Origin of the sequence: Streptomyces sp. NPDC058470 (assembly GCF_042721055.1) — a bacterium.
In the GTDB taxonomy this organism is placed as follows: domain Bacteria; phylum Actinomycetota; class Actinomycetes; order Streptomycetales; family Streptomycetaceae; genus Streptomyces.
This window is the reverse complement of the sequence record NZ_JBHXMF010000044.1, coordinates 1-51914: the sequence shown is the minus strand read 5'-3', so window position 1 is coordinate 51914 and position 51914 is coordinate 1. Positions and strand designations below refer to the sequence as shown.

Below are 51914 nucleotides of genomic sequence, written 5' to 3'. Positions count from 1 at the left end.
GCGAGGGCGATGGGCTCCCGCCCGTCCACGATCGTCGGCAGATGGAGGCCCCGCAGGCCGACCCGCGTGGGGAGCGCTGCCTGCTCGACGGCCCACTCCGTGACCTCGACGGCCCCCTCCATGCCGAGGCCTTCCCAGGGGACTTCAGCCGGGTGGCGTACCGCTTCGCCAGGGAATGGTCGAATCCGGGGAGCGCGTTCGCCTGGGAACGGTCGAATCCCGGAGGCACGTTCGTCAGGGAGTGGTCGAGCCCGAGAGGCACGTTCGCCAGGGAACGGTCGTATCCGTGAAGCCCCTTCGCCGGCGAGCCGTCGAGTCCGAGAAGCGCATTCGCCAGGGAACGGTCGAATCCAAGAGGCACGTTCCCCAGGGAACGGGCGAATCCGTGAAGCCCCTTCGCCGGCGAGCCGTCGAGTCCGAGAAGCGCAGCGGCCGCCTCGGCCCTCCTCCTGGCTGCCGCCTCGTGGTCCCGTTCGCCGGCGGTCACGGCGCGAGCGGCGTCCCGGAGCCTGGCGTCCCGCCATAGCGCGGGGACGACCCGCCGAAGTGCGGAGACGACCCACCGAAGTGCGGAGACGACCCGCCGTAGTGCGGGGACGAGAGTGTCGCCGCACGCGCCGCTGACGACGGTGCCCGGGCAGGGCGGCCGGTCGTCGGTGGCGAAGGCCGGCATCCGGCACCCCGCCGCCTCGACGGCAGGTTCGTTGCCGGCGTCGGGTGTGGTGGCAACTCTCCTGTCGGCCGGCGAGGCCCGAAGGCACTTGGGGGCCGAGCCGAGCGCGATCAGTGTGTACTCCTCGCGCCGACGCCAACGGGGTCGACCAGGGCCTGGAGGGCGCGGGCGAGGCCGGAGGCAGGCACTTCGACACCCAGGGGGTTGTCAGGGGCGAATCTGTACGCGCTCACATGGTCCGACCCGGTCCGGGCCGGGCGACCGGGACACCCGTCGAGGAGAGCAGGGCGGACGGTGTGGGCTCTCCCGTCGACCGGGATGGCGGTCATGGCTCTCTCCCAGGTCTCTCGGACGCGACTGGAAGCCGAGTCTACCGGAGAGTTGCAGTCGATTGCAGTGATGGATCAGGACTTGGTGCGACCTCAGGCGCCCCCTTGATCCACTCCTTGCACCCCAGTTGTGCATTGCACGGTGCTTGACGCCGCCGTTGGGTGTGGGCAAAGCTTGCAGTCGTTTGCAGGAACTTCTTCACGCGTCCCGCGACGCCCATAAGTGCAATCGATTGCAGGAGTGGCCCATGAACGAGACAACGACACGGCTGCCGGACCTGCGGCTCGGATGGATCGGAGCCGGGCGCATGGGAGCGGCCATGGCCGCCCGCCTGGGTGACGCCGGGGCCGCGGTGACCGTGTGGAACCGCACCCGGGCGAAGGCCGAGCCACTGACCGCGAACGGCTGCGCGATCGCCGACACGGTGGCCGAACTCCGCGGACTCGACGTCGTGTTCACCATGGTCTCGACGCCCGCCGATCTGGAGCAGGTCCTGCTCGGTGAGGGCGGACTGCTGGCCGACCCGGGCCATGTGCCGGGCATCGTCGTCGACTGCTCAACGGTCTCCACCGCCTCGTCGGAGTCGGTCCGCGCCGCCTGTACCGAGCGCGGCGTCGCCTTCCTCGCCGCCCCGGTCAGCGGAAACGGCAAGGTCGTCCGCGCCGGAGAACTCAGCATGGTGGCCTCCGGGCCGCAGGAGACGTACCAGAAGGTGGAGCCCTTTCTCCGCCGGATCGGCCGGTCGGTGACCTACGCCGGTGACGGCGACGTGGCGCGGCTGGTGAAGATCTGCCACAACCTGTTCCTCGGCGTGGTCACCCAGTCCCTGGCCGAGATCACGGTGCTGGCGGAGAAGGGCGGCGTCTCGCGCGCGGCGTTTCTCGACTTCCTCAACAACAGCGTCATGGGGTCACCGTTCACCCGCTACAAGTCGCCCGCCTTCGTGAACCTCGACTACACGCCGACCTTCACACCCGTCCTGCTGCGCAAGGACTTCGACCTCGGTCTCGCGGCGGCCAGGGAACTGGACGTACCCATGCCGCTCGCCGCCGCCACCGCCCAACTGGTGCAGGCCAGTGTGGGCAGCGGACGGGTGGATGAGGACTTCGCCATCCTGCTGGATCTCCAGGCGCAGAACTCCGCCCTCAAGCTCAGCCCGGAGAACGTGCGGGTCGACGACGGTCTCGGTGCGGCCGACGAGGTGGCGAAGTGAGTGCCCGTCCCGCCGTCGGGTCGGCCGTCACCCCGATGTCGGCCCCCGGGCACATGGCCGTGGACTACGAGCAGCGGGTCGACTTCGACCGGCTGCGGGCGTACCGGCTCGCGCGTGCCAAGGCGTCCCTGGAGGCGAGTGAGTGCGGGGCCTTCCTACTCTTCGACTTCTACAACATCCGGTACACGACGCAGACCTGGATCGGTGGAGCGCTCGGGGACAAGATGACCCGGTACGCGCTGCTCACCCGCGACGGTGAGCCGATGCTGTGGGACTTCGGATCCGCCGCCCGGCACCACCGGCTCCACGCGCCGTGGCTGGACCCGGACAACTGCCATGCGGGCATGCTGGGCCTGCGCGGGGCCATCGCACCCAGCGCGGGGCTGATGGAGTCGGCGGTGCGCCAGCTCAAGGGGCTGCTGGAGGACGCCGGGGTCGCCGACGCGCCGATCGGGGTCGACATCGTCGAACCCCCGTTCCTCTTCGAGATGGAGCGCCAGGGTCTGCGGGTGGTGGACGCGCAGCAACTGATGCTCGATGCCCGGCAGATCAAGTCGCAGGACGAGATCATGCTGCTGACCCAGGCCGCGGCGATGGTCGACGGCGTCTACCAGGACATCGTGGACGTGCTGAAGCCCGGGATCCGCGAGAACGAGATCGTGGCCCTGGCCAACAAACGCCTCTACGAGATGGGGTCGGACCAGGTCGAGGCCGTCAACGCGGTCTCGGGAGAGCGGTGCAACCCGCATCCGCACAACTTCTCCGACCGGCTGATCCGCCCGGGCGACCAGGCGTTCTTCGACATCATCCACTCCTTCAACGGCTACCGGACCTGCTACTACCGCACCTTCGGCGTGGGCAGCGCCACCGCTTCCCAGCGCGAGGCGTACACCAAGGCCCGCGGATGGATGGACGCCGCGATCGGCACGGTGAAGGCCGGAGCTGGTACGGACGAGGTCGCGGCGGTCTGGCCGAAGGCCGAGGAGTTCGGCTTCGAGAACGAGATGGCCGCGTTCGGCCTCCAGTTCGGCCACGGACTCGGGCTCGGCCTGCACGAGCGGCCGATCATCTCCCGGCTGAACAGCATGCGCGAACCGGTCGAGTTGCAGGTGGGGATGGTTTTCGCCCTGGAGACGTACTGCCCCGCGAGCGACGGCTTCTCGGCCGCCCGGATCGAGGAGGAGGTCGTGGTCACCCCGGAGGGCCCGCGCGTCCTCACGCTGTTCCCGGCCCAGGACCTGTTCGTCGCCAACGCCTACTGAGTCGCCAACGCCTACTGAGCAGCTCCCGTACGAAAGGTGCTCGACCATGGACGACAACACCCCGGACTCTGCGGTGCCCACCGATCTGTACATCGGCGGCAAGTGGACCGCGGCCTCGGAAGGCGGCCGCTTCGACGTCCGCGATCCGTCGACGGGCCGGACCTTCGCCACAGTGGCGGACGGCACGGTCGCCGATGCCATCGCGGCCGTCGACGCCGCCGAGCGGGCCGCGGCCGGCTGGGCCGCGACCCCGCCCCGGGAGCGCGCCGAGATCCTGCGGCGCTGCTGGGAGCTGATGACGGCACGGGCCGAGGAACTCGCCCGGCTGGTGACGCTGGAGAACGGCAAGGCGCTCCCCGACGCGCGGGGCGAGGTCGCTTACGCGGCGGAGTTCTTCCGCTGGTACGCCGAGGAGGCGGTCCGGACGTACGGGACGGTGCTGACCGCACCGTCGGGGACGAACAGGATCCTGGTCGTCCAGCAGCCCGTCGGGATCGCGGTGTTGGTCACGCCGTGGAACTTCCCGGCCGCTATGGCCACCCGCAAGATCGGCCCGGCTCTGGCCGCCGGGTGCACCGTCGTGCTCAAGCCGGCCAGCGACACCCCGCTCACGGCGCTGGCGATGGCCGCGATCCTTGAGGAGGCCGGGGTGCCGGCGGGGGTGGTCAACGTGCTGCCCTCCCGCCGTTCGTCCGCGGTGGTGTCCGCCATGCTCCATGACCCCCGGGTGCGCAAGCTGTCCTTCACCGGCAGCACCGAGGTCGGGCGGGTTCTTCTCAAGGAGGCCGCCGACCAGGTGGTGAACTGTTCGATGGAGCTGGGTGGCAACGCGCCCTTCCTGGTGTTCGCCGACGCCGACCTCGACGCCGCGGTCGACGGCGCGATGGTGGCGAAGATGCGCAACGGCGGCGAGGCGTGCACCGCGGCCAACCGCTTCTACGTCGAGGCCTCCGTCGCCGAGGAATTCGGCCGCCGGCTGGCACGGCGGATGAGCGCGGTACGGATGGGGCCCGGCATCGACCCGCAGACCGAGGTCGGACCGCTGGTCAACGAGGACACCGTGGCGAAGGTGGACTCCCTGGTCCGTTCGGCAGTGGCAACCGGGGCCCGGGCGGTGGTCGGTGGCCGGCGCCCCGACCGCGAGGGCTTCTACTACGAGCCGACCGTGCTGCTGGACGTCCCGCCCGACGCCCCGATCCTCCGCGAGGAGATCTTCGGCCCGGTCGCCCCCCTCGTCACGTTCGAGGAGGAGGACGAGGCGGTCCGGCTGGCCAACGACACCGAGTACGGGCTGGTTTCCTACGTGTACACCGGCGATCTGGCGCGCGGTCTGCGGATCGGCGAGGCGCTCGACTCCGGCATGGTCGGCCTGAACCGGGGACTCGTCAGCGATCCCGCCGCGCCTTTCGGCGGCACCAAGCAGAGCGGGATCGGCCGCGAGGGCGGCCACGAGGGCGTCCTGGACTACATGGAGTCGAAGTACATCGCGGTGGGGTGGTGAGTGCCGCCGGTCCGGATCGTGTTCCGCCACGTGGTGTAGCCGATCAAGTAAGCGGAACGCCCAGGTCGTGGCGCTGATCGCCTTTGCCGGTGGCTCTGTCGGGGCTTAGGGAACCGGGACCGGCGATGACTGCCTGGCGGTCCAGGACGAGAGGTGCTCGCCGGACCCGGACCGGAGGTGACAGGTCATGATCGGCTACACCACGGCAGGGGACGCGGCCCCGCTCCGCCGGGCCCCAGGCCGCCGGGCTGTCTCACCGCGGGGTCTCCTCGAAGATCTCGGGGTGTCTGCCGAGCTCGATCCGGGTCCGGCGGATGTGGCCGCTCAGAAACCGCTCGGCGTCGACGGTGTCGCCCTGCTCCACCGCGTCGAGGATGAGCCGGTGCTCCGAGTTGACCACCCACATCCGGCCCGGGCCGCTGAGCGACACGTACGCCCGGCGGTAGTGCTGGGTGGAGTTCCAGAGCCTGGTGACCGTCGCGGTGAGCTGGTGGACGCCGCACCCCGCGTAAGAGCCCAGGTGGAACTCCCGGTCCAGGGTGAGGAATTCGCCGATGTCGGTGGTGGCCTCGATGCGCCGTTGGATCTCCGTCAGGCCGTCGATGGCATCCCGGTCCAGGGCCGGGATGCTCTGAGCGAGCGCGAGCGGTTCGAGCCGTTCGCGCATCCGGTAGACGACGTCGACCTCGTGCAGGGTCAGCCGGGGCACCCGGGCGCCCCGGTTGGCCTCGTGTTCGGTCAGGCCCTCGGCCTCCAGGATGCGCAGCGCCTCCCGCACCGGGAGCCGGCTCGCCCCCAGGCGTTCGGCGACCTCCTCCTGGCGGATCCGTGTCCCCGGGGCGATGGCGCCGCTGAGGATGGCATCCCGCAGGTGGGCCGCCACCCGCTGGCTCGCGGCGGCCGCGCGCGACGGGGACGGCCCGGTGTCCGGTGTGCTGGTGGTCATGCGGTGGCTGGTCCTTGCTGCCGGAGGCGGTCGAAGGCCTTGCCATGGGGATAGGAGACGAGCTCGAACTGCATCCCCCAGGGGGCGAGGAAGTAGATCCAGCGGTTCCCCTCGGCGGGGCCCCTGCTCGGTGTCGGGCCGGCGAGAACCTGGACCCCACGGTCGCGCAGATAGGCGACAGCCTCGTCGAGGTCGTCCACGTACAGGGCGACATGGTGGCCGCCGACGTCGCTGTTCCTCGGCGGGACGTCCCGCCGATCGGGAGCGGCGTAGTCGAACACCTCGAAGACCGCCTGGTCGCCGCAGCGGAAGAAGCGGTTCTCCCGCACCTCCGCCCGGGGATGGACGTTGAGGTGGTCGCGCATCCAGTCGTCGTCGCCGCGGAACGGCCCGAGGGAGTACAGGAACTCACACCCGAGGACATCGACGAGGAAGCGGGTGGCCTCCTCCAGATCGGGCACCGTGAACCCGATGTGGTCCAGCCGTTTCAATCCCGGAATGGCCATATTGGATCCTTTCTGACTCTCAGTTTCTCTGCATACCGTGCATGATGCCAGGAAAATCATGATCTGCCCCCGGCGCATCTCTAGATAATGGATCCAATCCTGTGGCAGTCTGCCACTGCAAACGATTGAGGAGGCTGCCCGTGACCCAACACCGCAAGCTCAAGGCCGCATCCCCGTGGGTCGAGGTTGTCGCCACCGAGAGGGACTGGGACGCGGCATCCCCCGAACTGCTGCGGACCATGCTCGGCCAGCTCGTGCTGATCCGGTCCTTCGAGGAGTACGTCCTCGAACTGGCCGGCGCCGGGCTGGTCCACGGGCCGGCGCACTCAAGCATCGGGCAGGAAGGAGGCGCGGTCGGATCGGTCCTCGCGCTCACCTCCGCCGATGCCATCAACGGATCCCACCGCGGCCACCATCAGTTCCTCGCCAAGGCCCTCCACCACATCGCACCCAAGGGCATGGACCCCACCGCCGAACTCTCCCCCGAGATACGCGAGGTTCTCCTGCGTACGCTGGCGGAGATCTGCGGTCTGGACCGGGGCTGGAGTCACGGGCGCGGCGGCTCGATGCATCTCCAGTGGCACGAGGCGGGTGCGGTGGGGACCAACGCCATCGTCGGCGGCGGCGTCCCGATGGCCGCCGGGTACGCCTGGGCCGCCCGCCAGGCGGGCACCGAGGACGTGGCCGTCACCTATTTCGGGGACGGCGCCGTCAACATCGGGTCCACGCTGGAGACTTTCAACCTCGCCTCCGCCTGGCGGCTGCCCGTCTGCTTCTTCATCGAGAACAATCTGTACGCGGTCTCCACCAACGTCGCCGAGGCGACCGGCGAGCCGCGGCTCTCGGCCCGCGGGCTCGGATTCGCCATCCCGAGCTGGAAGGTCGACGGGATGGACCCCCTGGCGGTCCACCTCGCCATGCGGGAGGCCGTCGCCCATATGCGGGCCGGACACGGCCCCACGATGATCGAGGCGGACACCTACCGCTACTTCCACCAGAACGGCGGCTTCCCCGGCTCCTCCTTCGGCTACCGCTCCAAGGAGGAGGAGCAGCACTGGCGGGCCCGCGACCCCATCGAGCAGGTCTCCGCCCATCTGGCCCGGCGCGGCATCATGACGCCGGAGGAGATCGCCGCGGTGTCCGCGCGCGCCGCACAGGTCATGGCCGAGACCGGCGACGCGCTGCTGGAGCCGCTCCCCGACGGCAAGCCCGGGCAGCGCAGGATCAGGCCCGCGGAGTGGCCGGACCCGGCGTTCGCGGACGTCGGGATCCGCGGGGATCTCAGCGAGTTCCACGACGCGCGCTTCGCCGAGCTGGATTCCTACCCCGGCGAGGTGGCCGAGCAGCGGCTCGTCGACGCCGTCGCGGCCGTCCTGGGCCGCCGGATGGAGACCGACGAGTCCGTGGTCGTCATGGGCGAGGATGTGCACCGCCTCAACGGCGGCACCAACGGCGCCACTCGCGGGCTGAAGGAGCGCTTCCCCGACCGGGTCCTGGGAACCCCGATCAGCGAGAACGCGTTCGCCGGGCTGGGCGGCGGGATCGCGCTGGACGGCCGGTTCCGGCCGGTTGTGGAGTTCATGTACGCCGACTTCATGTGGGTGGCCGCGGACCAGCTGTTCAACCAGATCGGCAAGGCGCGTCACATGTTCGGCGGCGGTGGCGACGTCCCGTTCGTCCTGCGCAGCAAGGTCGCCATGGGCACCGGGTACGGTTCGCAGCACTCGATGGACCCGGCCGGGGTGTTCGCCACCGCGCCCGGTTGGCGCATCGTCGCCCCGACCACCCCGTTCGACTACGTCGGGCTGATGAACAGCGCGCTGCGCTGCAACGATCCAGTGGTGGTCCTCGAACACGTCGACCTCTACGGCGCCACGGGACCAGGGCCGGTGGACGATCTGGACTACTGCCTTCCCGTGGGCAAGGCCGCGGTGCGGCGCCCCGGTTCGGACGTCACGGTGATCTCGTACCTGGCGATGGTCGGATACGTACTCGACGCGGTGGACCGGCTCGGTTCCGTCGACGCCGAGGTGATCGATCTGCGGTGGCTGGACCGGGCGAGCATCGACTGGGACACCATCGAGACGAGCGTACGGAAGACCGGCCGGGTCCTCATCGCCGAGCAGGGCGCCCTCGGCACGTCGTACGGCGGATGGCTCGCCGACGAGATCCAGCGGCGGCTCTTCGACTGGCTGGACCACCCGGTGGAGCGCGTCACGGGCGGAGAGGCCTCTCCCAGCATCAGCAAGGTGCTGGAGCGGGCCGCGATCGCCCAGAGCGACGAAGTCGCCGCCAAGCTGCGCGAGATGACGAGGTTCTGAGATGGCGAACGTGCTGCGGATGCCCGAAGTGGCGGCGAACGTGACCGAAGCGGTTCTGCACGAGTGGTTCGTGGCGGACGAGGCTCGCTTCGAGGCCGCCGACCCGATCGCCTCGGTCGAGACGGACAAGGCCGTCGTCGAGGTCGAGGCCGAAACTCCCGGAGTCGTCCTGCGCCTCCTGGTCCCGGCCGGAACCCAGGTCGACGTCGGCGCGCCGATCGCCCTGCTGGGCAGCCCCGGGGAGCAGGTCGGGGACATCGACGCGGTCCTGGCCGAGCTCGGGGTGGCGGCCGCGACGGCGCTGACGGTGCCGGAGCGCCGCGAGGTTCCGGCGAACGGCTCCGAGGGTGTCGCGCCGGACGGCGGCTCCCCGGGCCCTGTGCCCAAGGTCCCTGAGCCGGGCCCAGAGCCGGCCGAAGCGCCGCCCGAGGCGCGCCCCGCCGCCCTCGCCCCGGCAGACGGTCGGCGGATCTTCTCCAGCCCGCTGGCCCGTCGGGTCGCCCGGGAGGCGGGTCTGCCGCTCGACGAGATCACCGGGACCGGGCCGCACGGGCGGATCACGCGACGCGATGTGGACGCGGCCGTGGCCGCCAGGAACGCCGCCCCTGCACTCGCGGCCGCCGGGAACGCCGTCCCGGCCCGGCAGGAGGACAACCCGGCGGACGTTCCAGGGGCCGTCCCGGCCCCGGCGCGGTACCCCGGCAGCGCCCTGCTGCCGTCCGCCTACACGGACGCACCCCACGGGCGGATGCGTGCCGCCATCGCCACCCGTCTCACACAGAGCAAGCGGGACGTGCCGCACTTCTATCTGCGCGCCACCGTCCGGGCCGACCGGCTGCTGGCGCTGCGCCGCAGGCTCAACGCCTCGGGCGACGTACGGATCTCGGTCAACGACCTGGTGGTCAAGGCTGCGGCGCGCGCTCACACCCTGGTGCCCGCGATGAACGTGGTGTGGCTGCCCGAAGCACTGCGGCAGTTCACCTCGGTCGACGTGTCGGTCGCCATCGCCGGCGAACGAGGCCTGGTGACGCCGGTGTTGCGCGGGGTCGACGGGATGGCCGTCTCCGCCGTCGCCGCGGGCGTACGGGACTTCGTCGAACGGGCCAAGGCGGGCCGGCTGCGTCAGGAGGAGCTGGAGGGCGGGTCGCTGACGGTGACCAACCTCGGCATGTACGGCACCGAGGAGTTCGCCGCGATCATCAACCCGCCCCAGTCGGCCATCCTCGCCGTCGGCGCGGCGCGTGAGGAGGTGGTGGTGGTGAAGGGCCGGCCGGCGGTGCGGAGTGTGATGCGGGTGACCCTGTCGGTGGACCACCGGGCGGTGGACGGCGCGCTGGCAGCCGAGTGGATGCGCGCGTTCGTCGCCGTGGTGGAGGAGCCCGTACAGATCCTTGTCTGACCCACTCCTCGGTGCAGTCGTTTGCATCGATGCTCAAGGATCAATCGCTTCAAGATCTCGTCACGGGGTCATAAAGACCAGCCTGGGGATATTTCCGACCGAGTCCTTGACGTGACGAGCCTTTCTCATGAGACTGCGCGAAACCGCAATCGATTGCGGTCAGCAAGGAGGAACGATGCCAACAAGCCCACAACGTCGTCGGCTGATGGTCATGGCTGCTGCGAGTTTCCTGCTCCTGGGAACCGCCGCCTGCGGTGGCACTGCCGGAGGCGACACGAACGGCCCGATCAAGATCGGTGCCTCCCTCCCGCTGACCGGCGAGTTCTCGCAGCCGGGCCAGGCGGCGAAGCGGGGTTACCAGGTCTGGCAGGAAATGATCAACAAGGACGGCGGCCTGCTGGGACGCGACGTCGACCTCGTGATCAAGGACGACGCGTCCAACCAGAACTCGATTGTCGCCGACTACAACGCCCTCATCAGCCAGGACCGGGTCGACCTGCTGCTCGGCACCTTCTCCTCCCTGCTGAACCTGCCCGCGTCCGCGGTCGCGGAGCGCAACCAGATGCTCTACGTCGAGCCGGCCGGCGGGTCCCCGGAGATGTTCAGCCGGGACTTCAAGTACCTGTTCTTCAGCCAGCAGGCCACGGCCGACAAACAGGGCGCGACCTTCGCCAACTGGATCGCCGGCCTCCCGGCGGACCAGCGGCCGAAGACCGCTGCCTACCCGGAGCTCGACGACCCCTTCGCGGCGCCGAACGCCGAAGGCGTCAGAAAGACCCTGGAGAAGGCCGGTATCCGTACGGTGTACCGCCAGACGTACGCGATCGACACCAAGAACTTCGACTCGATCGCCGGCGCGATGAAGTCGGCCGCACCGGACCTGGTCGTCAACGGAGCGCAGTTCGAGGACGGCGTCGGCCTGGTCCGCTCGATGGCCAAGGCCGACTTCACCCCGAAGTGGCTCTACCAGACGAGCGCCCCCTCGCTGGGCACCCAGTACGCCAAGGGGGTCGGCGCGGAGAACACCGAGGGCGTGATGTTCGCGATCAGCCACGCCGTCCAGGCCAAGACCCCGGGCAACGCGGAGTTCGTGGCCAAGTACCGCTCGATGTTCAAGGAGGACCCGCCCGAGGACGCGGCCGATGCCTACGCGGCGGCCCAGACGCTCCAGGCGGCCGTGGAGGCGGTCGGCAACGTCTCCGACCAGGACAAGATGGCGGACTGGCTGCGCGGGAACGACGTCCAGACGATCCTCGGCGAACTCGGCTGGAACGAGGACGGCAGCCCCACCGGCTCGTTCCTGATCGGTCAGTGGCAGGACGGCAAGGTGCAGGTCGTGCTGCCCGAGGACGTGGCGACCGCCCCGCAGATCGTCCAGGGCTGGAAGCCGGGAGGCACGGGATGACCGAGCTCCTCCAGAACCTGATCCTGGGGCTGCTGCTCAGTGGGGTGTACGCCCTGGCCGCCGCGGGACTGACGCTGATCTTCGGCGTGATGCGCGTGATCAACATCGCGCACGGCGCCTTCCTGATCCTCTCGGCGTACATCACCTACGCCCTGTGGAACGGCCTGGGCATCGACCCGCTGCTCTCCATCCTCATCACCACACCGGTCGTCTTCGCCCTGGGCTGGCTCACCTACCGCACGGTGGTCTCGCCCCTCCGCAACGCGCCGATGGCCTCCACGGTGCTGCTCACCTTCGGGCTGGCCCTGGTGCTGGAAGCGGCCATGGGAACCATCTGGGGCAACGACTCCATCACCATCCGCCCCGCCTACGCCGACCAGTCCTTCCTCGTCGGCAGCCTCTTCCTCCCCAAGTCCCAGGTCTACGGCGGGGCCGTCGCGGTCCTGGTGCTGGTGACCCTGTGGCTGGTGCTCACCAAGACCTGGCTCGGCCGCTCCATCCGGGCCGCGGCGGTCAACCCCTCGGGCGCGCAGCTCGTGGGCATCAAGGTCGCCTCGGTCGGCGCGCTCGTCTTCGCCCTCGGGATCGCGGCGGCCGGCGCGGGCGGTGCCATCGTCGGAGTCATGTATCCCTTCGTTCCCGGGGCGCACTACCAGTGGATCGCCCGGCTGCTGGCGATCGTCGTCCTCGGTGGCATGGGAAGCATGGGCGGTGCCGTCCTCGGAGCCCTGATGTTCGGCGTGGCCGAGACCCTCACCTCCGCGTACGTCTCCCCGTCCTGGGCGACGGCCGTCCCCTACCTCATCGTCTTCGCCGTCCTGCTCTTCCGGCCCCAGGGCCTCCTCGGCTCCCGACTGCGTGAGGATGCGGTGGCAGCGTGAACACGAATCTCCGTACCCTCGACCAGCCCTTGTGGATCGGGCGGATTCTCGCCGCGATCGGGGCCCTGGCACTCCTGGGATATCCGCTGGTCTCCCAGGACGCCTACTACCAGAACATGATCATCCTGTCGCTGGTCTTCGCGGTCGGCGCCGGCGGGCTCAACATCATCACCGGTCTGGCCGGCTACGTCTCGCTCGGCCAGGGCGCCTTCGTCGGACTCGGTGGCTACACCATCGGGACGCTGGCGACCCACTTCGACAGCGTCTCGCCCTGGTTCTGGATCCCGGCGGCAGGTGTCGTCACCGCGCTGGTGGCCGTCCTCCTCGGACTGGTCTCGCTGCGCTCGCGCGGACCCTCCTTCGTCATCATCACCGTTGCGTTCCTCTTCCTCACCCAGGTCATCGCCATCAACTGGGTGGACCTCACCAACGGCACCGCCGGACTGACACTCCCGCTGCCGTCGTGGAGCCGCGACATCATCAACTGGCCCTTCTACTACTCCCTGGTGGCCATACTCGCCCTGCAACTGCTGATGACGTGGTGGATCAGACGGACGAAGTTCGGCATGGGTCTCGTCGCCATCCGTGAGGACGAGACCAAGGCGGCCACCATCGGGGTCGCGCTGCCCACCCACAAGGTCCTGGCGTTCGTGGCCAGCAGTGTCTTCGTCGGCATGGCAGGCGCGGTGTACGGCTACTACCTGACCTTCATCGACCCGCGGGGCATGTTCAGCATCCTGATCAGCGTGCAGATCGTCCTGTCGCTCCTCATCGGCGGCAAGGCGACCCTGTGGGGTCCGGTGATCGGCGCGTTCGCCATCGAGCCGCTGAACGAGTACGCGAACAACAGCCTCGGCGGAGGCAACACCCGGCTCTTCCTCTTCGGCGGACTGCTGATGGCCGTCGTGATCCTCCTCCCTGACGGCGTGCTCCCCGCGGTGGAGTCACTCCTGCGCTGGCGCCGCACCTCCGGCAAGGCCGGCCTGGTGGGAGCCCGGATCGGCACCGGCGGCTCCCTCGCCTCGCTGACCTCCTACGCGGAACGCGTCCGGCCCCCGGCGCACGGGACCACCCCGGCCCCCGCCCTGCTCGAAGTCTCCGGTCTGCGGAAGAGCTTCGGCGGGCTGAAGGCGGTCGACAGCTGCTCGTTCACCGTGCCCGAGGGCTCCATCACCGGTCTGATCGGACCCAACGGCTCCGGAAAGACCACCGTGTTCAACCTGATCGACAACACCATCGCGCCGGACGCGGGCCTGATCACGCTGGCCGGCCGGCGGATCGACACCCTCCCCTCCTGGGAACGGGCCCACCTCGGCCTCGGCCGTACCTTCCAGATCACCCGGCTGTTCGGTGAGATGACCGTCCTGGAGAACGTCGTCGCCGCGCAGCGGAGTTTCTCCTGGCGACAGCTCGGCCGGATCGCGGTCAGCGGCCGGGAGGCGGCGGCCGCCGACGAGCTGCTGGAGTTCGTCGGCATGCGGGCGTTCCGCGACCAGAAGGCGCAGGCCCTCTCGTACGGTCAGCGCAAGCTCGTCGAGCTCGCGCAGATCCTCATGCTCGACCCCAAGATCATCCTGCTCGACGAGCCGGCCGGAGGCATCAACCCGGTCCTCATCGAGCGGATGGGCGAGATGATCCGCGAGCTCAACGCGTACGGCAAGACGTTCCTGATCGTCGAGCACAACATGCCGTTCCTCCTCGAACTGTGCGACCCGATCCGGGTGCTCGCCCGCGGATCGGTCATGGCCTCCGGCACCCCCGAGGAGATCAGGACCGACCCGCGTGTCATCGACGCCTATCTGGGCGACGACTTCGAACTGGAGCAGGAGGCGGTGAAGTGATGTTGGAGATCCGCGGCCTGGTCGCCGGCTACGGCGGGGGCGATGTCCTCCAAGGCGTCGACATCGACGTCGACAAGGGTGCCCTCGCGTGCATCGTGGGGCCGAACGGCGCCGGCAAGTCCACCGTGCTCAAGGTGGTCAGCGGCCTGCTCACGCCGCGCCTGGGAGAGATCCGGCTGGCCGGGCAGCGCATCGACCGGTGCTCGCCCTCGGAGATCCTGCACCGCGGGATCTCCCAGGTGCCCCAGACAGGCGCCCTGTTCCCCAACCTCACCGTCCGGGAGAACGTGCTGCTCGGCGCGTACATCATCCGCCGGGACCGCAAGCTGGTCCGCAAGCGGTACGACCAGGTCGCCGAACTCTTCCCCTTGGTCACGACACGGGCCGACGACAGCGCGGGCAATCTCTCCGGCGGCCAGCGCCGCATGGTGGAGTTCGCCCGGTCCCTGATGCTGGACCCCGCCCTCCTGCTGCTCGACGAGCCCTCGGTCGGTCTCGATCCCAAGGCGCTGCACGTGCTGTACACCTCGGTGATGCTCCTGCGCGACCTCGGCAAGACGATCCTCATCGTCGAGCAGAACGTGCGCTTCGGCATGCGGATGGCCACCGACGGCGTGGTGATGGAGAGCGGCCGGGTGGTCGCGCAGCGCCCCGCAGCGGCCATCCTCTCCGACCCGGACCTCGCCCAGATGTACTTCGGCGGCACCACCGGCCACGCACCGTCGGCAGACCTCAGCGAACCCAAGTCCGCGAAAAGCTAGCTGCTCCCTCTCGCTCCTGCGTCGCAGAAACCACGTGCCGACGGGCCTCGCGGCCCGTTGTCCACCCTGTTTGGAGCCCCCTGTCGGATTCGAACCGACGACCTACGCATGACAAGTCCTGGCGGGATCTTGCTGGATGGTTACGGACACTTCCTCGGTGTCCGAAACCACCAGGCCAGAACAGGTTTGCTGTGGAGCACGGTCCACGTCAGGACAGCTCCTGCCACACCGTCCGCTCACGCATCGCTCACGCCTATCAGCGGTTGCGGAACTCGAAATTCCCTGTCATGTCAGGCGAATTTCGCAAGTGAGTTCGCAGATCGTCGCATGCTGCCTTTTGACGGGCGGTCTGGGAGTGGCGACGGAATCTACAAGTATTCGGCAATGTTGCCGCGCTCGTGAGGCAGAGTCAGTGACTTGTCCGCGGTGCTGTCGAGGAAAGCGCGCACCATCGGGATGTTCAACGGGAAGATCCTCGATCGGGGCAGCAAGGAGACCAGTTCACTCGGAGTGAACCAGGCGTGTCCGGTGGCCTCCGCCGTCTCCTGGGATTCCCCGGACACCTCGACGACGACACAGAGTCCGATGTGGTTCTGCGCGGAGTCGATGACGCAGATGAGTGGATGCGATGTCATCAGGACAGACGTCTCGACACCCGAAGCAGAGCCACTCTCACCGCCGACGAGGAATCTTGTGACGGTGAGCCCCGTCTCTTCCCGGAGTTCCCGGTGGACTGCGGCGGTGAGCGTTTCGTTCTCCTCGACCTTGCCTTGCGGGAGTTCCAGGTATCCGTTGTACGGCGTGTCGTCGTCCGGCTTCGCCCGTGACTGCAGGAGCACCTCGTAGCCCTCAGAGGCGCAGGCACGCACGGCGAGGATGCAGACGACCGGCCTCTGTAGCGCCTGCGGCATTCCCTGCTCGCTTTCCGTCGGATGCGGGTATCCGGCATACAGCCCTGCCCGTGTGGCCCGGAGGCCGCCCCCTGCTGGGGCAGCGGCCTATCCCCCCTCCCGCCCGTGCCAGCCGTTGAGGTGCAGAACACTGTCCAAGGGGCTGCGCCGTGCCGGGCTGAAGTTGGTGCCCAGGGTGTAGGCGGTGGGTATCAGGGCCGCCTGGCGGACGCCCTGCGGTATGCCGAGCAAGTCCGCCACTTCCTCCTCGGCCATGAGGTGGGTGGTCGTCCATGAGGTGCCGAGTCCGCGACTGCGGGCGGCGAGCATGTAGCTCCACGCCGCCGGCAGGACCCCCGCCCAGGCGCTGGCTTGGCTTCCAGCCGGAAGATTCCCGTCCCGAAGTTCGAGGCATGGAATGACGTGCACGGGCACGTCTTCCATGTGCAGCGCGAGGTAGCCTGCGCTCTTCTCCAAAGGAGTCGTCGTGTCTGCCGGCCCGTTCACACCTGACCGCCGCCACATCACCCCCGTGACCAGCGACTTCAGGATGAAACTTCCTCAGTGACCGTGTCCCACGCAGGTCCTGTCACTGGAGCGTGGGCTCAAGAAGTCCGCCGAGCTCCCCGGCTTGAAGATGTAGATGTCGCAATCAAGGCAGCCGGGATCGTCCCCGAATCCCGTGCGTTCGCCACGTCCAAGCCGACCGAGGCAATGGTGTGGTCGCGACCTCACAGCGCGAAGCCGCCGCGGAGGCGATCACCCTGCTCTCGCTGATCAAACGTCTGCCCCGCCGCATTGACCGGCTCACCGACGCCCTCGAACACGGCCACCTGTCCCTCAACATTGGCCTGTTCGCCGACGACCGCGACCGCAGTCCGGTCTGCGGCCTGCTCCACCAGGCGCTGCTCACCGTCCTGGCCACCACCACCACCGCCACCGCCACCGCCACCGCCACCGCCACCGGGATCATGGCTGTCCTGCTGCTTGGTACCACCGGAGGCCCGGTCGTCGCCAAGGAGTTCAGCCTGTACGAGCTGCTCGCCTACCTGCCTGCTCCTGATCAGCGCCGCCCTCACCCTCCAGGTCCTCACCACCGTCTTCTCGCCCCGCGACGCCACCAGACGTCGGTGAACGTACGCGGATCTGCGTATCCCGAAGGCCGCTCCACAGCTCACGCCGAACGGCCCGTCCCGCCACATGATGAAGGCGTAAGCATGTGCAGCCGGGCCTGGCCGATGCTCACGTCCAGCCTCGCGACGCTCCTGGAGACCGGCGAGCCTCTCCCCGCTCCCGGAGTCGCGGCCGATGTTGGCTGACCACGTTGCGGGCTGGACCCGCAACGTTGCGAGGAGCCCGAAATGTCGTCCGTGAGGAATATGGGGAGTGCGGTACGCGGGATCTGGACGCGGGGATGCCGCGTCGAGCGGGTCTGCTACGTGCTCGGTGGAGTCCTCGTCGGCGCGGGGGTGTTCCATCTGGGAGTCTTCGCGGTCGACGGCGGCCCCTGGTACGGCCCGGTGTCGTGGCGAAAGCCCGCCACCTTCGGGCTCTCCTTCGGACTGACCCTGATCACGGTCACCGGCGTCGCCTCCCACCTGCCACTCAGCGACCGTCTCCGGGCGGTGCTGCTTGGATCCTTCGCCGCCGACTGCTTCGTGGAGGTCGGCGGGATCACCCTGCAGGCCTGGCGGCATGTCCCCTCGCACGTTAATCGGGAGACGCCGTTCGACTCGACGGTTTCGACAGTCCTGGCGGCTGGCGGCGGCCTGCTCATCGTGATCCTCGGTGCCCTGGCCGTGTCTGCGTTCCGCTCGAACCCCGCTGCCGCCGCCAGCATGCGGCTGGCCCTGCGCGCCGGGTTCTTGACCCTGATGATCGGCCTGGCCACCGGCGCGGCGATGATCGCCCGCGGAGTGGTCGAGGTGAACGCCGGAGACCAGCAGGAGGCCTACGACGTGGTCGGCTTCCTCAAGCCCGTCCATGCGGTCAGCTTGCACGGCGTCCTGGTCCTGCCCGCTCTCGCCTGGCTGCTGTCGTTCATCCCGGGCGATGAGAACCTCCGCACCCGGATCGTGGCGATCGCCACGGCGTGCTACGGGCTGGCCATCGCTGCCGCACTGGCCTACTCGCTGTGGTGCTCGTCCTGAACCCGAGCTTGACAGAATGACGTTGGGGGGAGCACACCGATGAAGATCACGAGGTCGCTACTCGGCGACAGCGCGCTGGCCGCGATCCTGACCATCGCCGGGATCGGCGGTACAGCGTTCGCCGGGGACCCCGCGCGCGCTCAGGTGCCGATCGACGCGGTCGGATTCGTTCTGTTCGGCGTGCCGTCACTGATGCTGGCCGTGCGCCGCCGCTGGCCGCTGGCCGTGCTCGCGGCCGTCGCAGCGTGCACGTCGGCTTACCTCGTCCTCGGCTACGCCTACGGGCCGATTTTGATCACCTTCATGATCGGGGTGTACAGCGCGGTCCGGCACGCGCCCTGGGAACGGGCACTTCCCGCCGCGCTGGGCGCGCTGCTCGCGATGCTCGTCCACCTGGTCGTCCCGGGCACGGCTCTCGGGATGCTCGGCGCGGTGCCTGTGGCGGCGTGGGTGGTCGTGCCGTTCTCGCTTGGGTTCACGCTGCGGGTGCGGCGTGAGACGGCCGTTCGGGCCAGGGCCGAGGCGATCCGGCAGAGCGTGGACGAGGAACGGTTCCGGGTCGCGCAGGAGGTACACGACATCGTGGGGCACGGGTTGGCCGCCATCAAGATGCAGGCGGACATCGCCCTGCACGTCCTGGCCAAGAAACCCGACCAGGCCGAAGTCGCGCTGGAGGCCATCAGCCGTACCAGCAGCCAGGCCCTCGACGAGCTGCGCGCGACCCTGGCCGTTGTCCGCCGGACGGACGCGGAGTTAGCCCCTGTACCGGGCCTGGCCCGCATGGACGAGCTACGGCAGCGTATGGCCGACGCCGGCGTCTACGTCCGGGTGGAGACCTCCGGCACACCGGCCGCGCTGCCCGTCGCAGTCGATCTGACCGGCTACCGGATCGTTCAGGAATCGCTGACCAACGTCCTGCGTCACAGCGGGTCCGGGCAGGCGACCGTCGCCATCCGCTACGAGCCCGACGAAGTGCGGATCACCGTCTCCAACCCGGTCACCGGCATCTCCGACGGGGGCGGCGGGTCCGGGATCCCCGGCATGCGCGCCCGCGTCCAAGCGCTTGGCGGGCAGTTCACCGCCGGGCCGGCGCCGCAGAACAGGTTCGAAGTCCATGCTCTGCTACCGACCGGAGGCCACCCATGATCAGCGTGCTCGTCGTCGACGACCAGGAACTCGTCCGGCTCGGCCTGCGCACCCTCCTCGACAACGAGGACGGCCTGTCCTGCGCCGGTGAGGCCGCCGACGGGCTGGCCGCGGTGGAGGCCGCGCGGCGGCTCAGGCCGGACGTCATCCTGATGGACATCCGGATGCCCGGCATCGACGGCATCGAGGCCACCCGCCGGATCACCGCCGACCCCGCCCTCACCGACACCAAAATCATCGTGTTGACGACGTTCGAACACGACCAGTACGTCTTCGACGCCCTGCGGCACGGCGCCAGCGGCTTCCTGCTCAAGGACACCAAACCGGCCGAACTCGTGCACGCCATCAGCTCGGTCGTCCAGGGTGGTGCGCTGATGTCGCCGTCCGTCACCCGCAAGGTCGTCCGCGAGTTCGTGACCGGGGCGTCCCGCCCGACGAAGCCGCATCCGGAGCTGCACACCCTTACCGACCGGGAACGCGAGATCGTCGCCCTGGTCGCCGAGGGTCTCAGCAACGACGAGATCGCCGTCCGGCTCGTCATCAGCCCCGCCACGGCCCGCACCCACGTCAGCCGCTCCATGCTCAAACTCGGCGCCCGCGACCGCGCCCAACTGGTCGTCTTCGCCTACCAGTCCGGCCTGGCCGACTGAGCCCAGCTGCCCGCGTACGCAGATTCGCGTACGCCGGGCGCCGCTCCTGAGCCGACGCCCGGCATGCCACCGCACAGCACGCTGAAGGGGTGACGAATCGAGCGAACAGCACAAGCACAAGCCAGATGACCATGGCCCGGAAACTCACCATCGGCGGCCTGACCATCGCCGCCGCGGGCATCGTCGTGCAGATCCTGGGCGGTGCGGACTACCCGACCGTTCCCCCGGGAGCACTGCTCCTGCTGGCAGCCGCAGGATTCTTCGCCCTCCGCAACCGGTGGACACCGCTGATCGGCGTCCTGATCCCCGTGTTCATCGCCATCGGCGCGGTCGCAACCCCCAACATGGGCGACCAGCTGGGCGACACATCCGAAGCCCTCACCTTCGCTGGAACGGTGATCCAGCTCGTGGGCCTGGCCGTCGGCCTGATCTGCGGCCTGACCGTCGCCGCCCAGAGCCTGCGGAAGGGACAGCACCGATGAACGACAGCGCACCGGCGATCGAAGTCTGCGGCCTGACCAAGAGCTACGGTAAGTACGCCGCCGTGGACGACGTGAGCTTCACTGTCCGCCCCGGGGTCATCACCGGTTTCCTCGGCCCGAACGGAGCCGGGAAATCCACCACGATGCGGATGATGGTCGGCCTCACCCCGCCCACCGCCGGCCACTGCACCGTCCTGGGCCGCGACTACAAACACCTCCCCAACCCCGGCCGGCACGTCGGCGTCCTCCTGGACGCTTCCGCCCAGCACGCCGGACGCACCGGCCACGAAGTCCTCACCCTCGCCGCCACCCTCATGGGCCTGGACCAGCCCCGCGTCGACGAAATCGTCGACCTCGTCGGCCTCACCCCCACCGAAGCCGGACGCCGCACCGGCACCTACTCCCTCGGCATGCGCCAACGCCTCGGCGTCGGCCACGCCCTGCTCGGCGACCCGAGCGTCCTGATCCTCGACGAACCCGCCAACGGCCTCGACCCCGCCGGCATCCACTGGATGCGCGGCCTGCTCCGCGACTTCGCCGACCGGGGCGGCAGCGTCCTGCTCTCCTCCCACCTGCTCCGCGAGATCGAAGTCATCGCCGACGAACTCGTCGTCATCGGCCGAGGACAAATCGTCGCCCAGGGTTCCAAAGCCGACCTGCTCGCCTCCAGCGGCACCCTCGTACGCAGCACCGACGACCACGCCCTGGCCGAAGCCCTCACCCAGTCGGACATCGCCCACACCACCGCCACCGACAGCGGCTACCTCACCCCGGCCCCCGCCGAACACGTGGCACGCACCGCCATGCACGCCGGGATCGTCCTCACCGAACTGCGCCCCGCCGCAGAAACCGGCCTGGAAGACATGTTCTTGCGGCTCACCGCCGACCACTCCCGCGACAACACCAAGCAAGGGACCCGATGATGAGCACCACCCTCCTCCTCCCGGCCGCCACGACCGGCGCCCCCGGCATACCGTTCTCCCGCCTGATCAGAACCGAACTCCGCAAACTCACCGATACCCGCGCGGGACGATGGCTCCTGATCGCCATCCTCGCCACCACCCCGCTGGTAGCAGCCGTCATGCTGTTCACCGCCGACCCCAAAGACCTCACCTACGACACCTTCGTCGACTTCACCTCCACCCCCCAGAAGATCCTGCTCCCCATCCTCGGCATCCTCACCATCACCACCGAATGGAGCCAGCGCACCGGCCTGGTCACCTTCACGCTCGAACCCAACCGCCGACGCGTCCTCCTCGCCAAAACAGGCGCGACCATCCTGCTCGGCCTCCTGGTCCTCACCCTCACCTTCACCTCCTCAGCTGCAGGCAACCTCCTTGGGACAGCCCTACGCGACGGAAACGGCAGCTGGACGTTCGGCCTGGCCGGATTCCGTGACATCACCCTCGTCCTCCTCACCGGCCTGGCCCAGGGCCTGGCCTTCGGCATGCTCCTGCTCATCAGCGCCGCCGCCATCGTCGCCTTCTACGTCCTGCCCAACCTCTCCGGCATCCTGTTCGGCACCGTCCCCGCACTCAAGGGCCTCGGCCCCTGGCTCGACCTCAACCAAGCTCAAGGCGCCCTCTACGATCACAACATGACCGGCCAGCAATGGACCCAAGTCCTCACCGCCACCCTCATTTGGGTTGCCCTACCCGCGACACTCGGCGCCCTCCGAGTCCTCCGGACCGAAGTCAAATCGAGCTGAAGCAACGTTGCGAGTCCCCGAGTTCGATTCTCGTCACCCGCTCCATGACAAAGGCCCAGGTCAGCGGCCGGGGCCTTTTTGCTGGCCTCTGCGATCACTCGCCGTGCGCCAGATTCGTGCCAGAACGTTGACCCTCTGGATCAACGGCGTCGTCATCTGGCCCGGCCGCAACTTCCTGGCATGCCTTGCGTACGGTCGCGTCCAGCCCCGATCTGTAAAGCGAGCGGTGTAACTGGGGTTGGTGTGGCCAGAGTTGGCCTGCGGTGAGGCGACCGTCGAAGGCCATGTCGAAGGCGTTCATGGCGCCCTTAGATCATCCTTAGACCGCACCCGGAGTGGCCTAGGTCTCCTGATCGGCCGTCAGGAAGTCGGTGATCCGGCGGTTGGTCTCCGCATGCGCGGCGGTGGGCAGCGCGAAGTGGGTGAGATCGGCGAGGGTCTCGATCCGGGCGTGCGGTACGGCCTTGCGCGCGCGGGCTGCGACCTTCGCCGCGTCGTGGGTGCCACTGCGGCCAGCGAGAAGGACCAGGACCGGGACGCTCAGCGCCGTGGGGTCCGGGCGACGGCCGACGACTAGCTTCCGGTCCGCGAAGCCCGAGGCTGCCAGCGCGTAGAGCCGCTTCCACTCCGGGTCGGTGTCCGTGCCCGCCGTCTCGCGGTCCAGGTAGGCGAGAGCGCGGGTTACCGTCGGGCGGACCAGTACCGGCAGCGACCGCAGGAGGAAGGCGGGGCGGTAGCCGGCAAAGCACTGGGTCGGGTCGAGCAGCACCAGCCGGTCGACCCGCTGCGCGGCGTGCAGGGCGTACGTCAGGGCGATCCAGGCGCCGTAGGAATGGCCCAGCAGGTGCACACGGGATGCATCGAGGCCGTTGAGCACTGCGTCCAGCCAGTCCATCAGGTCGGCGGTGGTGCGCAGCGTGCGCCCCTCACGAATGCTGCGGCCGGCGTCGCCGAGAATGTCGACGGCGAGCACCCGATGATGGGTGCCGAGCGCCTGGGCGTTGGCGAACCAGACTGTCCCGGTGGAGCCGCCACCGTGCAGGAGGAGTAGCGGGGTGGCGTCGGCGGGCCCGTAGGCGTGGATGCGGGTGGTGCCGTACGGGGTGGGAACGTCGATCTCGGTGGTGCCGGCGGGCCAGCGGGCGAGCATTGCGTCGTAGGCAGCGAAGAACTCCTGGGATTCGGACACAGTGAACTCCTCGGACATTGTCTCGTTGACCAATTCTCTCGCTTGGCGAGATACTAGCTGAGTGAACGATGACACCTCCCCAGCGATGCAGCTGGTCCACCTCCTGCGCGCGGTAACAGTGGAATTCGATCTGCGCGGAGCTGAGTTCGCCGGGCAGAACGGCCTACACCCGACCGACCTGCGGGCTCTCATCTGCCTGCTCGACGCCGAGCGGGCGGGCGCCACCGTCACCCCGGGACGGCTCGGCGAGGCGCTGCGGCTCAACTCGGCGGGCACCACCGCCCTGCTCGACCGGCTGGAGCGCCTGGGGCTGCTCCGTCGCAAGCGCGACGAACACGACCGGCGACGGGTCCTGTTGGCGGTAGACCAGAAGGCCGCCGAGCTGGGCTGGGCCTTCTTCGGCCCGCTCATCGCCAACCTGGTCGAGGCGGCCGAGGACTTCACCGCTGGTGAGCTGGACACCGTTCACCGCTACCTGACCGCCGCCCTCCACGCCACCGCTCCCGCCAACACCCCCAAGGGCCCCTGATCGCAGACCCACCCGTAGCAGGGCGCCATCTTCTTGCCGCACCTCGGCCTCACATCGCCGTCGGCAGGCTCACTGAGCGCTCCAACCCCACCAGGGAGGGTCAAGAAAAAGCAAAAGCCCCAGGTCACGGCGAGTGAGTCCTGGGGCTTCCACAGAGCCCCCTGTCGGATTCGAACCGACGACCTACGCATTACAAGTCGATAGGTTCCACGCTGAGTGGGTCCGGCTCACTCTGGCTGCTCTGAGAATCCCTGGTCAGTGGGTCGGATGACTCCGGCCCGCTCCGGGGATTCCGGCCCCCGATGGGACCTCCGCTCACGCACCGCTCACGCACCGCTCACGCACGGATGGGGTTCCACGTGCGCCCTGAGCAGGGCCTATCCATTGTCTCGCGGACCCCCCTCGCGACGCAACGCCCGGACACCCAGGCGCTTCGACCGGGAGTGCGGGCCAGGGTGCGATTGCCCAGCGGGAGGCACACGCTGGAAGGGTGACGACTCCTCCAGCGAGCCGCACTCGGGAGGTGTATTGAAATGACGCAGCTTCGCGTCGAGAACGTAAGGCCCGGCATGCGCATCGGGCTGACGCAGGTAGTAACCGAGGTCGAGCCGACTGGTCGCGACGACTACCGCTTGGTCACTCGGCTCATCGATACCGAAGATCTCGGGATTCCGCCCATCGAGCGGACGTACCCCAGCGGCACCCTGATCTCTATCGAGGACGGAAGAAGGTCGTAGGCATGGGTCGGCCCCGGCCGGATCGGCGTCCGGCCGGGGCCTGGTCCCGCCCGCCCCCTTGGGCGCGGGGTACGGGACGGGCGGGAGTCTCAGTGGCGCAGGGACGTCTGGTTGGTCTGGGTCGGCACACGCTCGCACCGCTCCACATGCCGGTACACGACCGTGCCGCCGAGCGAGGGCGAGTCGATGAGGTGCTCCGTCGACGGCTGCCCCGGGCGGATGGGTTGATCGCAACGTCCGCAGATCTTCATCGTCCACCCCCGCGGGCCGCGCGCCCGGCTGATGACCAGCGCCGGCGCAGGACGCCGGCCCGGGTACATTCCGTCTTCGGGTTCTCCCGGCACCACGTACACGTCGTGCAGTGGTCGAGGAGCGTGTCGTACTCGACGGGCGCGAGAGGCCGAATGACGAGGGGATAGCGCATGTAGGCACGGCCGGTCATGTCGCATCGACCCCCGCCCCGGGCATCGGCTGGTCGGCGAACGGCACCAGGTCGAAGGACTCGCGGCAGGGGCGGCAGGCGAACAGGCCGCCACCCGGGCCGGAACCCTGCTCGTGCACCCGGATCAGGCGGACGCCGCGGCAGTGCGCCTGATGCCAGGCGCAGTAGCCGAAGCTGCTGGGGGTGTTCGTGGTGCTCGCGGTTTGCGTAGGCTCGGCCATGTCGACTCCAGTCAGTCGGCCACACCCGGGACCGGTCACACGGTCGCCGGGCTTTGTCGTGCCTCCCGACGCTAGGAACCCGCACCTCGCACGCGCTACGAAGTTGCACCGAATTACAGGGCAGTTGGCTCTCGCAGGTGGTGGCCGGTACGCGCTCTTGACCACGTCGCCCGTGAGCGTGACCGTGGTGTAAATCGATGTAACCAGCTAGCGCGGGAGGTCAGCCACCATGAACATTCAGTTCGTCGGGATCGACCCCGACACAGACGACGACGGATGCCCAACGGTATGGGTCGACACGGAGGCATCAGATCTGCTGATCCAGAGCTACACAGCCGACGACGAGTCGACCGCCCAATGCGACGCACTGTCCCCGGCGAGGGCACCAATCCCGCCCGGCGAGACCGTCATCAGGATCCCCAAGCGGATGATTCCGATCATCAGGAAGGCGTGCGATGAGCTCGATCCCGGAGTTCGGTGAACTCCTCGCCGGCGCCCACCGGTCGGCCGTCCACCTGGAGACGCGGGACGTCTACTACAGCAACCCCCGCTTCGAGGCCTGGAAGAAAGGCGAGCGCACCGACTGGGACGACCGCGCGTCGTGGTGGCGGTCGTTCCACGACGAGATCGCCGGAGCGGTCGCCCGCGGGGTGAGCGTGCGCCGGGCCCGGGTCGTCTCGGAGCCGGTGACGGACTACATCCGCTGGGAAAACTACGTCACCCACGCCAACGTGGCCGCGGGCGAGCAGGTGCGGTGGCTGTCCCGGCGCCGCGCCACTGACCTCCTGCTGCCCGTCAATGACTTCTGGATCTTCGACGGCCAGTTGATGCGCGTGCACCACTTCACCGGTGACGGCGACTGGGCAGCGAAGGAACTGCGCGACGATCCCGAGGTGGTGGAGACCTGCTCCGCCGCGTTCGAGAGGATCTGGGAGCGCGCCATCCCGCACGACGAGTACGAGGTCAAGTAACCGCCCATGCCCCAGTTCCCCATGTCCACCGTGCACGAAGCCCGCGCGGCTCTCGCCCAACGCCTGCGTGAGCTGCGCCTGGACGCGGGGATCACAGGCAAGGAACTGGCCACACGCTGCGGCTGGTCCGTCGCCAAGTCGTCCCGGATCGAGAACGCGCACACGGCCCCGTCCGACGCGGACATACGGGCCTGGTGTGCGGCATGCGGGGCGGACGGGCAGGCGGCGGACCTGGTCGCAGCGAACCGGCAGGCCGACTCCATGTACGTCCAGTGGCGGCGGCTCCAACGCACCGGCATGAAGCACCTGCAAGAGGCGTCCACCCCCCTGTACGAGCGCACCCGCCAGTTCCGCGTGTACGCCTCGCACGTCGTGCCCGGATTCCTCCAGACGCCCGGCTACGCGGCGGCCCTCATGGGCACCATCGCGAGTTTCCGCGGGACCCCCGACGACGTGAGTGAGGCCGTCGACGCCCGCATGCACCGCTCGCGAGTCATCCACGAAGGAGACCACCGCTTCGCAACGCTCCTCGAGGAGAACGTCCTCCACCACCGGATCGGGGACACGGAGGTGATGGCCAGCCAACTGGGCAACCTGCTGGCCTTGATGGCGCTGCCGTCGATGTCCCTGGGGATCATCCCCGCAGAGGCTCCGCGCGAGCAGGTCATGTGGCATCTGGAACAGTTCACGGTCTTCGACGACGTGCGGGTCAACGTGGAGCTGCTCGCCGCGAAGGTGACCGTCACCGCCCCCGGCGAACTGGACATCTACCTGCGCGCGTTCACCAGGCTCACGGAGCTCGCCGTGTACGGGGCCGACGCGCGCTCCCTGATCGTGAAGGCCATCGACGCCCTGCGCTGAGCACGCGCAGCCCGGCGACAACTTGGCGTGGCGCCAGTACGCTCCAAGTAACAACGAAAGGGGGCGAACGTCATGATTACGTTCGACCCGGACAAGAAGCCCACCAAGCGAACCTGGATGCGAAGGCTCTTCAGCCTCAACATGGCGGCCGACGTCCGCCGCGCCAGGCTCGACAACCGGGACCTGAAGACCGCCAGGGGCAAGCTCAAAGCGGCACGCTCCGCGCAGGCTGACGTCAAGGACCTGAAGAAGCGCGGCATCCTGAAGTAGGCACGACGAAGCGCCCCCTGCACGGTCGTGATGACCGTGCAGGGGGCGTGGTGTCGTTCAGCGCATGAGGAACTGGGCGACGACCCCGGCTCCCGCGCCGAGGACGGCGGCACCGCCGGCGGCGCGCCACATGGTGTGCTCCAGGGTGCGGATCCGGGACTCGTGGTCGGCGACGTCCTTGCCGACTTCCGTGAGGCCCTGTCCGATGGTGTCGAGCTTGGTCTCTACCCGGGTCACGCCATCGCTCAGGGATCTCAACTCCTGGTACATCTGGCCGTTGCTGATGTACACGCCCGCGTCGGGCGTGCTCACCTACACGCCTCTCGCGAGCGAGGCCGAGTTGGTGACGTCGCGCCAGCGGGCGACGAGGCCCTTCCCGAGAGCCAGCACCGCGCCCACGCCACCGGCGCCCGCGGCGTACCACATCGAGCCGTTGAGGGGCTGGGTGACGACGATCCCCGCGATACCCGCCTGAAGGAACGTCGACAGGACGCGCTCAAGGAGGTCGCGGCCGTAGGTGGCGGCGGTCTTCACGACGGTGTCGGTCGAGGGGAAGTTGAGGTCACTCATGGTCAGCTCTCCTTCTGCGCGAGCGCAGTCTCGATCTTCGCGAGCAGGGCGTAGGTGGCCTTGACGTAGCTCTCCAGCGTCCAGTGCTTGTTGGTCGCGTGGTCGACGGCGGTGACCGGGGACTCGATGACGTCGTCCAGGGTCAGCACACGGGTGGCTACCCGGGTCAGGTCCGAGTCCTCCAGGACCCCGTCCCCCGCGATCAGCTTCACGGCAACCGCGTTGGCAACCTTGTTGATGTCGTCAGTGGACAGAGCCACGTCGTCCTCCTCGGGAGCAGGGGTGCCGGTCGCGCGGGCGACGATGCCCGGGAACACGACCGTCTTGAACTGGGTGATGCGGGCAGGCCCCGGGCACGCGTGCGCGTTGGGGTTCCATGCGTCGTACTGCTTGTGCCAGCCGAACCCGGGGTCGGATGCGCTGCGGCACAGGCGGAGGGGGATGCCGTGGGTCTGGTGCATCCACACGCCGAGCAGGATGAGCTTCTCGACTTGCGCGGCCGTCCAGACATCGGTGGCCTGCAGGTTGGATGCGGTCTCGATGGACACGGCGCCGGTGCCGTCGGTCCGCAGGTTCGCCGCGGCGTTGGCGTCGGCCTTCGTCTGGGTGCCGATGTACTGGCCGAGGTCGCCCTCATAGCCCAGCCCGAAGTGACTTTCGAGGTTGGTCGATTCGCGCCAGTATTCGTAGGTACGGCGAGCCGTCCACGGAGCGGCGAGGCTGTGGACGATGAACTGCGTCGGCTTGATCGCAGCCTGCGAGTCGGACTCCGGCTGCAACTCCATCTTGACCGCGCCGGGATACCAGGCCATGAGGGTCTCCAGACATGACGAAAGCCCCGGCCAACGGCGCGGGGCGGTGGGGAAGTCGGGGGTGATCTGGGCCCAAGCGGGAGGGCTTCCGCCTGTGGGTGCCCTATTCGGGCAGTTCGTAGTACCGCTCCTCGTACTGGGCTGTGGTCATCACCTCGAGGTAACCCGCGCCCGGGTAACCGATGGCGATCCACTCCCCCACATTGATGGTCTGTTCGTAGCCGTCGTAGTCGGTGTACGTGAGGACGGTGCCGGTGTCAGATACGAAACCGATCCCGGTACACCACTGGCCCGCGATGTACTCACCGTTGGTGCCGTCGTACAGAACACTCAGCGAGTACCGGACGGCCTTGGGCACTGGATCTCCTAAGCGGTGCGCTTGATCTTGAGTACGGACCCGTTGCGCACCTGAGTGGCCGCCGCATCGGATGTGACTTGCGCGAACTGGAACTGAAGAGTTCCCGCCGTGCCAGCCGTGATGAGCGTTCCGCGGATGTACGCAGCCGTGCCACTCAGGTTGGCCCCGCCCAGACTGATGTTTTCCACGCTGGTGCGGATCTGCATGAGTACGTCTGTGGCGGGGGACGTCGTAGCGGTAGAGGCCGCACCGTGGACACCCCACGCGAAGGTCGAGCTGGCAGGGACAGTCCATCCGCCCTTGAACCTGCCTGTCGTGCCCGAGCTGTGCAGAAGCCACATCTCGACCTCATAGGTGGCGTTGGCGACCGCGCTCAGGAACAGCTCGTCGTCGTTCTGGAGCGTCGTCGACGACGTGACGGTCTCCGTGGTGGACTTGGTCACCTGCTCAGGGATCATCGCCCGCAGGATGTCAGCAGTCACGCGCTGCCCCGCGTGGACATCTGGGTAGATCGGCATGCGGACGCCTCCTTACAGGGAGAAGTAGACGGGGTGGGCAAGGCGCACATCCTCAGATGCGGCGTGCGCGACCTGGACGCCGTTCACACCACGGACCACGGTGAACGTCTGGGGAGATGCGGTACCCGAGACCGCCGTCACCCGCACGACCTCGCCCCCGTTGATCCGCACGTCGAAGGGGAACTCGGCAGCAAAGCCCGTGCTGTCCACCCACACAACGTTGCCCGCCGCTGTGGCCACGCTCAGAGACGTTGCCGTCGACGTCGCGGATGAGTTCAGCGAACTGCCTGATGTGTCAGCCCTGCCGTAGGTGCTGCTGTCCGCCACGAACGCTGTCCAGGGCTCGGCCGGCACGCAGTTGAACGTGATCTTCCACGAGTCCGGTCCGGCTTCCTCCGTGTAGCCGTTGATGAGGACATTGACGTCATCGGGTCCGTGGTCATCCGGGAGATTCGTCAGCCGGATCTTGTCGCCCACGTCGGCCCACAGAATGGAGTCGATCATCTGGAAGACGCGTTCGTTGGCCAGGTCCAGGGTGAGGCGCGCGTAGCGGACCCCGTCGTAGGTCCCCAGGTGCAGGCGCATGCCGGCCACGTGCCCCGCCTGGTCGTCCGTGTAGAGACTGTAGGTGTACGACCGGTCGTACCGGCCAACCCCGTCAGGAGGGTCCAGCACGGACATGGAACCCTCTTCAAGCACCTGCCGGGAAGGCACCTGCCCTCCGTCCCGCTGTACGGAGACATCGTTCTCAGTCAGCTTGTCGCCATCGTCCGGCCGGAACGGGGCGCTGATGACGCCCGAGGAGAAGTCGAGCGTGAAGGCGGGCGGCTGGTTCCACAGCGTGGACTGACCACGGTGGATCACCTCGTTACGGTCCCGGCTCTCCAGGAGGTAACCGAAATTGGTTTTGTTCGCTTCGGTCATCAACTCCAGGAGCTTCTTGCGGCGCTGGATCCCCATCAGGCCCTGGTGTGCCGTCTCGCCGGCCACCGTGGCCGTGTAGCCGCCCTCGGTGGCCAGCCGCTCGATGCGCGCGCCTGCGCGTTCCCCCGGGTAGCCTGACGCCGCATTCCAGAAATCTGCTGCGGTAGGGCCCGAGCTGTCCCAGTAGGTGACGTAGCCGATTGACTGGTCCCCGCCCGAGATGCCGCCACCCGAGACCAGCGACCAGTTGTACAGGATCTTGCTGACCGCCTTCACGACGATGCCTACAAGAGTGCCGCTTCCTACCGAGGCGCCGTCAACGAACATCTCCCACGTGGAGTCCGCCACCCCCGGGTCGACAGAGAACCGTATGTGGTGCATGGCCCCGTCGTAGATTCCGGCGCCCACTCCAGTCAGGATCAGCGAAGACGAAGACGACGTCTCGCCCTGGCTCGCACGGAAGACCGTGATGTCGTTGTCGTTGGTGTCCATCGATAGCTGGAAGTAGACGAGATTGTTGGCGTCCGTGCCGGCGCCGCGGTCCCGGATCTCGAACACCCCCGTGTTGCCTGGTGCCTCGCTGGAGTACAGGAAGTCCACTGACCAGGCAGCCGCTGCGGCAGCAGAGTTGGGCACCGCGCCTGTAAGCCCGCCCGCAGTCTCCCCCTTGAACGTGATCACGGGTTCGACCCAGTCGGCCAGAGTCCCGGACCCCCACTCCGGCAGATCAGTGCCCACGGTCAGTTGGGCCCGCATGTTGCCGCCGCCCGTCAGGGACTTGCCCGACGTGCCGGACTGCCCCGCGTCAGTGAGCGGCCAGCACTCCACGGGCGCCTGAGTCTTCAAATAGCGCAACAGGGCCGAGTCGACCGGTTTGTTGCCCGCGTCCATACGTCGCGTGACGCCTGAAGGCTCCAGGGACACGTAGGTGTCATTCCCGGACAGGTGCCGTGTGGGCGGCCACGCGGGCACCTCCCCGACGAGGCGGGTGTGCTTGTTCGTGAGCGTGGCGCCGGCGCGAGTGGACCACACCAGGCCACGCGAATCAGTGAACGACGTGGCGCCCACTCCAGCGTTTGCCGTGGCCATGGCGACGGCGACGGTACCCGCGATGCCGTTGAGCAGCTTGAGGGCGAATCCCTTCCCCGTCATGCGCGCGATCGCTCCCCCCGCCGGGTCTGCGTTGAAGTCGTCCCCAGAGCCGAACTCCAGGACGGCAGTTCCGCCGAATACGGACGTGGTGCCCACACCAGTGACGGGGAGTCCGAGGAGGGTCCATTCCTCGTCGTCGACGGTGCGGCCCGTGTAGAACCTCACCTCATGGCCGGAGGCGCCGTTGTTCACGTCCAGGGTGACCCGGAGCGCCATGCGCTGCCCGTTGTAGGCCTCGATCGCCTCTGTGGCGTCCACGTCCAGACGGGCGGCCAGGGTGCCGTCCGTGGACCACAGGAACGTCGGTACGCCGTCGAGGATCTCCAGCGCCCAGCACCGGTTGTTGGTGCTGGTCGTCTCGTACCGCGCTGCGATCATCTGGGACTGTGACCAGTCGTCCAGCGCGATATCGACGCGCAGGTCAAAGTCTCCGGTCACGTCGAGCGCAGCAGCGTCCGGGGTGAACAGGCCGTTGTCGATCGTGCCGTCAACGGCCATCCACGGGCTTCCGACGCGGTACCCCAGACGCATCGGCGTGTTGCGCCCGATCTTGTTGAACAGGTCGCTGGAGACGTTGCGCGGCGCGTAGCGCAGGGACCGGTTGCCCAGGTCGCAGGACCCGGTTACAGGACCCGCCGCCCCCGAGGATTCCGAGGACAGACCACGCGTGATGCTCACCGCGCTGGTCTGCCGCAGGTCGCGTGTGACTGGGTTCCACGCGTCGTCGAAGAACAGTTCCGCCCACAGCTTGGGGGGCAGGCTCGGCATCAGTAACCTCCTGCGTAGCGGGTCACATCTCCACCGGCCTTGGTGCGCACTTCGGCCTGCAGGTACTCCCGGAAGGGGCCGCCGTCGATATGGACGACGACCGGCTGATTGCTGCCCTTCATGTTCAGCAGTCCCTGGAGCTTGCTCAGGGGAAGCACGGCTTCCTGCTCCCGGCCTTCACCGATCATGGCCAGGGTGGGGCCTGTGGTGACACCGCCCTCGGCGAGGTAGGGGATGTAGGGAAGGAAGCCGATGTTGACGCCGGGAAGGCTGTTGGCTCCGCTGATCAGAGTGTTCACGCTGTAGATGCCGTCGTTGAGCAGGCTGATGATTCCGTTGAGTGCCCACTTCAGGCCGCTGACGACGCCGTCCCACATGCCGCTGAAGAAGCCTCTGATCTTGTCGACCCAGCCGGAGACCGTCCGTCCGATGTTGCTCCACTGGGTTGAGATCCAGCCGGTGATCGGACCCCAGTTCTTGATGATGATGCCCAGCGGGGTGAAGTTGAAGAAGATCGTCTTCACCATGTCGACAGCCCAGTTGAACAGAGCGACGATGTCGTCCCACAGGCCCTTGAGCCAGTTCCAGACCGCGTTGAAAATCTTGATGGTCCACGCCTTGATCGTGTCCCAGTTCTTGATGATCAAGACTGCCAGACCTACAACAGCCGCGATGATCAGGGCGATCGGCCAGATGGAAAGCAGCCACGCGGCCGCCATGGTGATCGCGCTCAGGGTGGCGGTGGCGGCCATGGCGATCCAGGAACCCACCCAAGCCGCCGCCGTGGCGACGGCCGACCCGACAGCGGTCACAGCAGTGGCGACAGTCCCCGCCCCGAACAGCGCGAAGGTCCCGATGAGACCGAACAGCGCGGTGCCGATCTGCGAGACCGTGCCGACCCAGCCGCCCATGACGCCCGCGCCGACCTGATTGCGCTGGGCCTCGTTGAGATCGAGCTGTGCGCTGCTGGCATCGATAGCCGCCTGCTTGCCGTCGAGCTGGGCCTGGCTGTAGTCCTCAGTCGCCTGCTTGCCGTCGAGCTTGGCCTGCTTGGCATCCGCATCCGCCTGGCTCAGGTCGATCTGCGCCTGCTGAGCCTCAAGAGAGTTGGGGCCGAACTCCTTGACCGCGTCGTTGTAGTCCTTCTGGGCAACCTTCTGATCGAGCAGGGCCTGCGCTAGGTCGATGCCGGACTGGGCACCGTCCTGCTGCGCCTGGTTGGCGTCGATCTGGGACTGCTTCATGTCCTGGTTGGCCTGCTTGACATCGAGCGCAGCCTGGGCGACGTCGTTCTGTGCGCGTGCGAGGTCGTCGGCCCGCTGCTCTCCCGTGTTCCACAGGTCGACGGCGCCGTTGACGATGTCGCCCATGCTGGCGAACGCGCCAGCGGCCCCGAGCGCTCCGACACCGACCTTGTCCATGCTGCCGGCGAGGCCGCCGGCCTGGCTGTCCGCCTGACCGAGGTCACCGCTGGCAGAACTGGCCGCGTCGCCCAGTCCGTCGATGCTCGTGGTTGCGTCGTTGATCGTCGCGGACGTGTTGCCCATGTCCGCGGCGATCTCAACCGTCACGTCAGACATGCTCATCACCCCCCATCGACCTGTTGATGCCGCGGATGGCCGCCAGCAAGTCTTGCGGCCCCTTCCGTTCGGTTCCGTAGGGCAGCAGGAAGTCCTGCGGCGTGAATCGCTTGCCGCCCTTGCCCCGGCTGGAATTGGCGATGGTGGCCGCGATGGTGGCCGCCTGGATGTCGTTCCGGCGCCTGCCGAGTGGGCCGGTGATTTTCTCGAAGGCCATCCACTCGGTCAGCTCGGCCGAACCCAGCCGGGAGTCCAGGTCGGCCACCGTCATCCCGAGATGCTCCGCTAGCCGGAAACGGAAGAGCCGCTCTGGGCGGCGTCGGAGTTTCCCTCGGCTTCCTTCACGGCGAACCGGCCCATGCGCGAGAGCTCCTGGACCTTGGCTGCCAGCCGCTCGATCACCGCGCCGGACTTCTGGCTCAGCTCGCCGATCTCCTTGTTGGAGTAGAGCCGCTCGAAGTTCTCGTCCACCATTCCGAATGCGACGAGCTTCTCGCGGTACGTCTTGAGGGACTCGACCCGTAGCTGCGGGCTCTGGCCGTTGGCGACGACGCTGCCGGCCTCGATGTAGCCCCGGTCTGCGGCCGACAGCTCCATGAGGCGGACAGCCGCACCCTCGCCCCACTCGGGGACGGGCACGTCCTCCCACGCCCGGTCGACAGCCGCGTTGATCTGAGCCTTCGTCAGTAGTGCCATGATGCGCTCTCTCCCGCTCTCGTCAGGCGCCGGTCGCGGTCAGCACAGGCTTGCCGGAGATCTTGAACGTGGCCGTGCGCTCCATCTTGTCGTCGTGCGGGAACTCGTCCCCCAGGCTGGTGATCAGAGCGGGGAACTCCCACGTGTGCTCATCCGCCTTTCCCGGGAGGATGACGACCTGGTACTCACGCAGCTCGTCTTCCTCGAAGTCGTCGTCGAGCGCCTGGTGGGTCGTCTCGCCGGGGTCGTAGTTGATGGTGATCTCGACTTCCCCGCCGTCCTTGAGGCCCTTGGCGAACTCCCGGTACTTGTCAGGGGAGTCGTGGGCGGTGACCTCGATGGCCTCCCGCGACCTCGAAGGACCGGAAACGTCCGAGACGTTGGCGACGGCCACGAAGGTGCCGGCGCCGTTGGAGTCACGCTTGAGCTGGGTACCGAATGCGTCAAGACCGGCCATGGTCTCCATCCTTCTGAGGTTGTCCGGCGCCTGCGGCCGGTCGTTGATCGAACATTTACGAGGGGGCGACCTCAGTGCCGATACGGAATGTCATCGGCACGTGCCGGATGTCACCCGGGGGCTCGGGGTCCTTGAGCGTCTGCATGGACACGAACCGCGTCCACCGGTGGACATGGCCCTCGATGGTCAGCGGTGTGTGGTCCAGGACCTGGATCACACGGGCCGCGATCGTGAGGCTCGGGGCGAAACCGCGGTTGTGGTCCCAGATGTGCAAGGTCTCCAGCACCTCGGAGCTGTACCGGTCGTGCGCGTTGGACGGGGTCTCCACCGCCTCACCGATGACGATGTACGGGTAAGGCTGCTTCTCGTTGACCCAGTCGAAGACGCCCTTGATCAGGCCCATGAGCGGTGCGTCGGCGAGCAGCGCGTTACGCACGCCGTCCTGCGTGGGCAGCGCTGCCAGCCCCGGAGTGGGGGTGCTCACCGCAGGGCCCGCCGTATCTCGTCTGTCAGCCGGGCGGCAAAGCGGCCCCGCTCACGCTCCAGCGCCGGATACAGCGACGGCTGCGCAGGACGCCTGCGGGTACCGAACTCGACATAGGTGGCGTAGGAGTTCTCGCGGCCGAACCAGCCGACATCGGCGACCAGGCCGCCCTCGCGGTAGCGGATGTCGACGGCGTCCTTGAGGTGGTGGCTGTCGCTGCCCCTCGTGTCGACGGGCACGTTGCGCTTGACGTCGTCGCGTACCGCCTCGGCCGACTCCTTCACAGCCTCTACCAGGGAGTCCTTGATCTGGTCGGGCATGTCCTGGAGGCGTTGCTTCAGCTGGGCTATGCCGGTGACCCTTACCGGTGCCCGTCCGCTGCGTGCCATCGCCGTCACCTCCTGCTGAGCTGCTTGCGGATGAGGGCCAGTTCGCCGGCGACGGCGAGCAGGGCCCACGCGATGGCGCGCGGCACGTCGACGTCGCCGAGCCCGAGGGAGTCCTCGGCCCGGCGCCGGTGCTCGTGCGGTTCCAGGCGGGGCGGCTGCGGCCGCTCTGGTCCGGCCATCAGACGCCCAGCTCGAAGGGGCGCACCGTCACGGTGGTGACCGCGCTGTAGGTGATGGCGGCGCGGCCGGTGGCGCCGCGGAACACGTTGGCCAGCGAGATGACCGCGTGCTTCCCGGCGGCCACGGCCACCGCGGTGTCGGCGATGGCCAGTCCGGACACGGTCCCCGGCGTCGCCACCGTGACCGTGATCGAGCCGCCTGAGCCGTTGTTGACGTACAGGAACCGGCCGGGCCCGACGGGGGCCGTGTCCCCGCCGACAGCCGCGGCGGTCGCCTGGGCGGCGACGTCGGCGATACCGGTGGCTACCGGCACCGTGGTGAGGCTGAGATCAGCCATCGGGTTCTCCTTCTCCCTGGATCAGCTCGGCAAGAGCCTTCGAGTACACGGGGCGGGACGCCTGGACGACGGACAGCACACGGAAGCTCTGGGCGTTGCCCAGGCCGTCCGTGCCGCGCAGTTCGTCGCCGCGCCGGACGTCGGCGCTGGGCAGCATGAACACGTCGTGTGAGTGCTTGGAGTTCGCCTGCTGGGCGATCAGGCGTTCGGTGGGCGAGGGCTGGTCGACCTTCGCCCGCACGGGCAGCGCCTGCTGGACGAGCGTGGCGGTCTGGCCGCCGTGCCCGTCCGGCGCCGTCTGCGGGCGCCAGACGTCCAGCCGCCGGTTCAGGTATCGGCCGACGCTCACCGTGACCTCAGCAGCTGCATGCCGCCGCCGAAGCGGGCTTCGAGCCGCTCGCGCCAGTACTGCGGCAGGTCCATCTCACTGACCCGCCCGTCGCCGCCGTAGGTGACGGCGTAGTCCCCGATCCGCTCCGAGGTGATGACCTCGGTGGCCAGGCCCGTACCGTCCTCCTCCGACCGTTGCGCCTTCAGCGCGCCCGCGACCATGCGGCACACCAGGTCGACGATGTCCGAAGGCACTGTCGCCAGGCCGTGTGTCTGGGTGACCTCGACCTCGGACGGGCCGTCGCATCCCGTCCAGCCGACGGCGCGCCACAGCCGCTGTGAGCGCAGCCGCCAGTCGGTGATGGCCACGCCGTCCAGCTCGACCGTGGCAACGGCGGAGACGGGCAGGCCGGGCAGTGTCAGCCACTGGCCCGGCTCGCCCTCCAGCGTGATGGTGGATGTCGTCTCCGAGATCGGCGACCCGGCCGCCTCGCGCACGGCGGTGGACGCGACATCGAGGGACACTCCGACGAACTCCGTCTCGGAGGGGTCCACGGTCAGGCCGCGGGCCTCGAGGTCGGCCTGTGTCGCCAACGGGTCCAGTGCCACGGCGACCTCCTCGTCAGCTGGCCAGTTCGATCAGGTCGGCCTTGGTGAGGTTCGCCGCGTCCTCGGCAGACAGGTGCCCCTGCCCGACGACGTAGGCGATCCACTCGGACTTGGACGCGTTCACCCCGGGGCGCGGGGACTTGCCCGCGGTCAGGTCGCTGCCGCCGCCGTCCTCGGACGGTGCCGCAGGACCCGGGTGGTAGGGGGTGCCGTCGGAGTGAACGCGGACCAGAAGGCCGCGCTCGTAGCGTTCCGCGATGCTCTCGGGGAGGGGCAGGTCCATCGCGAAGATGGCCCCACCCTCACCCCGGACATGAATCGTCTCGGCCATGTCAGGTGTTCCTCGGGACCTTGAGGGCGGTGATCGTGGCGTCGACCGTGGCGCACTCGATGAGCATGCTGCCGTCGGACTGGACGAATCGGCCCGACTCGAACGGGCCGATGAACTGCGCACCGGTCGTCGCGGCCACCGTGACCGACAGGTCGCCCTGCCCTGCGGCGATGGCCTGCGGACCGGTACCCGCCTTCACCTTGATGATCTGCTGCACGCCGGTGTTCACCACCCGCAGGACGGTGAGCTCGGGGAAGGCGTTGGAGATCTGCATGTTGTTCGTCGGCGCGACGACCGTGGTCGTCCCCGCCGGCTGTGCCAGGTTCGAGTTCGGGACGAGGCTGGAATACGGGATCTGTGTGGTTGCCATGGGTCAGGCTCCGATCAGGCGGCAGGGTTGATGAACGCGGCGGCCAGGTGGTCGGGACGCACGACCTTCGCGCCGTACAGGGCCAGGCCCTTCACCGCGTCGCTGAAGCTGGACTCGGGGCGGTACGCCTCGGTCTTGTTGATCTGCTCCGCGAACGTGATCGCCGCCGACGTCCCCGCGGTGATGACCTGCGTGTCACCGGACGGGTTCGGCACGTTGTTGGACTCCAGGATGTCGAAGCCCGCCGCGCGCCCGACCATGCCGTTGCGCAGACCGGTGTCCGTGCCCGACTCGTTGACCTTCACGAACCGCGAGTCCTTCAGCAGCGACGCGTAGAACTCCGGGGAGACGATCACGTAGCGGCCCGCCGTGGGCACGCTCGCCTTCGTCAGCGCGGTACGCAGCGGCACGAGGACCTTGTCGTAGGCGTCGTTGACGCTCGTGTACGTGTCGATCGGGGAGCCGACCACGTTCAGGAAGTTCGCGGCCTGGATCTGCGTGTACAGCCCGGCGACGTACTGGTCGACCACGTCGGCCAGCCCGAAGGCCGCCTCACTCATGGCCTGCGGGATCAGGTTGGACTTCACCTGACGCTTGTCGACGTCGTCGATGGAGAACGCCCAGTACTTCGACTGGTCGACCACCAGGGTGCGCTGCCCGGTGGTCAGCTTCTCCGGGGTGATCGTCGTCGAGCCCGGGGTGTAGGTGCCGATCGCCGGACGGGACACCGAGGTGATGCGGACGGTGTCGCCCGCCTCGTTGATGTCGCCCTCGTAGTCGCGGTTGACCACGGTCGGGGCCGCGTAGACGAGGGCCTTGCGGGTCGCGACGAGCAGCCGCGAGCTCCAGATTTCGGGAACAAAGTTCCGGACGGTCATGGGTTCCTCCTGGGTTACTTGCCGCCCATGAGGTCGTCGAGCTGGCCGTCGATGCGGGCCTTGTCGATCGCCTCGGGGGACATGGACTTGAGGTCCTGCTGCGTGAGCTGCTTCGGCCGGCCCGCCTTGCGCGCTGCGCCGCCGTCGCCTGTGCCCTGGAACCTCTTCGCCGTTGCGGCTGCCAGGTAGGGCTTGTTCTTGATGAGGTCCTCGATTGCTTCCGCGACCTCTTCGGTGTCGACGTTGCCGTCGTCGTCGACCTCGAACTGATCGAGGTCGAGGAACTTGTAGGCGTCGGCCGGGTCCGCGAGCTTGCCCGCGGCGGCGGCCTTCACCTCCGCCCTGAGGATCCGGGCGTTGGCCTTGGCGGTTGCCGCCGCATCCGCCTTGGCCTGGATCTGGTCGGCGTCGCCGTCGGCGGGCTTGAGCTTGGCCTCGGCCTCGCGGCGGCGCGTGCGCTCCGTCTTGAGCTTGGCCTTCATGGCGTCGAGGGCCTTCTTGCCCTTGTCGCCGAGGTCGTCGGCACCGTCCGGGTCGGCGTCTGTGTCGGCGTCATCCGCCTCCGCGTCGTCGCCCTTGTCGGCGTCCGCGTCGCCGTCCGTATCCGCGGCAGCGTCCGCGTCGTCGGTGTCGGCGTCCTGGTCGCCGTCCGCGTAGAACACGGGCGAGAACAGGTCGTCGGGGTAGGGGTGGGACCAGCCGGGCGCGTGCGCGCGGGCGCGGCGGGGCAGGGTGCTGCGGTGCATGTGATCTCCCATTGCGGGGTGTAGGCCTGCGCGTTGCGCGCGGGCGGGGGTCAGGCGATGTACGCGTTCTGTCGCAGCAGCCGGACCGCGTGCTCACGGTTGTCGGCCTGGCGGACGATCTCCTCGGGCATGAGGCGTGTTGCCGTGGGACTGAACCCGCGGATCGACTGGGACCGGGGGATCGCTCCCTCGTCCTGCAGACGGCGGAACTCCCGCCGCCGGAACTCGCCACGCTGCGTGCCCTCTGTGGTGGCCCGCACTGTGCGGCCGAACACGGTCGCCGACGCCATGCCGCGGCGGGCGTTGACCACCTGGCCGATGTCGGCGCCGGCGTCGATCGCCTGCACCGCGGACGCGCCGAACACGCGCTTCCTCTCGGCGTCGGACATCGACTCGAAGAGCGCCTCGGGGCTGTCTGGTGTGGGCCGGTGCTCGCGGGTGACGGGCTCCATCGAGCAGTTGCACTTCGGGTGCCGGGCGAATGCCGTACTGACGCCGTACTCCCGACCCGCCAGGACCAGGCAGCGCGAGCAGGCGCCGCCCTCAACGACCCGCACATACGACGTCACGGCCGGACGGCTGATCATGCCGACCGAGTCAGCCGCGCGGCCCGCGTCTGCCACGGCTGTGCGGACCACGGCGTCGAGCAGGGCCTGACCGCTGGCCATCGACTGCACCACCGGCCTGCCCTGCGTGACGAGCCGCAGCGCGGCCCACATCGGAGCCATCAGCACGCTTGCAAGCGGAAGCCCGGCGCCGGTCACGCCGACCAGTGCGGCGGGATTGAGGCGGTCGGAATCCGGCTGCTCCGAATCCGTGCCCAGCAGCTGCATCAGCCATGGCTCGGTCGCCTGCGCGGCGGCCATCTGCCCGCCCGACACGACCGCCACCAGGCGGGCGAGCATGCCCACCCACGACGTATAGATGTTGTCCCGGTCGACCTGCCGCCACATCTGCCGCGACGCCCGCGCGGACGCCTCGGCCAGGCGGCGCCGCGCCTCCATGTGCGCGACCGCCTGCGGGGACGGGCTCATGCCGCCGTGTCCTCACCCGGATCCGCGTCGTCGGCCGGCGGGTCCTCGGCGGGCGCGGTCCCTCCGCCGGTCAGGCTGCGCGTCAGCTCGGTGACCGGGTCCGCCTCCAACTCGCGCTCCCGCATGGCGAGAACCTCGTACACCTCGGTCGGGGTGAGGCCGTACCGCAGCGCCAGCCACTCGAAGGGGAAGCCGAGCTGCTTCAGCTTCAGCAGCGCGTCCGCCATCTGCGCGTGCGAGCGGGACTCGGTCTCCGCCCACAGCACACGGCCCGAACGCAGCGCCGCGGCCTTCTCGTACTCGCCCTTGGCCAGCGCGACCAGCGTCGCCATCTCACGCAGGCCCTGCCCGTACCACAGGGTCTTCTCGTCGCACCGCTTCACGAGACCGGTCTCCGCGGCGAGCAGCGCGCCCTCGCCGAGGTTGGCCATCTTCCCGATCAGGTAGTGCTGAGGGGTTCGGGTCTGCGCGGCCAGGTGACCGACTGCCATCTCGATGATGCCGCTGTACATGGCCAGGTTCGCGGCCTGCCATTCCGCGATCCGCGCGTCCTTGCCCGTGATCCAGGCGACTCGGTCGACCTGGAACTTGTCGAGGTCAATGGGCTGTTTGCCGACGATCTCACCGGCCGAGTTGAGCTTCGGGATCATCGGCCGCTCGGCGCCCAGGACCACGCGCTGCGGGAACGAGGCGTAGTCGGAGGCGGTGAACAACTGCGCCCACAGCAGGTTGATTGCGTCCTGCATCGCGACCACGCCAGCGACATCGCTGATCGGGTCCTCGACGAGCATCGGCTTGTTGCGGAGCTCCACCATGGGCACCACGCCCATGGGGTTGGGCTGCGGGTTGGGCTCGTCGCCGAGTTCCCGCGGCGCCCACCGCTTGAGCTCCTCGTCGACGTCCGCCATCTGCGGGGACTTGTCCTGCTGCTGAAGGGGGCGGCAGAACTTCCACACCTCGTGCTTCAGGTACAGGGTGGCGAAGTCCATGTTGCCGTCCTGCCAACGCTTCAGCGCCGCCCGGCGCAGACGGCGAGAGCCCGGCTCGTAGACGACGATGCACTGCGAGGCATCCTCGAACGTGACCACCGGCATGTCCGGGTCGTCAGGGTCACCCCACACCAGGACGAAGCACCGGCCGCTGGTGACCGCACCGAGGAAGCCGAGCTGGCTGTCGGCGTCGAGGCCATTGACCTGCCACACCTTCCACAGATCCCTGTCTGCGGACGTCTCGCCGTCGGCCACGAACCCGGTCACGGTCAGCCGCTCGACCGGAGCGTCGGCCACCACCTGCACCCAGTTGTCGGAGAAATCCCGGTAGCGCTCCCCGTGGAACTTCGCGAACTCATCCGACGCGAACTTCAGCGGGTGCTTGCCCCGGTAGTAGTCGTTATGCCGGTCGATCGGACCGCGCCTGCTGATCAGTTCGTTCTCCAGCAGGGAGACCAGCTGGAGAGCCTGCCCCTCCGTAGCCATGGGCCCTCCTCAACTGCCGTAGTAGTAGGACACTTCGCGCTCGGCGAGGCCGGCGGCGATGACGTCGCCGAGCGCCTCGTGGGCGAGGATGCTCGGAATCGTGGCGTCGATCTTCTGAGTGGGGCTGGCCTTGCGCAGGACGTAGCGGTCCATCGGCCGGGCCGCCATGCGGGTGTGGGTGATGTGGTCGTAAGTGGTCTCGCAGGCGTCATGGCGGAACGTCGCATCCCGCTTGATCACGTCGGTCTTGAGCCGCTCGCACGCCGCGTGCATCTGCACGATGCGGCGGGTGTGCCAACGGATGACCCGCTCTTCGCCGTACTCGTCCACCCAGTCGTCGATCTCGGTGTCCCAGTACGGCGGGTCCGCGTACAGCCGGACCACGTCGTACCGGCGCATCAACTGGCCCATCGCCGCGCGCACTTCAGCGCGCGGCACCTGCCCGCCGTGATCGGCCGGGTTCCAGATGGTCGGCTCGTCGTTGTCCCCGTACTTCGGGGTGAACTGGTAGCCGTCCATCGTCTCGGCACGGATCGCTGTCCAGTCGTCCGAGTCGCTGCCGTCGAACCCAAGGACGATCCGGGTCATGGGCCGCACCCGCTGAGGCTTCGCCTTCGCCGCCCACTTCGCCGGGTCCAGCCAGGTCGCCGTACCGGCGACGCACCTGTTGCCGAAGAACCTCTCGGCCTGCGCCTCGTCCTTCTCCATGATCTCGGCGGCCTCGGCCTCGATCGCGTCGAGGTCCACATGGGACGAGCCCGCGTACACGACGGCGTGGATCTTCCGGCGCTGCCGCTTGTCCTTGTACGACAGCGACTTGGGCGCCTGCGGGTGATACCGGAAGATGTCCCGCGCCTTGGCCTCGCTGGTCGTCTGCGCGACAGATCCCTCCGACGGATCCCACCCGTTCGTCGTCTCCATCGACCGGCCGCCCATGCCGGCCGCGCCGCGCCGCTGCGTCTCGGCGACCCGGCGCAGCTTGTTCGCCGCGGTGTAGAGACCGGTCTCGTCCTGCATCGCGAAGATGATCGGGTTGCCCAGACGGCTCAAGGCGGACGCCGTGACCACGTCGACCCGGCCGTCATCCCCGACGCGAGTGAACTCCTCGCCCGTCTGCATGATCTCGGAGAGCGGGCCGTACTTCACCATCGACCGCAGCGGCCGGTACACGTTGTCGACCTGGTCCTCGGACGTGGCCGTCAGCTGGATAAGCGGAGTGGGCCACGGCACGCCCATCGGCTCGCCCGGCTCGTAGTCGTACCACCAGCCGCAGCCGCAGCCGTGATCCGAACACCGGTACCGCTCGCCGCCCTTGGCCCAGCCGTTGAAGACCACCGGCCCGGCGGCCTCGGCCAGCACGATCGTCGCCGACCACGGGCCCTTGCCCGTCTTCTGCGGCGCAACGACCTGGCTACGGCGGTAGTGGAACGCAGTCGCCAACTGCCCGACGCGAGCCTGCGGCTTCACGCGGTAGTGGTTGACCGTGCACCACAGCTGCCACGGGTACAGCTCCAGATCCTCGCCCACCCGGAAGCCGTCCGGGATCGGGCAATGCGCCTCGATCCAGTCCGGGACGATCCACAGGGTGGGGAAGTCGACGACGAATTCGGCGCCGGCGTCAGGCCCCTTCGCCACTGGGCACGACCTTCAGCCGGTCGCGAGCCGACGGACGCCGAACGGCATCCGGCTGCCCGGCCTCCGTAGCGGCGGGCTCCTCGACCGCCGGAGCGATCTTCCACCGGTTCCGGTTCATGCCCGCCACGCTGAGGCCGAGGCTGTCGAGGTACCCGCGCACCATCTTCTTGACGTCCACGCGGGCGTCCGCGCGCTCGGCCTCGGCCAGCGTCCGCACGAACAGCGCGACCTCCAGCGTCTGGCCCATGTCCTCCCACGCCACGGCCTGCGGCTTGGCCCACAGGTCATCCCACAGGTCCAGCTCGCGGTCCGCGGCCTCGGTCAGCGGCCACTCGGGCGGTGCGCCCTCGCGTCCTTCTGCCGGCAGCGTCCGCCATCCGCCCTTGTCGATGGCCTTCGTGCTGCGCAGAGACCTCGGGTCCGGCGGCGGCCCGGAGACCGCGCGCGCTCCTCCACGGGGCATAGTCGATCACTCCTCATCGCTGCGTTGCGCAGCACAGAGAGACGTCACCTTGCGTGACATCTGGGACCCTCTGAACCCGGCGCACCCCTTAGCGCCCTCCCCCGCGTCGTCCGCCCCCAGGCCGGTTGGGGGTACCCCCCCTGGGCCGGTCACGTTCGGTGACTCAGGTTCCCCAGGTTTCGGCCGCGGTTTTGCGGGAGTGGTGGGGCTTGCTCATGGCCTGCCAGTTGTCCGGGTCGTAGCCGCGGGGGCCGAGCGGTCCGAGTCCGTCGATGTGGTCGACCTCGGTCGCCAGGTCGCGTTGCAGGGGTGGCAGGGTCGAGCACTCGGGGCACTCGCAGTACGGGTGATCGCGTAGGTACATGGCGCTTGCGTCGCGCCATCGTCGGCCGCGTCCTGCGTCCTTGTGCCGGGGTCTGTCTGCTGTGGCCTGGGCTTGGCACGTAGCGCACCGTCCGCTCGTGGTGAGCGTTGGGCATCCAGGGGTTGGGCAGACCTGGAGGGCTCGGGGGGGCATGCCTTCGACCCTCGCGTCTCTCGCCGTTCACGCGTCGGGCGGGCCCGCGTCGCTGCATTCTGGTTCGATGCTGACGATGACTGAGGCCTTCGCTTCTGCGGTGGTGGCTGTAGCCCCCGTAGTGCTCTTGATCGGTGTAGTTGAGATCAGTCTCTCGGGCCGTAAGTTCCTTGCCTCGTACAGCGAGCACGCCGACCTAGTTGAGAGGCGCGTCGCCCTGATACCGAGCAATAATGCTGACGACGCGGAACGTGCTCGTTCTGAGATCGATGAGCTTTACACGCGTGCTCCACGGATCCGGAGCCCACTGGGCACGTTGGCTGTGTTTGCGGGTTGGCTGATCGGAGCGATGTGTCAGTACGAAGCCTTCCAGCGGGCGCTGAGTTGGCTGGGAACTCCGGATGCCGGGCCGAGCCCAGGTGACGCCCGTTTCTGCTTCCTCGCCTTGAGCTTTGGCTTGAGCTGGGTAACTCTGCTTCCGCTGTTGCAGGTCATGGCCTCGCACCTTCGCATCTCCAACCGCACCAGGCGGGCTCAGCGTCAGCTCGACGCATTCTTGGACGCGACCGACAGCGCACGCGAGCCCACCCAGTCACCTCAATCGTGAGTCGGACCGAGGTGGCCGCGCGAAGCTGACTGCAGGGCGCGCGTCAGGCCATGACGGGCGTGCTCGGCTAGTGACACGACGAATCCCCAGCCGGGGGGATTGGCTGGGGATTCGTCATGCGTCCTGGTCAGCGGTATGTGGGCACGCTGAACATGGGTTGAGTGTTACACCCGTTCGCCTAACGGGTCAAGCAGCCCGTTTGCTGGGCTGGGCTTGGAGTTCGTGCAGGTCGACGAGGGCTCGGCCTTGGTTGTCGTGGCCGTGGTGGGTGAGCTTGCCGCGGTGGAGCCAGACGCGGATGGTGCCGGGCCGTATGCCGGTGGCTGCGTGGGCGGCGTAGGGGTCGACGAGGACGGGTTGCTCCATGGCCCCATGGTGCTCTACTCGTCGTCGGGGTCGGGCACGAGCTCATCCGGCTCCAGCGAGAAGAACACCACACGGGCGTCTTCAGGCGCCCCGTATTCCTTGACTATCTTGTTGAAGAGGTGGTTGTAGAGCTCTTGGCGACTGGCGCCAGGCAGAGGGCCGCAGTCGCCGTCCGCTGTCTCGATCTGCCAGACGCGGTCCTTGCGCCACGCGATGGTGATGATCCAGTGCCAGCGCTTCCGCTTGAACTGCGTGGTGGTCATGGCCCCCAGTCTCGGGCTGGGCCTGAGCACCCGGTAGAGGGTCGCAGCAGGGGAGGCTGTGGTGTCGGCACGGCGGACAGTTCCGGAGCCTTTCAACGGGCCGTTTCCACGGGTCCGCGAAGTTGGTCGAAACCCGAAACTTGCCAGCTCAGTCCCGATATCGGGGTCGAAACCGGTTTCGGATCAAGGTGAAACCACTGCCTTGATCCGAAACCGGCTCCCAGGGTCCTATTCGCCGTCCTCGGCGGCAGGCAGATCGACGTACCGGAGGCCCTTGGCGCCGCCGCAGCACTCCCGGATGGTGAGCTGTCGGGTGGCGACCTTGAAGGGCTTGAGGGTGGCGCTGAGAGCGGTTGAGGCGCCTGCCGCGTCCATGTCCAGCCACGGCTTGTAGAGGTCGGGCCGGTAGGCGGCGAGGGCTTCGACGAGGCGGTGCGAGTGGACCGAGTCGGTGCCGTCGGGCCAGATGGCTCGTAGGTGGTCGAGGATCGTCTCTACGTCCAGTTCGGTGACCTGGGCGCCAACGGCCTGCCCGGTGAGGGTGCCGGCGGCGGTGCGGAGCGCGAGGGCGCGCTTGCCGATGTCCTCGGCTTCGGTCTGCTTGATGAACGCGGCGCGGACGGTGATGCCTTCGCGGCCGCGGGCGAGGATGCCGGTTCCTTGCTCGTCGATGCTGATGTCTGTGGCGCGGAGGCCGCGGTCGTAGGCGCCGGTGCCGAGCACGTTGTTGTTGGCGCGCCAGTCCATGACTGCGAGGCAGAGGCGGGTGCCGACCGACGAGGAGACGCCGGTGGGCAGGGAGGGTGCGTCGGGGTTCTGGGTGAGGAGGATGAGGATGATGCCGTAGGCGCGGCCCTTCTTGATGAGGCGGGTGGCGAGGGCGGCGGCCTCTTCCTTGTACTCCGGGTGGGTGAACAGTTCCTGTACCTCGTCGATGACGATGACGCGGGGCCCGAGCTGCTGCTCGGGGTACTTCTCGGCGAGGGCGCGGGTGACTTTGCGGCCCTCGGGGACCTCGCTGGCGGGCAGGGACTTGATGAACTTGGCGCGCCGCTGGTATTCGGCAATCCCGGAGCGCATCCCGGCGAGGGCGGCCTCCAGGTCCTCGTCTTCGTCGCCGGACACGTAGCGGTGGCAGACGGGCTTGACCGCGTCGAGGTCGCCGGAGCCCTTGAGTTCGTAGATCCACAGTTCGGCGGTGGGGTCGAGGGCGACGCCGAGGACGATGGCGAGCGCGCACGACGTCTTGCCGGAGCCGGGGATGCCGCCGACCAGCAGGTTGGAGTACATGAGGGTGATGTCGATGAGGTTGCCGCGGGGGTCGAAGCCGTAGGGCAGCGGCTGATACACGTCGGCCTGGCCGTCCTTCATGAGCGGCCACAGCTTGCGGGCGGCCTTGGCGGGGTCGCGCTGGGCGACCCAGAGCACGAGGCGGCCGGGGTGGGCGGTGCGGTCTCCCTCGGGCCACACGGTGCTGATGGGGCGGCGCATAGCTGCGGCGAGCGCGGACCGCTTCTCCAGGACGGCGGTGGCTTCGATGCCCGGGGGAAGGTCGACCTCGGCGCGCCAGCCGGGGCCGTCGCGCATGACCTCGGAGGCGAACTCGACACCCTTGCGCCCCTTCTTGCCTTCGATGCCGATCGCGGCGAGCGCCTCGAACACCTCCGTGCTGTCGAGGCGTCGGAGGATGTTGGTGGCGACGTAGCGGGTGATGAGGGGCTTGTCGCCCTTCTTGCCGCACAGGCCGGTGAGGGCTGCGGCGGCGACCGCGGCGGTGAACGTCCAGCCGGGCGCGAGGAACGAGCTGACGAGGGTGGTGATGCCGGTGACGGTGGCGACGGCGAGCGAGGCGATACGGCGGGGGCGGACCCGGCGGGACTTCTCCCGCGACAGCGACAGCCAGGCTTCGATGTCGGCGGTGGCTGCGGCCTTGGCCTCGACCGGCCGGGCTTCGGTGTCGGCGACCCACTTGCCCCAGCGGATGACGAGCCGGCCGGTGCCGCGCGGGGAGCGCAGCAGCAGGCGGGCAGCGTAGACGGGTACACGGAGGGTGTGGAAGGCGGAGACGTGCCCGTAGTAGGACGCGGTCCAGCGGACGGCGTGCTTGAAGGCGTCCCAGCGGCGGAAGGTCGGGGGGACGACGGGCGGTGCGTCGGCGAGGTACGCCTGCCGCTCGGCGAGCCATGTGCCGTCCAGGGTGGGGTCGGGACGGTCGACGGGACGCGGTTCGGCGTTCTGGACGACGTCGATGATGGTCTGTGTGAGGTCGGCGTCCTGGGCGTCCTCGGCGTCTTGCGGGGGTGTCCGGGGTGCGTCCTTGTGGAGCTGGACGACGTTGTTCGTCATGCTGGGGCTTCCTGCCTCTTGCTGGGGTATGGGTGCGCCCTGGGACGGCCGTCCACGGCCAAGCGATCGGCCGTCCTGGGGCGTTGTCACTTCTGGCGCTCGGCGTCTTCGCGCTTCTGGGCGTCCTTGCGGATGCGGTCGACGCGGTTTTCCAGGCGCTTGGTGCTCTTGCCGCGGGCTTCGCGGCGCCGGATGCGGGCGCCGAGGAGGATCACGGAGGCCAACTCGCCGAGGTTGTGCGGGTCTTTGCTGGTGAGCGCCATGGTCAGCGCACCTCCGTGCACTTCGGGTACGAGGAGCCGCGCATGCAGGAGTCGTAGTCGCTCTTGCTGACACGGAACTCGTGCTCGCTGCCGTCCGGGGTGCGCACGGTCAGGTATTTCCAGTACGTCTTCGTCGCGGGCTTGTAGTCGCGGTCCTTGTCGACGACCCGACCGGCGGGGCCTGCGGGGAGTGTCGGGCCGCAGCCGGTCAGGGCCAGCGCGGCGATGGCCGCGGCGGCGACGACCGCGAGGATGGGGCGATGGTTGCGCATGGGCGTCTCCCTGGTTGCGGGCCGGGCTGTCCGGCCCCACCGCACCCCCGCAACCGCGGCCGTGATGACCGTGGTTGACGGAGGACGGAAGGGCAGGTCAGCGGCGACTGCCCCTCTTGCCGGCGGGTTTGGCTGCGGGCCGGATCTTCTGGGCGGCCCATCCGGCGGCGACGATGACGCCGGCCAGGCAGAGGGTGAGCATGGTGAGGTTCTGGCCGACGGCGCCGATGATCCCGATCAGCGTGCCGCCCATGATCACGACAACGGCGCAGACGGATGCGGTGCAGACGACGACTACGGCGAGGATCAGGAACGTGATGATGATCAGGCGCTGTAGGGCGGGGTCCAGGCCTTGTTGGACGGGCGCCTGAACGATGACCGGGGGCATCGGCTGGCCGATGGTGAAGTGCACGGGGCGGCCCTGGTTGTCGTAGAGCACGTTCGGCGGGCGGTGGTGGGCGGGCGTCTGGTCCGGTGCGGCGTAACGCTGGTAGTTCTCCGGCAGGTTGCTCACGCGGCCCACCTCCGGACGGTTCGGGCGATGCGTGGCCAGAGCAGGACGCCGGCGGCGAACGCGAGGACGACGGGCTGCGAGACGATCGCGGCGACGACGGCGACGACGGCCAGGACGAAGGCGAGGAGTGCCGGGTAGGCGACGAGGAGTCCGAGGATCGCTCCGAACAGGATGCGCATCATGACGGCACCACCGATCCGGAGATGACGGGCAGCTCGTCCGGGTGGAAGAAGCTCCGGTTCCGGGCGTCCTTGCTGTGGACGGTGAGGCGTCCTGTGTCGACCCAAGTGCGGACGGTGGACATCGCGATGCCGTACCGCTCGGCGACCTGTGCGGACGTCATGAGGGGCGGCTCGGGCGGCGGTCCGTCGTCGGCGTCCTCGGCGTCCTGGTCCGTCCCGGGCAGGAGTTCGGGCGTCCCGTCGGCGTCCTTCTGCTCGTTGCGTTCGAGGGTCACCTTGGCTTCGGACAGAGGTCCTTGCGGGACCTCTGTCGCTACCTCGGGGACGGGCCGGATGGCCGGGGACGGTGCCGCGTCCTGCTCGTCCTGGGGCGTCTGCCTGGCGAGCGCGTGCGTCCGCCAGAGGGCGATCGGTACGAGCAGGGAGACGACGGCGACGAGGTCGAGGTTGACCTTGACGACGCCCGCGTCCAGGGCGTGGGCGCATACCTGGGCTGCGCCCATGAGGGTGAGGGACAGGAAGACGTCGAACGCGCGGAACCACTTCAGTGCGGCGATGACGTAGCAGTCGAGGGCGAGCGGCAGCATGACCGCGATGGGCACCTCGGCGCCCAACCGGCGGGCGAGCTCGTATTCGGCGATGGCGGTGTAGGCGAGGCCGGCCGCGGTCGAGGTGCGGCGGATCCAGACGCCGGAGTTGTCGGTCATCCCTGACCACCTCCGCGGATGCGCTCTGCCTCGTCGGCGAGGCGGTCGAGGGCGTCGAGGTGGGCGCGGGTGATGGCGGTGAACGCGCGGACGCCGTCGGGGTCGAGGGGTACGACTTCGGCGTCGATCTCGACGGCGACGATGGGCAGCGGCTCGTCCGCGAGGGCGGCGTAGGGGGCGTGTGAGATCCAGGCGCGCAGGTAGTCGACGGTGCCGAGGGGGGTATCGAAGCTGACGGCGATCTCGGGCCCGTTGTGGGTGATGTCGGGTCGGAAGTTGGCGCCGGTGTGCGGGTCGATGCACCAGTCGGGCTCGTCGATCTCTAGGGCCTTGGAGACGAGGACGTTGACCGTCACCATGCGGGGCTCGGTGCTCACTGGCCCTCACCGGCCTGGTCGGCGAGGAATGCGGCGACGGTGGGGAACTGGTCGTCGACGGAGCGGCGGACGGCGTCCTGCTCGACGGCGTACAGGAGGATGCGGAGGGCTTCGCGGAGGGCGGCCGGGTTGTCGCTGCTGAGGACGCGCCGGCCGAGGTCGACCGCGACGGCGATGTCGCTGGCCTGCGGGGTGCGGGGGTGCGGGATCTTGGGGATGGCCGGGCGGTTGTCCTCGGCGTCCCACGCAGCGGGGGTGGGGGGCTGGGTCATCGGGTCACCTGCTTGGCGATGACTCCGGTGGCGCCGGCCGCGGTGACGCGCACGGTGATGGTGCGGCCGGGGCTCCGGCGGATGACGCCTGCCGCGATGATGTGTCGGCCCGTTTCGGGCGCACGGGTGGGCATGGAAAGATCGGCCATAGCCGGATCTCCTCCTGGTCTAGTCAGGATGGCGTTCTCGGTCAGGCCCTTGGCTGGGGCGGGAACCCCGGCCTTGGGCCGTCTTCAGTTGTGGGTGCTACTCGGTCTTGCGTTGGTAGGCGCGGATGGCCTGGTTGACGCTCGGTGTTGTGACGCCGAGTTCTCTGGCGACGGCGGCTTGACTGCCGAGTTCTTTGGCGCCGTCGATGAGGGCTTGGGCCCGTTCGTCGGTGGCGTCTTGGTAGGCCCGTTGTGCGGCCTCTTGCTTACGGACGGCTTCGTCGTGCCGTGCTCTCCATGTAGTCACGTCCCTCCTCGTACCGGAGGTGACTGCCTGAGTACAAATGTAAGCAGGGGTGCTTATGCCTGTCAAGGTGCTCACGCGGCCGCGTCCTGCTGTGCGCGGGCGAGTGCCAGCCAGCGGTCCGGTGACCACGCCGAGCCGCACCATGTGCACTGCACCGAGGACTGCCCCGGACGCAGCAGCAGGACGGCGCCGCACACGGTGTCCCCCGCGTCCAGGACGGCGGGACACAGGCCGAGACGCTTCGGACGCTCAGCCGGATCGCGCGGGTTCACGATCGACGCGACGTCCCGCTCAAGGCCGCGGATCTCCTCGGCGAAGGCGCCCGCCATGGGCCAGCTAGGGCCTGTTTGAGATGTTGATCAAGGTCGTGAAACGATCTTCGGATGGCTCG

Annotated in this window: 69 protein-coding genes and 1 tRNA gene (1 of these 70 running past the window's edge); 23 read left to right on the top strand and 47 right to left on the bottom strand. The window is 68.6% G+C overall.

The features are described from left to right. A protein-coding gene (locus ACFWP7_RS28985; RefSeq protein ID WP_384386994.1) for a hypothetical protein crosses the window boundary here: on the bottom strand, positions 1-122 show its 5' portion. The gene continues 10 nt to the left of window position 1, outside the view; 122 of the gene's 132 nt are visible here — the first part of the coding sequence; the start codon lies at positions 120-122; its stop codon lies off the left edge, out of view. A gap of 1044 nt (positions 123-1166) precedes the next feature. Here ACFWP7_RS28985 and ACFWP7_RS28980 point away from each other — a divergent pair. The 3 genes from ACFWP7_RS28980 to ACFWP7_RS28970 are packed head-to-tail and all read left to right on the top strand — an operon-like array spanning position 1167 to position 4979. Further along, positions 1167-2216, top strand: a complete 1050-nt coding sequence (locus ACFWP7_RS28980) for an NAD(P)-dependent oxidoreductase (protein ID WP_384386991.1) — start codon at positions 1167-1169, stop codon at positions 2214-2216. Further along, positions 2213-3478, top strand: coding sequence for a M24 family metallopeptidase (locus ACFWP7_RS28975; RefSeq protein ID WP_384386989.1), 1266 nt, complete (start codon positions 2213-2215; stop codon positions 3476-3478). The genes ACFWP7_RS28980 and ACFWP7_RS28975 overlap by 4 nt, the downstream gene beginning before the upstream one ends. A 46-nt stretch (positions 3479-3524) precedes the next feature. Continuing rightward, positions 3525-4979 (top strand): NAD-dependent succinate-semialdehyde dehydrogenase, encoded by a 1455-nt coding sequence (locus ACFWP7_RS28970; RefSeq protein ID WP_384386987.1) that lies wholly within the window; start codon positions 3525-3527, stop codon positions 4977-4979. Positions 4980-5232: 253 nt separating this feature from the next. On the opposite strand, the gene ACFWP7_RS28965 is transcribed toward ACFWP7_RS28970, so the two are convergent. Together ACFWP7_RS28965 and ACFWP7_RS28960 are read right to left on the bottom strand one after the other, a co-directional pair. After that, the gene (locus ACFWP7_RS28965; RefSeq protein ID WP_384386984.1) at positions 5233-5925 is read right to left on the bottom strand and encodes a GntR family transcriptional regulator; all 693 of its coding nucleotides are present in this window, start codon (positions 5923-5925) and stop codon (positions 5233-5235) included. Beyond that, entirely contained in the window at positions 5922-6431 is a 510-nt protein-coding gene (locus tag ACFWP7_RS28960) for a VOC family protein (RefSeq protein WP_384386982.1), read from the bottom strand. Before ACFWP7_RS28960 ends, ACFWP7_RS28965 begins: the two co-directional genes overlap by 4 nt. Before the next feature lie 140 nt (positions 6432-6571). Between ACFWP7_RS28960 and ACFWP7_RS28955 the strand changes: the two genes are divergently transcribed. The 6 genes from ACFWP7_RS28955 (at position 6572) to ACFWP7_RS28930 (ending at position 15039) form a co-directional block, all read left to right on the top strand. After that, positions 6572-8752 carry a thiamine pyrophosphate-dependent enzyme gene (locus ACFWP7_RS28955; RefSeq protein WP_384386979.1) on the top strand — a complete coding sequence of 727 codons (2181 nt, stop codon included), beginning with the start codon at positions 6572-6574 and terminating at the stop codon, positions 8750-8752. Between the two features lies 1 nt (position 8753). Further along, a complete protein-coding gene (locus ACFWP7_RS28950; RefSeq protein ID WP_384386977.1) occupies positions 8754-10151 on the top strand; it encodes a 2-oxo acid dehydrogenase subunit E2 in 1398 nt (465 codons plus the stop codon). Between the two features lie 211 nt (positions 10152-10362). Then, complete coding sequence (locus tag ACFWP7_RS28945; RefSeq protein ID WP_384386974.1) at positions 10363-11556, top strand: amino acid ABC transporter substrate-binding protein; 1194 nt, start codon at positions 10363-10365, stop codon at positions 11554-11556. Beyond that, a complete protein-coding gene (locus ACFWP7_RS28940) occupies positions 11553-12437 on the top strand; it encodes a branched-chain amino acid ABC transporter permease (protein WP_384386972.1) in 885 nt (294 codons plus the stop codon). The genes ACFWP7_RS28945 and ACFWP7_RS28940 overlap by 4 nt, the downstream gene beginning before the upstream one ends. After that, entirely contained in the window at positions 12434-14278 is a 1845-nt protein-coding gene (locus ACFWP7_RS28935; protein ID WP_384386969.1) for an ATP-binding cassette domain-containing protein, read from the top strand. The genes ACFWP7_RS28940 and ACFWP7_RS28935 overlap by 4 nt, the downstream gene beginning before the upstream one ends. Continuing rightward, positions 14278-15039, top strand: a complete 762-nt coding sequence (locus ACFWP7_RS28930) for an ABC transporter ATP-binding protein (protein ID WP_384386966.1) — start codon at positions 14278-14280, stop codon at positions 15037-15039. The genes ACFWP7_RS28935 and ACFWP7_RS28930 overlap by 1 nt, the downstream gene beginning before the upstream one ends. A 368-nt stretch (positions 15040-15407) precedes the next feature. Here the strand turns inward: ACFWP7_RS28930 and ACFWP7_RS28925 are convergent, their stop codons facing one another. Next, entirely contained in the window at positions 15408-15950 is a 543-nt protein-coding gene (locus ACFWP7_RS28925) for an NUDIX hydrolase (protein ID WP_384386963.1), read from the bottom strand. A gap of 87 nt (positions 15951-16037) precedes the next feature. Continuing rightward, positions 16038-16406 carry a nitroreductase family protein gene (locus tag ACFWP7_RS28920; protein ID WP_384386960.1) on the bottom strand — a complete coding sequence of 123 codons (369 nt, stop codon included), beginning with the start codon at positions 16404-16406 and terminating at the stop codon, positions 16038-16040. Positions 16407-16648: 242 nt separating this feature from the next. Here ACFWP7_RS28920 and ACFWP7_RS28915 point away from each other — a divergent pair, with 242 nt between their 5' ends. The 7 genes from ACFWP7_RS28915 (at position 16649) to ACFWP7_RS28885 (ending at position 22065) form a co-directional block, all read left to right on the top strand. After that, entirely contained in the window at positions 16649-17248 is a 600-nt protein-coding gene (locus ACFWP7_RS28915; RefSeq protein WP_384386957.1) for a hypothetical protein, read from the top strand. 42 nt (positions 17249-17290) lie between these two features. Further along, a complete protein-coding gene (locus tag ACFWP7_RS28910; RefSeq protein ID WP_384386954.1) occupies positions 17291-18079 on the top strand; it encodes a hypothetical protein in 789 nt (262 codons plus the stop codon). 39 nt (positions 18080-18118) lie between these two features. After that, complete coding sequence (locus tag ACFWP7_RS28905; RefSeq protein ID WP_384386951.1) at positions 18119-19225, top strand: sensor histidine kinase; 1107 nt, start codon at positions 18119-18121, stop codon at positions 19223-19225. After that, complete coding sequence (locus tag ACFWP7_RS28900; protein WP_384386948.1) at positions 19222-19875, top strand: response regulator; 654 nt, start codon at positions 19222-19224, stop codon at positions 19873-19875. Before ACFWP7_RS28905 ends, ACFWP7_RS28900 begins: the two co-directional genes overlap by 4 nt. A 125-nt stretch (positions 19876-20000) precedes the next feature. Continuing rightward, complete coding sequence (locus ACFWP7_RS28895) at positions 20001-20357, top strand: hypothetical protein (protein ID WP_384386945.1); 357 nt, start codon at positions 20001-20003, stop codon at positions 20355-20357. After that, entirely contained in the window at positions 20354-21280 is a 927-nt protein-coding gene (locus ACFWP7_RS28890) for an ABC transporter ATP-binding protein (RefSeq protein WP_384386942.1), read from the top strand. Before ACFWP7_RS28895 ends, ACFWP7_RS28890 begins: the two co-directional genes overlap by 4 nt. Next, positions 21280-22065: a hypothetical protein gene (locus ACFWP7_RS28885; protein ID WP_384386940.1), complete on the top strand. Its 786-nt coding sequence runs from the start codon at positions 21280-21282 to the stop codon at positions 22063-22065. The genes ACFWP7_RS28890 and ACFWP7_RS28885 overlap by 1 nt, the downstream gene beginning before the upstream one ends. A gap of 340 nt (positions 22066-22405) precedes the next feature. Here ACFWP7_RS28885 and ACFWP7_RS28880 read toward each other — a convergent pair whose 3' ends face one another. Further along, on the bottom strand, positions 22406-23272 hold the full coding sequence (locus ACFWP7_RS28880) for an alpha/beta fold hydrolase (protein WP_384386937.1): 867 nt from the start codon (positions 23270-23272) through the stop codon (positions 22406-22408). Between the two features lie 67 nt (positions 23273-23339). On the opposite strand from ACFWP7_RS28880, the gene ACFWP7_RS28875 reads away from it, so the two are divergent. Further along, on the top strand, positions 23340-23783 hold the full coding sequence (locus tag ACFWP7_RS28875; protein ID WP_384387066.1) for a MarR family transcriptional regulator: 444 nt from the start codon (positions 23340-23342) through the stop codon (positions 23781-23783). A 155-nt stretch (positions 23784-23938) separates the two neighbouring features. On the opposite strand, the gene ACFWP7_RS28870 is transcribed toward ACFWP7_RS28875, so the two are convergent. Next, positions 23939-24020 (bottom strand) — tRNA-Thr (locus ACFWP7_RS28870). Between the two features lie 296 nt (positions 24021-24316). Here ACFWP7_RS28870 and ACFWP7_RS28865 point away from each other — a divergent pair. After that, positions 24317-24520, top strand: a complete 204-nt coding sequence (locus tag ACFWP7_RS28865) for a hypothetical protein (RefSeq protein ID WP_384386934.1) — start codon at positions 24317-24319, stop codon at positions 24518-24520. Positions 24521-24609: 89 nt separating this feature from the next. Here ACFWP7_RS28865 and ACFWP7_RS28860 read toward each other — a convergent pair whose 3' ends face one another. Then, complete coding sequence (locus tag ACFWP7_RS28860) at positions 24610-24771, bottom strand: hypothetical protein (RefSeq protein WP_384386932.1); 162 nt, start codon at positions 24769-24771, stop codon at positions 24610-24612. A gap of 187 nt (positions 24772-24958) precedes the next feature. Further along, entirely contained in the window at positions 24959-25183 is a 225-nt protein-coding gene (locus ACFWP7_RS28855; protein WP_384386929.1) for a hypothetical protein, read from the bottom strand. 229 nt (positions 25184-25412) lie between these two features. Here ACFWP7_RS28855 and ACFWP7_RS28850 point away from each other — a divergent pair, with 229 nt between their 5' ends. The 4 genes from ACFWP7_RS28850 to ACFWP7_RS28835 all read left to right on the top strand — a co-directional run bounded on the left by ACFWP7_RS28850 (position 25413) and on the right by ACFWP7_RS28835 (position 27285). Next, entirely contained in the window at positions 25413-25664 is a 252-nt protein-coding gene (locus tag ACFWP7_RS28850; protein ID WP_329547742.1) for a hypothetical protein, read from the top strand. Then, positions 25639-26154, top strand: coding sequence for a DUF6879 family protein (locus tag ACFWP7_RS28845; protein WP_384386925.1), 516 nt, complete (start codon positions 25639-25641; stop codon positions 26152-26154). Before ACFWP7_RS28850 ends, ACFWP7_RS28845 begins: the two co-directional genes overlap by 26 nt. A 6-nt stretch (positions 26155-26160) precedes the next feature. After that, complete coding sequence (locus ACFWP7_RS28840; protein WP_384386923.1) at positions 26161-27015, top strand: helix-turn-helix domain-containing protein; 855 nt, start codon at positions 26161-26163, stop codon at positions 27013-27015. A gap of 72 nt (positions 27016-27087) precedes the next feature. Next, positions 27088-27285, top strand: coding sequence for a hypothetical protein (locus ACFWP7_RS28835; protein ID WP_384386920.1), 198 nt, complete (start codon positions 27088-27090; stop codon positions 27283-27285). A gap of 57 nt (positions 27286-27342) precedes the next feature. Here ACFWP7_RS28835 and ACFWP7_RS28830 read toward each other — a convergent pair whose 3' ends face one another. The 25 genes from ACFWP7_RS28830 to ACFWP7_RS28710 all read right to left on the bottom strand — a co-directional run bounded on the left by ACFWP7_RS28830 (position 27343) and on the right by ACFWP7_RS28710 (position 44745). Further along, on the bottom strand, positions 27343-27597 hold the full coding sequence (locus ACFWP7_RS28830; RefSeq protein ID WP_384386917.1) for a hypothetical protein: 255 nt from the start codon (positions 27595-27597) through the stop codon (positions 27343-27345). Then, positions 27598-27855, bottom strand: coding sequence for a hypothetical protein (locus ACFWP7_RS28825; RefSeq protein ID WP_384386915.1), 258 nt, complete (start codon positions 27853-27855; stop codon positions 27598-27600). Positions 27856-27857: 2 nt separating this feature from the next. Further along, entirely contained in the window at positions 27858-28667 is an 810-nt protein-coding gene (locus ACFWP7_RS28820; RefSeq protein ID WP_384386913.1) for a hypothetical protein, read from the bottom strand. Between the two features lie 103 nt (positions 28668-28770). After that, complete coding sequence (locus ACFWP7_RS28815) at positions 28771-29025, bottom strand: hypothetical protein (RefSeq protein ID WP_384386911.1); 255 nt, start codon at positions 29023-29025, stop codon at positions 28771-28773. 8 nt (positions 29026-29033) lie between these two features. Then, complete coding sequence (locus tag ACFWP7_RS28810; RefSeq protein WP_384386908.1) at positions 29034-29543, bottom strand: hypothetical protein; 510 nt, start codon at positions 29541-29543, stop codon at positions 29034-29036. Between the two features lie 12 nt (positions 29544-29555). Next, the gene (locus tag ACFWP7_RS28805; protein ID WP_384386905.1) at positions 29556-32387 is read right to left on the bottom strand and encodes a hypothetical protein; all 2832 of its coding nucleotides are present in this window, start codon (positions 32385-32387) and stop codon (positions 29556-29558) included. After that, positions 32387-33934, bottom strand: a complete 1548-nt coding sequence (locus ACFWP7_RS28800; protein ID WP_384386902.1) for a hypothetical protein — start codon at positions 33932-33934, stop codon at positions 32387-32389. The genes ACFWP7_RS28805 and ACFWP7_RS28800 overlap by 1 nt, the downstream gene beginning before the upstream one ends. A 25-nt stretch (positions 33935-33959) precedes the next feature. Then, positions 33960-34238, bottom strand: coding sequence for a hypothetical protein (locus tag ACFWP7_RS28795; RefSeq protein WP_384386900.1), 279 nt, complete (start codon positions 34236-34238; stop codon positions 33960-33962). 14 nt (positions 34239-34252) lie between these two features. Further along, a complete protein-coding gene (locus ACFWP7_RS28790; RefSeq protein ID WP_384386897.1) occupies positions 34253-34663 on the bottom strand; it encodes a hypothetical protein in 411 nt (136 codons plus the stop codon). A gap of 22 nt (positions 34664-34685) precedes the next feature. Beyond that, complete coding sequence (locus tag ACFWP7_RS28785; protein WP_384386894.1) at positions 34686-35120, bottom strand: phage tail tube protein; 435 nt, start codon at positions 35118-35120, stop codon at positions 34686-34688. Positions 35121-35175: 55 nt separating this feature from the next. Beyond that, positions 35176-35604 (bottom strand): DUF3168 domain-containing protein, encoded by a 429-nt coding sequence (locus ACFWP7_RS28780; RefSeq protein WP_384386891.1) that lies wholly within the window; start codon positions 35602-35604, stop codon positions 35176-35178. Next, positions 35601-35993, bottom strand: coding sequence for an HK97-gp10 family putative phage morphogenesis protein (locus tag ACFWP7_RS28775; protein WP_384386888.1), 393 nt, complete (start codon positions 35991-35993; stop codon positions 35601-35603). Before ACFWP7_RS28775 ends, ACFWP7_RS28780 begins: the two co-directional genes overlap by 4 nt. A gap of 5 nt (positions 35994-35998) precedes the next feature. Then, positions 35999-36172 carry a hypothetical protein gene (locus tag ACFWP7_RS28770; protein ID WP_384386885.1) on the bottom strand — a complete coding sequence of 58 codons (174 nt, stop codon included), beginning with the start codon at positions 36170-36172 and terminating at the stop codon, positions 35999-36001. Further along, positions 36172-36510 carry a hypothetical protein gene (locus ACFWP7_RS28765; protein ID WP_384386882.1) on the bottom strand — a complete coding sequence of 113 codons (339 nt, stop codon included), beginning with the start codon at positions 36508-36510 and terminating at the stop codon, positions 36172-36174. Before ACFWP7_RS28765 ends, ACFWP7_RS28770 begins: the two co-directional genes overlap by 1 nt. Continuing rightward, positions 36503-36859, bottom strand: coding sequence for a head-tail adaptor protein (locus ACFWP7_RS28760; RefSeq protein WP_384386880.1), 357 nt, complete (start codon positions 36857-36859; stop codon positions 36503-36505). Before ACFWP7_RS28760 ends, ACFWP7_RS28765 begins: the two co-directional genes overlap by 8 nt. Beyond that, a complete protein-coding gene (locus ACFWP7_RS28755) occupies positions 36856-37449 on the bottom strand; it encodes a hypothetical protein (protein WP_384386877.1) in 594 nt (197 codons plus the stop codon). The genes ACFWP7_RS28760 and ACFWP7_RS28755 overlap by 4 nt, the downstream gene beginning before the upstream one ends. A gap of 13 nt (positions 37450-37462) precedes the next feature. Continuing rightward, positions 37463-37780 carry a hypothetical protein gene (locus tag ACFWP7_RS28750; protein ID WP_384386875.1) on the bottom strand — a complete coding sequence of 106 codons (318 nt, stop codon included), beginning with the start codon at positions 37778-37780 and terminating at the stop codon, positions 37463-37465. A gap of 1 nt (position 37781) precedes the next feature. Then, positions 37782-38150 (bottom strand): hypothetical protein, encoded by a 369-nt coding sequence (locus ACFWP7_RS28745; protein WP_384386872.1) that lies wholly within the window; start codon positions 38148-38150, stop codon positions 37782-37784. Between the two features lie 14 nt (positions 38151-38164). After that, on the bottom strand, positions 38165-39028 hold the full coding sequence (locus ACFWP7_RS28740) for a P22 phage major capsid protein family protein (RefSeq protein ID WP_384386869.1): 864 nt from the start codon (positions 39026-39028) through the stop codon (positions 38165-38167). 14 nt (positions 39029-39042) lie between these two features. Then, positions 39043-39774, bottom strand: coding sequence for a hypothetical protein (locus tag ACFWP7_RS28735; RefSeq protein WP_384386867.1), 732 nt, complete (start codon positions 39772-39774; stop codon positions 39043-39045). Positions 39775-39824: 50 nt separating this feature from the next. After that, positions 39825-40808, bottom strand: a complete 984-nt coding sequence (locus ACFWP7_RS28730) for a hypothetical protein (protein WP_384386865.1) — start codon at positions 40806-40808, stop codon at positions 39825-39827. Beyond that, entirely contained in the window at positions 40805-42283 is a 1479-nt protein-coding gene (locus tag ACFWP7_RS28725; protein ID WP_384386862.1) for a phage portal protein, read from the bottom strand. The genes ACFWP7_RS28730 and ACFWP7_RS28725 overlap by 4 nt, the downstream gene beginning before the upstream one ends. A 9-nt stretch (positions 42284-42292) precedes the next feature. Then, positions 42293-43918 carry a hypothetical protein gene (locus tag ACFWP7_RS28720; RefSeq protein WP_384386859.1) on the bottom strand — a complete coding sequence of 542 codons (1626 nt, stop codon included), beginning with the start codon at positions 43916-43918 and terminating at the stop codon, positions 42293-42295. Continuing rightward, the gene (locus ACFWP7_RS28715) at positions 43902-44381 is read right to left on the bottom strand and encodes a hypothetical protein (RefSeq protein ID WP_384386856.1); all 480 of its coding nucleotides are present in this window, start codon (positions 44379-44381) and stop codon (positions 43902-43904) included. The genes ACFWP7_RS28720 and ACFWP7_RS28715 overlap by 17 nt, the downstream gene beginning before the upstream one ends. Before the next feature lie 163 nt (positions 44382-44544). Next, entirely contained in the window at positions 44545-44745 is a 201-nt protein-coding gene (locus ACFWP7_RS28710) for an HNH endonuclease signature motif containing protein (RefSeq protein WP_384386853.1), read from the bottom strand. 220 nt (positions 44746-44965) lie between these two features. Between ACFWP7_RS28710 and ACFWP7_RS28705 the strand changes: the two genes are divergently transcribed. Then, on the top strand, positions 44966-45505 hold the full coding sequence (locus ACFWP7_RS28705) for a hypothetical protein (protein ID WP_384386850.1): 540 nt from the start codon (positions 44966-44968) through the stop codon (positions 45503-45505). A gap of 186 nt (positions 45506-45691) precedes the next feature. On the opposite strand, the gene ACFWP7_RS28700 is transcribed toward ACFWP7_RS28705, so the two are convergent. The 13 genes from ACFWP7_RS28700 to ACFWP7_RS28640 form a co-directional block, all read right to left on the bottom strand. Beyond that, on the bottom strand, positions 45692-45871 hold the full coding sequence (locus tag ACFWP7_RS28700; protein WP_384386847.1) for a hypothetical protein: 180 nt from the start codon (positions 45869-45871) through the stop codon (positions 45692-45694). A 14-nt stretch (positions 45872-45885) separates the two neighbouring features. Beyond that, a complete protein-coding gene (locus ACFWP7_RS28695; RefSeq protein WP_384386845.1) occupies positions 45886-46134 on the bottom strand; it encodes a hypothetical protein in 249 nt (82 codons plus the stop codon). A 228-nt stretch (positions 46135-46362) separates the two neighbouring features. Further along, positions 46363-48480: an FtsK/SpoIIIE domain-containing protein gene (locus ACFWP7_RS28690; RefSeq protein ID WP_384386842.1), complete on the bottom strand. Its 2118-nt coding sequence runs from the start codon at positions 48478-48480 to the stop codon at positions 46363-46365. An 86-nt stretch (positions 48481-48566) separates the two neighbouring features. Next, positions 48567-48743 carry a hypothetical protein gene (locus ACFWP7_RS28685; protein ID WP_384386839.1) on the bottom strand — a complete coding sequence of 59 codons (177 nt, stop codon included), beginning with the start codon at positions 48741-48743 and terminating at the stop codon, positions 48567-48569. Between the two features lie 2 nt (positions 48744-48745). Next, entirely contained in the window at positions 48746-49015 is a 270-nt protein-coding gene (locus ACFWP7_RS28680; protein WP_384386836.1) for a hypothetical protein, read from the bottom strand. Between the two features lie 97 nt (positions 49016-49112). Beyond that, positions 49113-49529: a hypothetical protein gene (locus tag ACFWP7_RS28675; RefSeq protein ID WP_384386833.1), complete on the bottom strand. Its 417-nt coding sequence runs from the start codon at positions 49527-49529 to the stop codon at positions 49113-49115. Continuing rightward, positions 49526-49711 (bottom strand): hypothetical protein, encoded by a 186-nt coding sequence (locus tag ACFWP7_RS28670; RefSeq protein ID WP_384386830.1) that lies wholly within the window; start codon positions 49709-49711, stop codon positions 49526-49528. Before ACFWP7_RS28670 ends, ACFWP7_RS28675 begins: the two co-directional genes overlap by 4 nt. Next, positions 49708-50418: a hypothetical protein gene (locus ACFWP7_RS28665; protein WP_384386827.1), complete on the bottom strand. Its 711-nt coding sequence runs from the start codon at positions 50416-50418 to the stop codon at positions 49708-49710. The genes ACFWP7_RS28670 and ACFWP7_RS28665 overlap by 4 nt, the downstream gene beginning before the upstream one ends. Then, positions 50415-50795, bottom strand: a complete 381-nt coding sequence (locus ACFWP7_RS28660) for a DUF6907 domain-containing protein (protein ID WP_384386824.1) — start codon at positions 50793-50795, stop codon at positions 50415-50417. The genes ACFWP7_RS28665 and ACFWP7_RS28660 overlap by 4 nt, the downstream gene beginning before the upstream one ends. After that, the gene (locus ACFWP7_RS28655; RefSeq protein WP_384386821.1) at positions 50792-51067 is read right to left on the bottom strand and encodes a hypothetical protein; all 276 of its coding nucleotides are present in this window, start codon (positions 51065-51067) and stop codon (positions 50792-50794) included. Before ACFWP7_RS28655 ends, ACFWP7_RS28660 begins: the two co-directional genes overlap by 4 nt. Further along, a complete protein-coding gene (locus tag ACFWP7_RS28650) occupies positions 51064-51216 on the bottom strand; it encodes a hypothetical protein (RefSeq protein WP_384386818.1) in 153 nt (50 codons plus the stop codon). The genes ACFWP7_RS28655 and ACFWP7_RS28650 overlap by 4 nt, the downstream gene beginning before the upstream one ends. Positions 51217-51313: 97 nt before the next feature. Beyond that, a complete protein-coding gene (locus ACFWP7_RS28645; protein ID WP_384386816.1) occupies positions 51314-51523 on the bottom strand; it encodes a hypothetical protein in 210 nt (69 codons plus the stop codon). Between the two features lie 71 nt (positions 51524-51594). Continuing rightward, complete coding sequence (locus ACFWP7_RS28640) at positions 51595-51852, bottom strand: hypothetical protein (protein WP_384386813.1); 258 nt, start codon at positions 51850-51852, stop codon at positions 51595-51597. Between the last annotated feature and the right edge of the window lie 62 nt (positions 51853-51914).

Excerpts from the sequence above, each read along its gene's own strand:
- ACFWP7_RS28945 (WP_384386974.1), top strand. The coding sequence starts at position 10,363 with ATGGCTGCTGCGAGTTTCCTGCTCCTGGGAACCGCCGCCTGCGGTGGC.
- ACFWP7_RS28775 (WP_384386888.1), bottom strand. The coding sequence starts at position 35,993 with ATGGCACGCAGCGGACGGGCACCGGTAAGGGTCACCGGCATAGCCCAG.
- ACFWP7_RS28735 (WP_384386867.1), bottom strand. The coding sequence starts at position 39,774 with ATGCACCGCAGCACCCTGCCCCGCCGCGCCCGCGCGCACGCGCCCGGC.
- ACFWP7_RS28820 (WP_384386913.1), bottom strand. The coding sequence starts at position 28,667 with ATGGCCTGGTATCCCGGCGCGGTCAAGATGGAGTTGCAGCCGGAGTCC.
- ACFWP7_RS28680 (WP_384386836.1), bottom strand. The coding sequence starts at position 49,015 with ATGCGCAACCATCGCCCCATCCTCGCGGTCGTCGCCGCCGCGGCCATC.
- ACFWP7_RS28705 (WP_384386850.1), top strand. The coding sequence starts at position 44,966 with ATGCTGACGATGACTGAGGCCTTCGCTTCTGCGGTGGTGGCTGTAGCC.
- ACFWP7_RS28855 (WP_384386929.1), bottom strand. The coding sequence starts at position 25,183 with ATGGCCGAGCCTACGCAAACCGCGAGCACCACGAACACCCCCAGCAGC.
- ACFWP7_RS28960 (WP_384386982.1), bottom strand. The coding sequence starts at position 6,431 with ATGGCCATTCCGGGATTGAAACGGCTGGACCACATCGGGTTCACGGTG.
- ACFWP7_RS28725 (WP_384386862.1), bottom strand. The coding sequence starts at position 42,283 with ATGGCTACGGAGGGGCAGGCTCTCCAGCTGGTCTCCCTGCTGGAGAAC.
- ACFWP7_RS28805 (WP_384386905.1), bottom strand. The coding sequence starts at position 32,387 with ATGCCGAGCCTGCCCCCCAAGCTGTGGGCGGAACTGTTCTTCGACGAC.
- ACFWP7_RS28695 (WP_384386845.1), bottom strand. The coding sequence starts at position 46,134 with ATGACCACCACGCAGTTCAAGCGGAAGCGCTGGCACTGGATCATCACC.
- ACFWP7_RS28640 (WP_384386813.1), bottom strand. The coding sequence starts at position 51,852 with ATGGCGGGCGCCTTCGCCGAGGAGATCCGCGGCCTTGAGCGGGACGTC.
- ACFWP7_RS28740 (WP_384386869.1), bottom strand. The coding sequence starts at position 39,028 with ATGACCGTCCGGAACTTTGTTCCCGAAATCTGGAGCTCGCGGCTGCTC.
- ACFWP7_RS28970 (WP_384386987.1), top strand. The coding sequence starts at position 3,525 with ATGGACGACAACACCCCGGACTCTGCGGTGCCCACCGATCTGTACATC.
- ACFWP7_RS28905 (WP_384386951.1), top strand. The coding sequence starts at position 18,119 with ATGAAGATCACGAGGTCGCTACTCGGCGACAGCGCGCTGGCCGCGATC.
- ACFWP7_RS28790 (WP_384386897.1), bottom strand. The coding sequence starts at position 34,663 with ATGGCACTACTGACGAAGGCTCAGATCAACGCGGCTGTCGACCGGGCG.
- ACFWP7_RS28865 (WP_384386934.1), top strand. The coding sequence starts at position 24,317 with ATGACGCAGCTTCGCGTCGAGAACGTAAGGCCCGGCATGCGCATCGGG.
- ACFWP7_RS28900 (WP_384386948.1), top strand. The coding sequence starts at position 19,222 with ATGATCAGCGTGCTCGTCGTCGACGACCAGGAACTCGTCCGGCTCGGC.
- ACFWP7_RS28785 (WP_384386894.1), bottom strand. The coding sequence starts at position 35,120 with ATGGCCGGTCTTGACGCATTCGGTACCCAGCTCAAGCGTGACTCCAAC.
- ACFWP7_RS28665 (WP_384386827.1), bottom strand. The coding sequence starts at position 50,418 with ATGACCGACAACTCCGGCGTCTGGATCCGCCGCACCTCGACCGCGGCC.
- ACFWP7_RS28770 (WP_384386885.1), bottom strand. The coding sequence starts at position 36,172 with ATGGCCGGACCAGAGCGGCCGCAGCCGCCCCGCCTGGAACCGCACGAG.
- ACFWP7_RS28685 (WP_384386839.1), bottom strand. The coding sequence starts at position 48,743 with ATGGCGCTCACCAGCAAAGACCCGCACAACCTCGGCGAGTTGGCCTCC.
- ACFWP7_RS28890 (WP_384386942.1), top strand. The coding sequence starts at position 20,354 with ATGAACGACAGCGCACCGGCGATCGAAGTCTGCGGCCTGACCAAGAGC.
- ACFWP7_RS28650 (WP_384386818.1), bottom strand. The coding sequence starts at position 51,216 with ATGGCCGATCTTTCCATGCCCACCCGTGCGCCCGAAACGGGCCGACAC.
- ACFWP7_RS28795 (WP_384386900.1), bottom strand. The coding sequence starts at position 34,238 with ATGACGGTGGCCGACCTGGACTCCCGGCTGGGTTCGGCCGAGCTGACC.
- ACFWP7_RS28835 (WP_384386920.1), top strand. The coding sequence starts at position 27,088 with ATGATTACGTTCGACCCGGACAAGAAGCCCACCAAGCGAACCTGGATG.
- ACFWP7_RS28880 (WP_384386937.1), bottom strand. The coding sequence starts at position 23,272 with ATGTCCGAGGAGTTCACTGTGTCCGAATCCCAGGAGTTCTTCGCTGCC.
- ACFWP7_RS28925 (WP_384386963.1), bottom strand. The coding sequence starts at position 15,950 with ATGCCGCAGGCGCTACAGAGGCCGGTCGTCTGCATCCTCGCCGTGCGT.
- ACFWP7_RS28690 (WP_384386842.1), bottom strand. The coding sequence starts at position 48,480 with ATGACGAACAACGTCGTCCAGCTCCACAAGGACGCACCCCGGACACCC.
- ACFWP7_RS28885 (WP_384386940.1), top strand. The coding sequence starts at position 21,280 with ATGAGCACCACCCTCCTCCTCCCGGCCGCCACGACCGGCGCCCCCGGC.
- ACFWP7_RS28895 (WP_384386945.1), top strand. The coding sequence starts at position 20,001 with ATGACCATGGCCCGGAAACTCACCATCGGCGGCCTGACCATCGCCGCC.
- ACFWP7_RS28710 (WP_384386853.1), bottom strand. The coding sequence starts at position 44,745 with ATGTACCTACGCGATCACCCGTACTGCGAGTGCCCCGAGTGCTCGACC.
- ACFWP7_RS28765 (WP_384386882.1), bottom strand. The coding sequence starts at position 36,510 with ATGGCTGATCTCAGCCTCACCACGGTGCCGGTAGCCACCGGTATCGCC.
- ACFWP7_RS28845 (WP_384386925.1), top strand. The coding sequence starts at position 25,639 with ATGAGCTCGATCCCGGAGTTCGGTGAACTCCTCGCCGGCGCCCACCGG.
- ACFWP7_RS28965 (WP_384386984.1), bottom strand. The coding sequence starts at position 5,925 with ATGACCACCAGCACACCGGACACCGGGCCGTCCCCGTCGCGCGCGGCC.
- ACFWP7_RS28810 (WP_384386908.1), bottom strand. The coding sequence starts at position 29,543 with ATGCCGATCTACCCAGATGTCCACGCGGGGCAGCGCGTGACTGCTGAC.
- ACFWP7_RS28700 (WP_384386847.1), bottom strand. The coding sequence starts at position 45,871 with ATGGAGCAACCCGTCCTCGTCGACCCCTACGCCGCCCACGCAGCCACC.
- ACFWP7_RS28860 (WP_384386932.1), bottom strand. The coding sequence starts at position 24,771 with ATGAAGATCTGCGGACGTTGCGATCAACCCATCCGCCCGGGGCAGCCG.
- ACFWP7_RS28875 (WP_384387066.1), top strand. The coding sequence starts at position 23,340 with ATGCAGCTGGTCCACCTCCTGCGCGCGGTAACAGTGGAATTCGATCTG.
- ACFWP7_RS28745 (WP_384386872.1), bottom strand. The coding sequence starts at position 38,150 with ATGGCAACCACACAGATCCCGTATTCCAGCCTCGTCCCGAACTCGAAC.
- ACFWP7_RS28825 (WP_384386915.1), bottom strand. The coding sequence starts at position 27,855 with ATGAGTGACCTCAACTTCCCCTCGACCGACACCGTCGTGAAGACCGCC.
- ACFWP7_RS28850 (WP_329547742.1), top strand. The coding sequence starts at position 25,413 with ATGAACATTCAGTTCGTCGGGATCGACCCCGACACAGACGACGACGGA.
- ACFWP7_RS28670 (WP_384386830.1), bottom strand. The coding sequence starts at position 49,711 with ATGATGCGCATCCTGTTCGGAGCGATCCTCGGACTCCTCGTCGCCTAC.
- ACFWP7_RS28930 (WP_384386966.1), top strand. The coding sequence starts at position 14,278 with ATGTTGGAGATCCGCGGCCTGGTCGCCGGCTACGGCGGGGGCGATGTC.
- ACFWP7_RS28950 (WP_384386977.1), top strand. The coding sequence starts at position 8,754 with ATGGCGAACGTGCTGCGGATGCCCGAAGTGGCGGCGAACGTGACCGAA.
- ACFWP7_RS28715 (WP_384386856.1), bottom strand. The coding sequence starts at position 44,381 with ATGCCCCGTGGAGGAGCGCGCGCGGTCTCCGGGCCGCCGCCGGACCCG.
- ACFWP7_RS28800 (WP_384386902.1), bottom strand. The coding sequence starts at position 33,934 with ATGGGCAACACGTCCGCGACGATCAACGACGCAACCACGAGCATCGAC.
- ACFWP7_RS28840 (WP_384386923.1), top strand. The coding sequence starts at position 26,161 with ATGCCCCAGTTCCCCATGTCCACCGTGCACGAAGCCCGCGCGGCTCTC.
- ACFWP7_RS28730 (WP_384386865.1), bottom strand. The coding sequence starts at position 40,808 with ATGAGCCCGTCCCCGCAGGCGGTCGCGCACATGGAGGCGCGGCGCCGC.
- ACFWP7_RS28910 (WP_384386954.1), top strand. The coding sequence starts at position 17,291 with ATGTCGTCCGTGAGGAATATGGGGAGTGCGGTACGCGGGATCTGGACG.
- ACFWP7_RS28655 (WP_384386821.1), bottom strand. The coding sequence starts at position 51,067 with ATGACCCAGCCCCCCACCCCCGCTGCGTGGGACGCCGAGGACAACCGC.
- ACFWP7_RS28750 (WP_384386875.1), bottom strand. The coding sequence starts at position 37,780 with ATGGCCGAGACGATTCATGTCCGGGGTGAGGGTGGGGCCATCTTCGCG.
- ACFWP7_RS28940 (WP_384386972.1), top strand. The coding sequence starts at position 11,553 with ATGACCGAGCTCCTCCAGAACCTGATCCTGGGGCTGCTGCTCAGTGGG.